Below are 43,033 nucleotides of genomic sequence, written 5' to 3'. Positions count from 1 at the left end.
CATTGGCGCGGGATAAAATCCGTCACCACCAAAACTGCGTCAGAGCCCAATTTTGACCCCCCTCAGATTTCATCTGACCATCCGGCTTTTTGCGGCGGATGGAGCGGGAGTTGAAGCGAGTGGATACGATTGCGCGTGTTCGACGGGCCTTCCATGTGCAGGGCTGGTCGGTGAAGAAGATCGTCCGGGAACTCCATGTGTCGCGCAACACGGTTCGCAAGATACTGCGCTCCGAAGAGACCGATTTTACCTATGAACGAGAACGGCAACCGCTGCCACGGATCGGAGCATGGAAGGCCGAGATCGAGCGGTTCCTGACAGCCAATGAGGGCAAGCCGTCACGTGAACGGCTGACGCTGATCCGGATTTACGAAGAGGTCCGGGCACTCGGCTACGATGGCAGTTATGACGCGATCCGGCGTTATGCCAAGACATGGGCGAAGAACCGGGGAGCGGTGACAGCGGAAGCCTACGTTCCCCTCTACTACGCGCCAGGTGAGGCATACCAGTTCGACTGGAGCCACGAGATTATTCTGATTAATGGCGTGACGACGACCGTGAAGGTGGCGCATGTCCGGCCAGCGACTTCAGATAGGAGCGAAAGGCGCGGGTTGGCCGAACTGCAAAGCGCGCTTGGCAGCAGCACGACTGTTCCTGCGGGCATTGGCCCTGGTCGTGGAGATGACGGCAAGCGCAATGAAGAAGAACATGCCCGGGTCGGCACTCGCACCGATTAAAGAACTGGAGACGACGGAGGCCAGCGCGCAAGCCCGTACGCTCGATACCACCGCATTCGTTTCGCGATCGACGTGGTGCTTGAGGCTTCCCATACCTCTGAACACGACGAACAATAGCGTTAGCATCATAACACTCCCGACGAGGCCTAGCTGAGAAGCTATCGCGATAGGCCAGCTCGATGCACGGGAACTGCCTAAGCCGACGCCGAGACCGCTTGTGTTAATGAAAGCCTGGAGACTTTTGATGTTCCAGTAGAGCCGTTCTTGGCCTGATGCGGACGAGCTTTTGCTGAGCACCATGGAATCAATCAAATGGACGAACGGTGCGAAGAATTCTTCCTTGTAAAGGACGATTGAAAGGGCAGTGGCGGCAGCGAGTGCAATGAGCGCGATGATCAGTATTTCATCCTTGTCGATGCGGCCACCCAGAAACGAACGGAAGATGGAAAGCCCAATTGGAATGCTCAATATGGCCAAGCCGACATACGCGGTGGAGGACGTGGAAAGAACCAGAAGGACCAGTAACAGGGAGGCGAGCCCCTGAGCCAGCCGCGACTTGGTCTTACGCCAGTAAGTATAACAGAACGCAAGGCAGGTGAGTGCTCCACCGCCGAAAGCCGATGCCTCCGAGTTAGCGCCGGCAATGCGCCAATAACCACCTTCTGTGACCTCTGTGAGCATGGCGTAGCTGGCTGTACGGACAGGTGAAAGGATGTCTCCGGCTCCGGCCAGTTTGCCGAGCAAATCGAGCAATCCCATGCCGGCGTGAAGACCACACCAAAGAAGAAAGCCGCGCCGAATACTCTCTATCCTGTCTTCCTGTAGAAGCAACACGCACAGGGCAATGGCTGTGAGGCCGCCAAGGACGAAATATCCGGTCTGCGTGATATTGCCCGATACTGGCACGAGAGCGGCCTCCACGATCCCACGCCGCGTCGGGGACTGAACGAAGACGCTTATTTGGCCCGCAAACAGGCGGGGAAACAACCAAGCGCCGACTATGGCATAAAGCATCAGGCTGCAGAGAACCCAGAGGGGTCGAATCTTGCCGAAAACGTCGCCAAGGTCCCGCCAAATCCTCCGCCTGGTAGCGACCGCCGTCACCAGAAGAACGGCGAAGAATGTATAGATTAGCGGTGATGACCCGCCAAGCGAGCTAAGCGTCATGAATGCTGTTGCGCCGAAAGCCAGGGAAGCAATGAGACCAATGATCAATGGGCCGCGGCAAAAGTATCCGACCAGCAGAATTCCCGCACAGACTAAGAGGCCAACGAACGAAATCTGCATGGGCTGTCGGTTCCAATACTGCGGCGCGTACCTGCCAGGTTGCCGTACGTTTGCCGAGAGGCGGGCTTGAGCCGATGCCGAAATCCGGAGGCCAACCGTTGTAAAGGAGGATCCGTCAATGGGACGACCGCCGGGGCAGGGGCGTCAAACATCAAGCTCGCTTGGTAGCATCCTCTCAAATAGGCGGCGATAGGCAAGCACGCCAAACGGAGTAGCAAGCAGCAATAGACTGCAGCAATGTACCCATCCGGTGAGGACCACGGTGTATGCCGCGGAACGATCACACTTCGGAAACTTCTGATTGGCAAACTGCCCGCTCCTTCAGCGAGATGTGCGGATGCGGTGCAAGTTGAAAACAGTGTTCCTTCTGCTGGTGGGAATATTGATCTAGGAGAGAATCTTTGCCGGAGCAGTTGAAGCAATGCGCCCTCGGGAGAAGGCTGCAATCTCTGCTGAGGAAATGAAAATACTCGCAGAGTGCTTTGCCTCTATCCAGCCCGGTGACGGCACTGCCTTGCTTCCACACGCACCGGCCGAGGTGGTGCAATTTTGCATTTCCTGGAATGGCTATTCGCAGCGGGCCGCTTCAAACCCTGATCTCGATACCTCATCACCGGACGGGTACGCAGCAATAGACTATGGTCCCACCCCAACTGGGCTGGAACAAGGTCCGAGCGCCCCGCGGGCCCGTGAGGCCTTCTGCCATGACGTTATCTGCCGAGATCAAGGTCGGCCGTCGAACGGTGATCTCCTATTTTCTCTATCCACTGCTGCGTGGCTTCGATGAAGCTATCCGCGAGCCTTGACTTGAACACTCACGCTGGGAACTGGAAGTGGCGCTTGGTAGATGTAACTCTGCAGCCGGTTGTCCAGGCATTGGGACGAGTAAACCAAAACCGCTACTCCTATCGCCACTCGATGAAAATTCAGCAGTGAGTCATCGCCCAAAGGACTTAGTCACATACAGCGAAATAGGACAATCAAAGCATGTCGCTAGCTAGCTAGGTCACCCCGAAGGCCATAGTGACTCGACCGCTTTGGTCCTCGAATATACAAACTTTCGCTGACGCGTCCAGATAGTTCTTCAGCGCAGGATACCCTGACATCCCTCAGCGGGCCAACCAATCGTCATGCTAACAAACAGAAGGCGAACGGGTCACCAATAAGGGTAGCGGACGCGGTCGGTTCCTTATTTCGGCGAATTGCCGCGGCTGCAGAGGGACGGCATGTTCCAACGAGCGTAGTAGAAGGAATTCGATTATGTTCACTCGGCTGATATTCGGAGTGGTAAGCCTCTTGACCATGGCAGCCTCGACATCCGCAGACATTCTTTGGGGCGTTAACGGCCATCCTATTACTGCCTATCCCGGCATCGGAATTGAACAACAGTTCGATTTTCTCCAGGACCTCGGCATGAGGTCCTATCGCGTGAATATTACCGACGCGGCCAGCGCATCGGATCTGGCCGTGCTTGTGAAAGAAGGAAAGGCACGCGGCATCGACATTCTTCCCGTGATCACCCCTGGCAATATCGACCTCGATGAAGACAGCGCCGAGAAGCTTTACGACAAGGCCTACGAACTCGCCGTCGCGCTTGGTTCCCGATTCAAGGACGACATCCGCGTCTGGGAATTGGGGAATGAGATGGAAAACTATGCGATCATCAAACCATGCGAAAAGCGGGATGACGGCAGCCAATATCCCTGCGAGTGGGGACCCGCCGGTGGAGACGGCCCCTCGCAATACTATGGTCCGCGCTGGGCGAAGGTAAGCGCCGTTTTGAAGGGTCTGTCGGATGGGATGATCGAGGTCGACCCAGACATCCGCAAGGCGATCGGCACGGCCGGCTGGGGGCATGTCGGTGCCTTTGAACGGATGCGGCAGGATGGGATCAAGTGGGACATCTCCGTCTGGCATATGTATGGCCAAGACCCAGAATGGGCGTTCAAGAAGCTGGCAGAATTTGGCCACCCGATATGGGTCACCGAATTCAACAACCCCCTTGGAAGCCAACACAGCGACGAGCAGCAGGCCGGCGGACTGAAGCAGGCGATGACGCGTTTGCGTGAGCTTCAAGCGAAGTACAGTGTGGAAGCCGCCCATATCTATGAGCTGCTGGACGAAACGTATTGGGCACCCAGCTTCGAGGCGGACATGGGCTTGGTGAGGCTGAACGCAAAGAGCGACGGCGGCTGGACTATTGGCGAACCCAAGCCGGCCTATGCTGCAGTCAGGGATTTGATCCTCGGGACGCGTCCCGAGCCCCGCCCCAGGAGAGACTGTGACATAGCGGAGAACAGACCTTCCGATCCCCTCCCGATCAAACAGACGCGTTTTGCCTTTTGCCTCATGCTGGGACACCGGGATGACGCGGAAGCCTTGGAGCAGTGGGCGAAAGCCTTGGAGAATGGCGAGACAAACGTAACGGAGTTGATGCTCACCTTGATGGGATCCGACGAGTTCAAGGACCGATATGCAACTTTCGGCCTGACCGATCGCTCCTACGTCGATTTTCTCTATCTCCTGCTTGTGGACCGTTCAGCCGACCCCCACGGGCTCGACAGCTACGCGAGGGATCTGGCTGGCGGCACGGTGACGCGGAAGCATGTGGCCTTGGCCATGATGCTATCGAGCGAGTTTCAGTCGAAATACGCCGCCTATCTTGGCGTCAATCAGTGATATCTAAGCCACGCGGCCACAGAGGCCGCGATGTCGCTATCGTGGAAGCGCGACACTTGCGCTCGGCTCCCACGAGGCAAGCGGTATCGTTCTTCGCTGGACTAACTGTTTCGATCTCATCGGTTGGCTTGCAAGGCCCGCCCGAACACCCGCGACAGTCGCTCGGCAAAGGCGCGGGGATCCTCGGGCTTGTCGCCGTCGAGAACGCGCGCCTGGTCGAGCAGCAGCTTCACCGCATCCTCGCGAAAGGCGTGGTCTTCCGCCGGGGAGCCGGCAAGGGCAGCAATCAGGGCGTGGCCGGGATTGATTTCGAGGACAGGCTTTGCCGCGCCTTCGATACGCCCGGCGCCCTGCAGCATCTTCTGAAGCTGGCGGTCCGGGCCGTGTTCCGGCGCGACCAGGCAGACGGCGCTTTCGGTCAGGCGGTCGGAGGCCCGGACGTCGGAGACAGCCTCGCCGAGCGTCGCCTTGGCGAAGGTCACGAACTCAGCCACCGCCGGGCTTGTCTCGGAAGAGGCGGCGTCGGAGTCCCGTTTTGCGATGCCGGCGAGATCGGCGGCGCCCTGGGTGATCGACTTGAAGGGCTTGCCCTCGAAATCCGGCGCCGTTGTCACCCAGAAACTGTCGACCGGGTCCGTCAGGAGCAGCACCTCGATGCCCCGTGCGCGGAAGCCTTCGAGTTGTGGTGAGCCCTGCAACTGGGCCAGATTGTCGCCGGTCAAGTAGTAGATTGCCGACTGACCGTCCTTCATATCCTTCACGTAATCGCTAAGCCCGCGCGGCGTGTCGTCGGACGCGGTGCGGAAACGGGAAAGAGCAAGGAGCTGCGTGTGCCGCTCGAAGTCCTCGTAGATGCCCTCCTTGATGACGCTGCCGAAGTTTTCCCAAAGCTTGGCGAAGTTCTCCGGCTCGCTTTCCGCGAGCTTTTCTATGCTCGTCAGCACGCGGTTCGTCAGGCCCTTGCGGATGCTCGCGAGAAGCGGGCTTTCCTGGATCATCTCGCGCGAGACGTTTAGCGGCAGATCGGCGGTGTCGACGAGACCGCGGACGAAACGCAGATAGCGAGGCAGCAATTCCGCCTCATCGGTGATGAAGACGCGCTTCACATAGAGCTTCATCCGGCCCTTGCGGTCGGGGTCGAACAGGTCGAAGGGCTTGGAACCGGGTACGAAGGCGAGCGCCGTATATTCGTGGCGCCCCTCGGCGCGGAAGTGGACGGTCAGCACCGGCTCGTCATACTGGCCGGCAACGCCGCGGTAGAAGTCCGTGTAGTCTTCCTTGGAAATCTCGCTCTTCTGCTTGGTCCAGAGCGCCGTACCGTCGGCGACCTGGGCGGGCTCGGCGCCGGGCTTCTCGATGATCGAGATCGGCACAGGGACGTGGCCGGACTGATCCTTGACGATGCGCTCGACCGTCCAGCGCGACGTGTAGGTTTTCGCGTCGTCCATCAGATGCAGGGTGATGCGCGTACCGCGCGCCGGCGCATCGGCGGGCTCGGCGGCGGATACGGTGTAGCTGCCCTTGCCGTCCGAGGCCCAGTGCCAGGCCGTGTCGGAGCCGGCGCGGCGAGAGACGACGTCGACATTGTCGGCGACCATGAAGGCCGAATAGAAGCCGACGCCGAACTGGCCGATCAGCTGCGCGCCGTCCTTGCTCTGAGCGGCCTCGATCCGCTCCATGAAGGCGCGGGTGCCGGACCGCGCGATGGTGCCGAGCGATTCGACCAGCTCGTCGCGGCTCATGCCGATGCCGTTGTCCTCGACGATGAGGCGGGCATTTTCCTCGTCCAGGGTCAGCATGATGCGCGGTGCGGGATCGCTGCCGAGCAGTTGCGGCGCGACGATCGCTTCATAGCGCAGCTTCTCGCAGGCGTCCGCCGCGTTCGAGATCAGTTCGCGGAGAAAGACGTTCTTGTCGGAATAGACCGAGTGCACCATCAGATGCAGCAATTTCGCCACATCGGCTTCGAAGACATGTTTCTCGACGGACATTTCGACTTCACTCATCGTGTTGCGGACCTCCTTGGACTTTTGCCCCAATTGGCAAGACCTGCGATGAATTTCAAGGGTTGCCTTGCGGGGCCACCGTTTCGGTGCAATGCTAATCGCCCGGAACCGTCGCCAACAGTGCTCGACGCCGTCCGTCGAAGCACGCCAAAATGCATGCGGCTTCGAGAGGAGAGGGGTACACGACGGTTCGTGAGCCTGCGAATGACAAATCGCCGTAACACGCCACGGTTACGCTCTTCGAACCCGTGAGGCGAGAAGGCTTCACGGCAAATATGCCGGATAATGTTGCGGCCCATGCCGCCCACCTTCTTTGACGTGGATCAGCGCTCGACAAGGAGCGCTAGCCTATGCAGACCAGAATGGGACCGACCTTCGGTCAAGGCGAGGAGTGGACATTATGCCCAAGCATTCCACCATCCCGACAGTGCCGACATTTCCAGACGCATTCGCCTACTCGCTCGATGCCTGGCAGCGCTCCATTCTGTTTCTCGATGTCATGCGCCAGCGAGGCGAGCAGTACGAGAAGCACACGGCGCAGACTGCTCCGCACGTGCTGAATTACGAAGCGGAGCTCGTTGTTGACGGCCGCAAGCTCGAAAAGCCGGTCAATTACGCACTCGTGCGGATCATCCCGCCCGAGGGAATCGTGGTCGACCCGCTGAAACGACCCTTCGTTGTCGTCGATTCGCGCGCCGGCCACGGACCTGGAATTGGCGGCTTCAAGGCCGACAGCGAGATCGGAGTGGCGATGAAGGCGGGCCATCCCTGCTATTTCATAGGCTTCCTTCCGGAGCCCGTTCCCGGCCAGACGATCGAGGACATCGCCCGCGCCGAAGCGGTCTTCCTCGAGACGGTCATTGCCCGCCATGCCGATGCCGACGGCAAGCCCTGCGTGATCGGCAACTGCCAGGCCGGCTGGGCCGTCATGATCCTCGCATCGCTGCGTCCGGAACTGTTCGGTCCCATCATCATTGCCGGCACGCCGCTTTCTTATTGGGCGGGGGTCAGAGGGCAGTACCCGATGCGCTATTCGGGGGGACTGCTCGGCGGCAGCTGGCTGACCGCGCTCACCGGCGATCTCGGCGCCGGCATATTCGATGGCGCCTGGCTGGTGCAGAACTTCGAGAACCAGAACCCGGCCAATACGCTTTGGACCAAGCAGTACAATCTCTACTCGAACGTAGACACGGAGGCGGAGCGCTATCTCGGCTTCGAGCGCTGGTGGGGCGGACATGTGACGCTGAACGCCGAGGAGATGCAGTTCATCGTCGACGAACTTTTCGTCGGTAACAAGCTCGCCGCGGCCGAAATCCGCACCTCCGACGGCACCGCCATCGACCTGCGCAACATTCACTCGCCGATCGTCGTCTTCTGCTCGAAGGGCGACAACATCACGCCGCCGCCGCAGGCGCTCGACTGGATTCTCGACCTCTACGACAGCGTCGACGAAATCCGCGCGCACGGCCAGACCATCGTCTACGCCGTGCATGAGAAGGTAGGGCATCTCGGCATATTCGTCTCCGCCGGCGTCGCGCGGAAGGAGCACGACGAGTTCGCGTCCAACATCGATCTCATCGATGTGCTGCCACCGGGTCTCTATGAAGCGGTGCTGGAGCCCGTAAGCGAAATTGTCGAGGGCAGGGACTTGATCGCCGGTGAATGGGTGATGCGCTGCGAGGCCCGAACGCTGGACGATATCCGCGCGCTCGGGGGCAACGATCTCGAGGACGAGCGTCTCTTCGCCGCAGCCGCGAAGATCTCCGATATCAATCTGGCACTTTACCGAACCTACCTGCAACCGACGGTCAGGGCCATGGTGACACCGCCCATGGCGGAGGCGATGCGCCGCATGCATCCGCTGCGCCTGCAGTACGAGGTCGTCGGCCCGAGCAATCCCTTCATGGCCTGGATTCAGGCGGCCGCCGAGCATGCCCGCGAAAACCGCAAACCCGCATCCGCAGAGAACCCATTCCTGGCGCTGCAGGAAAACGTGTCGCGGCAGATCGTTGACGGGCTGGAGGCCTGGCGTCAGACGGTCGAACGCCTTTCGGAGGACACGTTCCGCGCCGTCTATGGTTCCCCTGTGCTGCAGACCGCGCTCGGTATCGACAGCAATTCCGACCGCCGGCCGCGAAAACCGGCGAAAAGCCGCCTGCACGAGGCGCTGGTGGAAGCAAGGATAGCTTCGCTCAGAGCCGAGATTCCCGAGGGTGGGCTTCGAGAGGCCCTTGCCAGGGCCCTGCTGTTCGTCGGAAAGGCGCGCGGTGGTGCCGACGAGCGGGGCTTCGAGGCAATCCGCCGGCTGCGCCGCGCCCATACGACGGCAAGTCAATTGACCCTTCCGGAGTTCAAGGCGCTGCTGCGCAAGCAGTATTTCATACTGCTGATCGACGAGGAGGCGGCTCTTTCAGCAATCCCGAACCTGCTGCCGGAAGATCTCGAGGAACGCAGCTCCGCATTCAATTCTCTGCGGGAGGTCCTGCAGGCGTCCGGAGCCGTAACCGGCGCCGCAGCCGAGCGACTGGAGCGCATCGAGACGCTCTTTGGTCTCGGCGGTGAGACGGTGCCGTTCGTGTCGCGCAAGACCGCGCGCGAGCGCAAGACATCCTGATTGAGCTGTTAGGAGGGTCCGCTGTGTCCGAGGTGACTGCACTGACGGCCGAGCCGTCCAAGTACGACCGCCTGATCGCCGCCGCGCAGGCCGAAACGCCCGCGGTCACGATCGTTGCCCATCCCTGCGACGAGACCTCGTTGCGCGGCGCGCTCGAAGCGTCGGAAATGGGGCTCATCAAACCCGTGCTCGTGGGGCCGGAAGCGAAGATCCGCTATGTGGCGGCGGAGCATCGGCTCGAAATCGGCGGCATCGAGATCGTCGATGTACCGCACAGTCACGCCGCCGCGGCCAAGGCGGTTGCGCTCATTCGTGAAGGCAAGGGCGAGCTTCTGATGAAAGGGAGCCTGCATACCGACGAACTGATGCATGCGGTCGCCGCCTCCGCCACAGGTCTCAGGACCGATCGGCGGATCAGCCACGTCTTCGTCATGGATGTCCCCGGGCATGCAGAGACGCTGTTCATCACCGACGCAGCCATCAACATCTTCCCGGATCTCGAAGCCAAGCGCGACATCGTGCAGAACGCGATCGATCTCTGGGTGACGATCGGGCTGGGAGAGCCGCGGGTTGCGATCGTTTCAGCGGTGGAGACGGTCACGGCGAAGATCCCATCGACAATCGAAGCGGCGGCGCTCTGCAAAATGGCCGAGCGCGGCCAGATCACCGGCGGCCTCATCGACGGACCGCTCGCCTTCGACAATGCGATCGATCCGGAGGCGGCCCGCATCAAGGGGATCACGTCACCGGTGGCCGGCCATGCCCAGATCATCGTTGTGCCGGATCTGGAGGCCGGCAACATGCTCGCCAAGAACCTGACCTTCCTTTCCCACGCCGACGCGGCCGGCATCGTTCTCGGCGCGCGCGTGCCGATCGTGATGACATCGCGGGCCGATTCGGTGCGAACGCGTCTCGCTTCCTGCGCCGTCGCGGCGCTCTACGCGGCCCGGCGCGGGCTGCGCAAGTGGCGGCGGTCTGACGTGATGAACGCGCTCCTCGTCGTCAATGCCGGCTCGTCCAGCCTGAAGTTCCAGGTCTTCGGCATAGCCGAGGCGGGCCTGACGCGCCAAGTACGCGGCCAGATCGGCGGCATCGGTACGCGACCGCGCCTGCAGGCAAAGGGTGCAGGCGGAAGCGTGCTTGTCGATCAGAGCTACGCCGCGGAAGCCGTTCGCGACCTTCCGGCCGCCATCGCGGCAGCGCGCGAATGGCTGCTGACGCTCGAGGGGCTTGAACTGCGCGCGATCGGCCATCGCGTCGTGCATGGCGGGCCGGACTTTGCGCAGCCTGTGCTGATCGACGCGACGGTGCTCGACCGCCTCGCCAGCTACCAGGATCTGGCACCGCTGCACCAGCCGAACAATCTGGCGCCGATCCGGCTCGCCATGGAAATCAATCCCGACGTACCGCAGGTCGCCTGCTTCGATACGGCCTTCCACCGCGGGCACCCGGAGCACGCCGATTGCTACGCGCTGCCGCGGGCGCTCTATGATCAGGGCGTGCGGCGCTACGGCTTCCACGGGCTTTCCTACGAATACATCGCCGAGCGGCTGCGCGAGATCGCCCCGGAAGCCGCCGGCGGCAAGGTTATCGTCGCGCATCTCGGCAGCGGCGCGTCGATGTGCGCGCTGCGCGACGGCCGCAGCGTCGAGAGCACAATGGGCTTCACGGCGCTCGATGGCCTGCCGATGGGAACACGTCCGGGCCAGCTCGACCCGGGCGTCGTGCTCTATCTCATCTCGGAGAAGGGCATGAGTGCCGACGCCGTCTCGGACCTCCTCTACCATGAGGCCGGTCTCAAGGGTCTTTCCGGAATCTCGAACGACATGCGCGAACTTTTGGCAAGCGACGATCCGCGCGCCGCGTTCGCCATCGCGCATTTCGTCCATCGCTGTGGGCTCAATGCAGGGATGCTGGCGGCGGCGCTTGGTGGGGTTGACGCATTCGTTTTCACGGCGGGCGTCGGCGAAAATTCCGCGCCGATCCGCGCCCGGATCGCCGAAGGCCTCGCATGGCTTGGCGCCGAACTCGACCCGGCGGCGAACGATGCCGGCAGCGCGCTGATTTCGACCGCCACCAGCCGCGTTGCATTTCATGTCATCCCGACCGACGAGGAACTGATGATCGCGCGCCATACGCTGGCGCTGATCAACACCCATCAAGCCTGATCCGCCGGAGGCGCACCTTATGTCCATTCCTACCGTCAAGGCCAAGTTGCTTGAAGGCCGCAAGGGTCTCATCGTCGGCATCGCCAACAACCGCTCGATAGCCTGGGGTTGCGCCCGCGCTTTCCGCGCCTTCGGGGCCGAAGTGGCGATCACTTATCTGAACGACAAGGCGAAGCCCTATGTGGAGCCGCTGGCGCGCGAGCTCGAGGCGCCGATCTTCCTGCCATTGGACGTTGCCGTGCCCGGCCAGATGGAGGCGGTCTTCGAGCGCATCGCGGAGACCTGGGGAGAGCTCGACTTCGTCGTCCACTCGATCGCCTTTTCGCCGAAGGAAGCGCTCGGCGGGCGGGTGACCGACGTTCCGCGCGATGGGTTCCTGACGACGATGGACATCTCTTGCTGGTCTTTCATCCGCATGGCGCAGCTCGCCGAACCGCTTATGAAGCGCGGCGGGACGCTCTTTACGATGACCTATCACGGGTCACAGGTCGTGGTGGAAAACTACAACATTATGGGCGTCGCCAAGGCGGCGCTCGAGAGCGCCGTGCGCTACATCGCAGCCGAGCTCGGACCGAAAGGCATTCGGGTGCACGCGATCTCTCCCGGCGCGCTTGCGACCCGCGCCGCGTCCGGCATCCCCGAGTTCGATGCGCTCCTCGAAAAGACGAAAGTGAAATCGCCGACGCGCGAACTTGTCGACATCGATGACGTCGGTGTCGCCACGGCCTTTCTCGCGCACGACGCTGCGCGGCTAATCACCGGCCAGGTGCTCTACGTCGACGGCGGCTACCACATCATCGACTAATCGCGTCGGCAGTGGCGACTAGTCTCAGATATTGCCCATGCAGAGATATTTCATTTCGAGATAATCCTCGAGACCGTGGCGCGAGCCCTCGCGGCCGATGCCGGACTGCTTGATGCCGCCGAAGGGGGCTGCCTCGGAGGACATGCGGCCGGTGTTGATGCCGACCATGCCGTATTCCAGCGCCTCGGCGACATGCCAGACCCGCTTCAGATTCTCGGCGTAGAAATAGGCGGCAAGGCCATAGATCGTGTCGTTCGCCTCGGCCACCACCTGCTCGGCGGTCTCGAAGCGGATGATCGGGGCGATCGGCCCGAAGGTCTCCTCCTGGGCGGCGCGCATGTCGTGTGAAATGCTCGTGAGCACGGTCGGCTCGAAAAAGGTGCCTTGCCTTCCGATCCGCTTGCCGCCGCAGCGCAGTTCAGCCCCCTTCGCCAGCGCGTCGGCAACATGCGCCTCGATCTTCTCGATCGCGTGGCTATCGATCATCGGCCCGATGGTGGCGCCGGCGGAAAAGCCATCGCCGACGCGAAGCTCGCGCACCCGCGCGACGAATTTATCCGCGAAGGTGTTGTGCACCGCCGATTGCACATAGATGCGGTTGGCCGAGACGCAGGTCTGGCCGGCGTTGCGGAATTTCGCCTGGATCGCCCCATCCACCGCCTCGTTGATATCCGCATCGTCAAAGACGATGAAGGGGGCATTGCCGCCGAGTTCGAGGCTCACCTTCTTGATCTGGTCGGAACATTGCCGCATCAGGAGCCGTCCGACCTCGGTCGAACCAGTGAAGCTGATCTTGCGGACCTTGGGGTTGCTGCAGAGCTCGCGCCCGATCGGGGCGCCTTCGGAAGCATAGAGCAAATTGAGGACGCCCGCGGGGAAGCCTGCCTTCTCGGCAAGCACGAACATCGCCCCGGCGACTAGCGGCGTTTGCTCGGCGGGCTTCAGCACAATCGTGCAACCGGCGGCAAGCGCTGGCGAGATCTTACGGGCAACCATCGAAGCTGGGAAATTCCACGGCGTGATGGTGCCAACGACACCGACCGGCTGCTTGATGACGAGCATGCGGCGGTCATTGGCAGGCGCCGGAAAAGTCTCACCGTAGACGCGTTTCGCCTCCTCTGCGTACCACTCGATATAGGAGGCGGCATGCAGAACCTCGCCCTTGGCCTCGCCTAGCGGCTTGCCCATCTCGGCGGTCAGGATGGCGGCGAGATCGTCGACATGCCCCACGATCAGGTCGTGCCAGCGGCGCAGGATCGCGCTTCGATCCTTGGCCGGCTTGCCCGCCCAGATCGCCTGAGCCCGCGCCGCGGCCTCGATGGCGGCTTGCGCGTCTTCGACCCCCATGTCGGGAAGCGTCGCCAGCAATTCACCGGTCGAAGGGTTGAAGACCTCGAAGGTCGTGCCGTCCAAGGCGCCAGAGGGCCGGCTGACAGTACCGAGCGTGGCGAATTGGCCCGCGGCGCGAATATGCTTGGTGAGTGCCGTTGTCAGGGCCATGGCGCGTCCTCCGGCGAGGCACACCGCGGCTCAGTAGGCCTCGCTCTTATTGTTGTGGGCCGGGACGCAAAATAGTGCGCCCCCGAGCCGTGTTCGAACAGGCGCGATAGCCGTCGCCCGATCCGTCGTCAACCGCGCGCTTCGAGGATCGATGCTTCGAGGATATCGAGCGCCTCCGCGAAAACCTCATCCTGGATGGTGATCGGCGCCAGGAAGCGGATGACGTTGCCATGGACGCCGCAGGTCAGCAGGATTAGCCCTTTTTCAAGGGCGATCAGGCGGACCTTGTTGGCGAATTCGGCGCTCGGCAGGTTTGTCTTCAAGTCGTTGAATTCGACTGCGTTCATGAAGCCCGGACCTCGAATGTCGACAATCTCGGGCGCCTTTTCGCGGATCTGCGCAAGACGCTGCTTCAGACGGTTGCCGAGCTGGTTGGCCCGTTCGCAAAGTTGTTCTTCCTCGATCACGTCGAGAACGGCGTGCGCCGCGGCGATGCCGATCGGGTTGCCGCCATAGGTGCCGCCAAGGCCACCCGGTCCCGGTGCGTCCATGATCTCGGCACGGCCGGTCACCGCGGCGAGCGGGAAGCCGCCGGCAAGGCTCTTCGCCATCGTCATCAGGTCCGGAGCGACATCGTGATGCTCCATCGCGAAGAGCTTGCCGGTGCGGGCAAAGCCAGTTTGGACTTCGTCGGCGATCAGTAGGATGCCATGCTGGTCGCAGATCTCGCGCAGCGCCTTCATGAAGGCGGTCGGCGCCGGATAGAAGCCGCCTTCGCCCTGGACCGGCTCGAGGATGATCGCCGCGACGCGGCCGGGATCGACGTCGGCGGCAAACAGCTTCTTCAGCGCTGCGAGCGACTGCTCGACGCTGACGCCGTGGAGTTCGATCGGGAAGGGGGCATGGAAGACGTCGGCCGGCATCGCGCCGAAGCCGACCTTGTAGGGCACGACCTTGCCGGTCAGCGCCATGCCCATGAAGGTGCGGCCGTGGAAGCCGCCGCCGAAGGCGATGATGGCCTGGCGTCCGGTCGCGGCGCGCGCGATCTTCACGGCATTTTCGACTGCCTCGGCGCCGGTGGTGACGAAGATCGTCTTCTTCGCAAACTTGCCGGGGACCAATGCGTTCAGCCGTTCGGCCAGATGCACGTAGTTCTCATAGGGAACCACCTGATGGCAGGTGTGCGTGAAGCGATCGAGCTGTGCCTTGACGGCAGCGATCACCTTCGGATGGCGGTGACCGGTGTTGACGACGGCGATACCGGCGGCGAAATCGATATAGCGATTGCCTTCCTTGTCCCAGATCTCGGCATTTTCGGCGCGGTCAGCATAGATCTGCGTGGTCATTCCCACACCGCGGGAAATGGCGGCGTTCTTGCGGTCGGTCAGGCTGGTCATCATCGCTGTCCTGTGTAAGGGTTGGCAGATATATTGCATTTTTTCTGCAAGATTTTATTGAAAGAGGTACATCTTTTGACATGGAAAGCAAATCAAATTTGGTGATCGAGGCAACACTACGACTGATGACCACGCCTTGTGAAACGGCAAGGCTCGCAGATAGATTGCCGCAAGCTGCCGAAGGCTGGGAATCGCGTCCTATTCGGCGCCGGAAGGATAGGGACTGATGAGCGGGGCGGGCAACATACGCTACAAGGTGGCCGAGGCCGCGAGGCTCGCCGGCGTCTCGGCTTCGACCCTACGCCTATGGGAAACCCAGGGTCTCGTCGTGCCCGAACGTTCGGCGACTGGGCACCGGCAATATACCGAGGCGGACCTGGCGCGGCTGAAGCGCATTTCCTGGTTTCGCGCCGAGCGCGGCCTCAACCCGGCTGCGATACGCGAGGCCCTGGAAGCCGAAGGCGCGGCAAACGACGAGTCCGGGCCTGCAGCGCCACCGGAAGGCAATGCCGATCTGCAGGTCGGGCGGAAGCTGCGGAGCCTCAGACATGCGGGGGGCAAGACGCTGGAGCAAGTAGCCGGCGACGTCGGTATCGCACCGTCGGTACTCTCAACGCTGGAGCGAACGTCCCAAGGCGTCTCAATTGCCGTGCTGCACAATCTTGCCGAATATTTCGGAACGACTGTCTCGAGCCTGGCGGGCGAGGAGGAGCCGCAGGCGCGCGTGCTCGTTCGCGCGGGCGAGTGGCGCAATTGGCCGCGCACGACGCCGGGCGTGACCGTGCAGATGCTGGCGGACGGCAAGAACCAGATGGACTGCCACCGCTTCGTCTTGGCGCCCGGCGCATCAAGCGAGGGGGCTTACCGTCACGAGGGCGAGGAGTTCGTCTATGTGCTTGCCGGCCGCGTCGAGTTTGTGCTCGACGGAGATCAGTTCTATGACCTCTACCCGGGCGACTCCCTCTATTTCGAGAGCCGCCGCCGCCATGCCTGGTCGAACCGCCATGATGGCGAGACCGTGCTTCTGTGGATCAATACGCCGCCGACATTTTAGGTGAACGGGCAAAGCTTTACGCCGAAGATTTGATGTAATGTCGCGTGCCTTCTCTGCAGCTTGTTAGACGTATTGCCAAAATCTTTGCAACTAGGGTCGTTTACCCGCCGAGCCATGCTCCGTTGCAGACACGACACACTCCACAGGGCCTTTGTCAATCTGCGGGAATCCTTGCAGATGGCGTGCCAAAGTTTGGCCCTATTCGGACATACATTCGCACACGCTCGCCTAAACTATCTTCAACTTTCCGAATCTCGGCTTTTCGAGAGCATCGGGCGATAACAATCATGCCGGCCCAGGGAACGATGCCACCAGGGGAGAATCCCGCAAAGGTTTAACTCGGGGGGATGCTCATGCAAATTGCGCGCGACCGTCAGTTAGATGGCCTACGAGCCGTTGCCGTCTCCTTGGTCCTGTACGCCCATTTCTTCGCGGCTGACGGATCGCACTGGGGCCATATCGGCGTAAGACTATTCTTCGTGCTCAGCGGCTTTCTGATCACCCGGTTGCTGCTGGACGCACGCGCCGACACGCGCTTCGAAGCCGGAACAGCCCTCGGATCCTTCTACGCGCGCCGGGCGCTACGCATCTTTCCGCCCTATTTTGCCGTGCTTGGATTCGTTTGGCTGATCGGCCTGGAGCATTCCAAGGAAGTGCTGGCCTGGCACGCGCTTTATCTTTCCAATTTCTGGTACGCGCTCCAGAACGAGTGGACGCCTTGGGTTCTCTGTCACACCTGGAGCCTGAGCATCGAAGAGCAATTCTACATCGTCTGGCCGCTGGTCGTCCTGGTCGCGCCGCGACGTTCGATTGCCGGTATTTGCGTCGGGGTCATCGCATTTTCGCTCGCCTTCCGCTTCTATTGGCCCCTGACCGGAACGCCGTCTCTGGCGCGGGATCTGCTGCCTCCGGCTTCGATGGACGCATTGGCCGCGGGCGGGCTGTTGGCCGTTCATCGGTCGAGGAACGAAGCCTGGCCGCAATGGGTCCGGAAAAGCTGGATCCCGCTGATGGCTATCTCTTTGATCATCTTGTGGCTACGCCCCGTGCCGAAGACGCCACTCCTCGAATGGTTGGCATGGGTTGGGCTTGAGATCTTTCCGTTGGTGCCGCTGGCTTTGCTCGTCGGCAGTTGCGCGCGCGGCATCGCAGGTCCCTTGGGCCGCCTCTTCGAATGCGCGCTGATGACTGCCCTCGGCCGCATCAGCTACGGTGTCTATCTTTACCACGCGATCGTCCTCGCTGCTGTCGTCCAGGCGCAATCCTTCATTCCCGTCCATGTCTCGGAGCAGGGGATGGGGCGCTTTCTGGTCGCGGGCGCCGGGACGTTGGTCCTCGCCTCGATCTCGTGGTTCGCCTTCGAACAGCCGCTGAACGCGCTCAAGCGCCACTTTCCCTACGTTCGCCGACGAAGCGGCGGGGCCGCCACGGTCCGCATCGGCCCTGGAAGAGGAAACGACGATACCCCCGCGTACCTGCGGGCGTCGGGCGATCGCGCCAAAGCCTTCGAGACCTCCGATGTTCACTAAACACGCGAGCCGAACCATGCCCACCCCCTTGGTGTCCGTCCTATTGCCCGTCTACAACGGAGAACCCTATCTCGCCGCCGCGCTCGAGAGCATTCTGCGTCAGGACTACAAGCACCTGGAGGTCGTCGCGATCGACGACGGATCGACGGATCGCTCACTTGAAATCCTCGAGCGCTATCGCAAGGCCGATGGCCGTGTTTCCATTCTTTCACGGGAGAACCGCGGCCTGATTGCGACCTTGAATGAGGGGCTTGGGCTCGCCAAAGGGGACCTTGTGGCGCGGATGGATGCCGACGACGTCGCCTATCCGTCCCGCTTCTCCCGCCAGGTCGCGTTGTTTGCCGAAGAGCCACAGCTCGCCCTGTGCGGCACAGGCATCGACACCCTGATCGGCGATCGCATTGTCCGCGGCAGACCGAGCCCGATCTATCGGCGGGACAGCATGCGCATCCTGTCGATGTTCTTCACCATCTTTCTCCACTCGACCGTGATCTACAACCGCAAAGCCATTCCTGACGACACGCTCGTCTATGACCCGGGCTACCCGCATGCGGAAGATTTCGATCTGTTCAGGCGGATCGCCGATCGTTTCCCGGCGGCGATGATCGACGAGCCGCTGGTTGCCTATCGGATCCATGACGCCAGCGTGACGAGCAAGCATCAGCGGCAGATGCGCCAGACGCATCTGAAGATCGTTGCGGAAAACCTTGAACGAAATGACTTTTTTGGCGATGCAAGCCCGCTTCGCGAGGTCGGCGCGGCGGTGACACGAGACACGGTCGGAACTGCTGCCGAATTCATCCTCTCTCTTGAGACCAAGATTTCCACCTGTCCCGCCGAGACGCGCAAAGCCTACGAAGACGGCATCCTGTGCTTCTTCTACTTCCTCTACCAAATGATCGTCGATGAAGAGCGGCCGGAGCTGACGCACGAGTTTCTGACGCGAGCCGGCAAATGGCAGCTTATTCGACGCCGCGAGCGCTACGGCCTGCTCGCCGGTGCGCGCCTACCTTGGTGCAGCCGCCTTTCAATCGCGGCGACCAGAAGAGTGGATTGGCTGGCGCGCTACATGCAGTCCGTGCCGGCAGCTAGCGTCCTTCCTCAGCATGGTGTGGTCTGCGATGGCCTTTGAAGAGACCGTTGGAGCGGACAAGCACGTCGGCGCCGTTGCCACGCCGAAGGGCACGCGGCCTTTTGCGAGCTTCATCGTCTGTACCCGCGACCGGGTCGGGGCGCTTGTCGCATGCATCCGGTCGATCGAGGCGGCCTGCGCCGCATTCCCCGCCATCACCTGTGAGCTTGTAGTGGTCGATAACGGCTCTACCGACGACACGCCGGACGAACTGCGCCGTGTCGCCGCCTCCTCGAATATGGTGATGACGCTCGTCATCGAGCCGCGACCAGGTCTTGCGGCTGCGCGCAACGCAGGAATGGAACGGGCTCGCGGTCGGATTCTCGTATTCATCGACGATGACTGCGAAATCGGCCGAACCTATCTGTCCGACCTGGAACGACACTATGTGAACGGTGACCAGCGCGTTGTCCGCGGGGGACGCGTGGAACTCGGCAATCCCCTTGACCTCCCCTTCACGATCAAACGATCGAAGGTGCGCGAGCGACTGACCAGGGACGTTCATCCCGGCGGCTTCGTGCTCGGTTGCAACATGACCATGCATCGTGAGGTCGCGGCTCTTGTCGGCCCGTTCGACGAACGGTTCGGAGCTGGTGCGCCCCTGCAATCCGCGGAGGACACGGACTATCTCGTGCGTGCCTACCGCCTGGGCATTCCGGTCGAATATGTGCCTGACATGACGGTCTTCCACCATCATGGGCGAAAAGCCCGCGCAGCCATCGAGAAGCTTCATCGCAGCTATAGTCTGGGGAACGGCGGGCTCTGCCTGAAGCACCTCTTCAGGGCGCCTTGGCTCCTCCGGCACTTCTGCTGGACCCTTCGGTCGGCGTGGTGTCAATCCTTTGGGGGGGACAGGTTCGACCCCGAACTGCGACTCTCCCACTGGCCCATCGTATCGATGAACCTGATGGGCGCGGCGAAGTTCGCATGCCTCGTCATGGCAAGCCGGGCAGAGCCGACGGAATTGCGTCGTATCGGCGAGACGACACCGGGACTGGAGCGAGGTCGATGATGTTGCGTTTCCTGATGCCGGGCTTCGAGCTGTTGCACCATGCGCTCGGGCGGCAAGTGCGCCTGTTGCCCCTGGTCGTCATCCTCGGGCTCGCGAGTGCGGCGCTCGAAGGTGCTGGTATCGGCCTGATCATTCCGATGCTCGGCATCATTGCCGGCAGCGAGGATGCCGCCGGGCTCAGCGGCATCTCCGCGGCCTTCCAGCAAGTAGGGGCCGGACTGGACGAGAGCGACAGGCTGCTGCTGATCGCGGCCGCGGTCCTCGCTCTGATCATCCTGAAAAACGTGTTTGCCTTTGCAAACACCGTGCTCACCACCTTCATCTACGGGAAGGCCAGCCATTCCATTCGAAGCGCGCTCTCGGACCAGCTCTTGAGGATAGGCTACCCCTTCTTCCTGCAGCAAAACCCGGGCCGCTTGCTCAACATCATCTCAAACGAATCCTGGCGCGCCTCCGACGCGATCCAGACTGTGCTCGCGGCGATCGTGAATGGCTCGGCCACGATCATTCTGCTCGCCTGCCTCCTGCTCCTGTCGTGGCAGATGACGCTGTTCGTCGCGCTTGGTCTCGTCCTCGTCCAGATCACACATGCGGTGCTCTCGGCGACGCTCAAGGGCCCCAGCCGCAACGTCACCTCTTTCAACAGCGAACTTGCGGCCCGAATGCTGCATCTCGTCCATGCCGGCAGGCTGATCCGCGTCTTCGGGCAGGAAAGCCGCGAAAAGACAACCTTCGACGCGGCGTCGGATTCCGTTCGCCACGCCGGCTTCGTGCTGCAGACCCGACAGGGAGTCCTGCCGCCACTTACTGAAGTTCTGCATTCCGCCCTGTTCCTGGCGGCGGTCGTGAGCGCCTGGTTCGCCGGCGTGAGCTTTCCGGTGATCGTCGCCTTCGTGGTGCTGCTCTATCGGCTGCAGCCGCATGTCCGCGCCCTGCAAATGTCCTGGAGCCAGATCCAGGGCTGGAGCGGATCGCTCGAAGAGGTGAGGTGGCTGCTGGATTCATCGGACAAGCCGAAGCCACCGTCCGGCAGCAAGCCGGTTGACGGATTGCATAGAGGCATCGAATTCGATCGGGTGACCTTCAGATATCCCGGCTCGGACGCTCGCCCCGTGGTGCTGCGCTCCACTACCTTCGAAATCTTCACCGGCCGCTCGACGGCGCTCATCGGCCGATCCGGCGCCGGTAAGACGACGATCGTCAACCTGCTATGCCGGTTCGTCGAGCCGGACGAAGGTCGCATCCTCATCGACGGCGTCGCGCTCGACCAGATCGACCCTGCCCAATGGCGGCGCCAAATCGCCGTCGCCAGCCAGGATCTGGAACTCGTGGACGGGAGCATTTACGAAAACATCACCTACGGTCAGGAGGCGACGGTAGCGGAAGTCGTTCGTGCGGCAAAGTTGGCCGAGGCGCATGGCTTCATCGAAAACCTGCCGCAGGGCTACGAGACAGTGGTGGGTTACCGGGGCGCGAGCCTTTCCGCCGGGCAACGCCAACGCATCGCGCTCGCCAGGGCGCTAGTGCGCGACCCGGCGATCCTCATCCTCGACGAAGCAACCAACGCCGTCGACGGACTTTCGGAAGCGGCAATCGTCGAAACGCTCAAACTGCGCGCGGGCCGGCGGACGACCATCGTCATCAGCCATCATCGAAGCACGATTTCGTTCTGTGACGACGTCGTGGTTCTCGGCAGCGGGCGCGTCAAAAGCCAGGCGCGTCTTGCCGAGGTGGCGTCGCTCAGCATGGACCAACTCTACGAGCACGAGGCACCGCTGGAGAGCCAAAGCTGAAACAAAAAAGCGATGCCGTGCGCCCCTGCGGGTGCACGGCATAGCAGCGTTCCAACCTGATGAGCGTCAGGCCGCCTTGGCGTAGCGCTTGGCCATATCGGGCAGCCTCAGCACCCGGATCTTCGACGCCTGGCCGGCCGCACGGAAAGCCTCGAAGCGCTCCTTGCAGACCTCGGTCATATGGGCGATGGCCGGCTTCAGGTAGTTGCGCGGATCGAAATTGTCCGGATGTTCGATATGGTGCTTGCGGATCTCGCCGGTAAAGGCGAGCCGGAGATCGGTATCGATATTGACCTTGCGGACGCCGAGCGGGATGGCCTTCTGGATCTCCGAGACCGGCACGCCCCAGGTCTTCTTCATCTTGCCGCCATAGGCATTGAAGAGTTCCTGAAGGTCGGCCGGCACGGAGGACGAGCCGTGCATGACGAGGTGGGTGTTGGGCAGCCGCTTGTTGATCTTGGCGATGGTTTCGATCGACAGGATTTCGCCGTCCGGCGCACGGGTGAACTTGTAGGCGCCGTGGCTGGTGCCGATCGCTACCGCAAGCGCATCGACGCCGGTCTTGGAGACGAAATCGAACGCCTGGTCGGGGTCGGTCAGCAATTCCTCGCGCGACAGCTTGCCTTCGAAGCCGTGGCCGTCTTCCTTGTCGCCGGCGCCGGTCTCGAGGTTGCCGAGGCAGCCCAATTCGCCTTCGACCGAAACGCCGGCTGCATGGGCGATCTTCACGACCTCGGCCGTAACCGCGACGTTATATTCGTAGCTCGCGACGGTCTTGCCGTCCTTTTCCAACGAGCCGTCCATCATCACCGAGGTGAAGCCGTTGGTGATCGCCGAAATGCAGGTCGACGGCTGGTCGCCGTGGTCGAGATGCAGACAGACGGGGATATGCGGATACTCTTCCGCCGCGCCGAGGATCAGGTGGCGCAGGAAGGCGTCACCCGCATAGGCGCGCGCGCCGCGGCTTGCCTGCAGGATCACCGGGGCGTCGGTCGCGTCGGCGGCGCGCATGACCGCCTGGATGTATTCGAGATTGTTCACATTGAAGGCCGGCAGCGCATAGTCGTTCTCCGCCGCATGGTCGAGCAATTGCCGCAACGTGATCAATGCCATTCGAAATCTCCCTGATGGTGGTGCGCCTCACTCCCGGCGCCACGAATTGATGCGGGGTTCAGCCGCCGAAGCACGCCGTTCACCCGGCGATGCGGAGCACGTGCGAGCGCGCTTCGATACGTCCGGAACCGGCGTGCCGGACCCAACTCAAACGCACAATAATTGATGCTGACCTTTTGGCAACCGGGCCAAAGGCCGCTTGGGACACTTGATTGACGTGCGTCAGGGGAATTTGCTGTGGATGAAAACCCGCCCCGTCAGAAATCACCACATTCGCTTTCTGGTTGGTGGTGGCGGTTGCGGGAAATGGTTGGAGGAGCGACGCGTTCCGGATTGCTCCATCGTCTCGCGGCGGCCCACCGTTTGGTTGCGCGCGAAGTCTGCTGACGACACGCAATGCGCGCGCCTCGCAAAAAGATTGCGAAAGGCGTTCAAAATTTTTCTGCATATTACGTAAAGTGCCAAATCTATTCATGAAGTTTGCACAGAGCCGACAGTTTGGCGCCACAGACCGGGGCGGGGTTCGATTTGCCTTCTGATCTAAATCGTTGCAGTTGCGGGTTTCCGGCGCATAATCCGAAAGCTGAACATGTCGCAGAGGCGACGGAATCCATCGTAAAGATGCAATGCAACCATCGCGATTATCAGAATTTCGTTTTATAAAGGAGGGTGCAAAATCGCCTTGCCTTTGGTGAGAATTTGCACTTCTCTCCTGCGATCAACCACACTCAAAACGAGGGGAAGGAGAAGAAAAATGGCTTCACTGAAATTCAACCTCAGCACGGCCGCACTGATCGGCTCGCTGCTTATCGGCGCGAGCCCGGCGCTCGCTGAAGCTGTGTTGCACCGCGGCAACGCTGGCGAGCCCCAGACGCTCGACCAGGCCCACACCTCCATCAACATCGAGGAATTCATCCTCAAGGACCTTTATGAAGGTCTGACCATCTACGATGCCGCCGGCAAGATCGTTCCGGGTGCCGCCGAAAGCTGGGAGCTTTCGGATGACGGCGTCGTCTATACGTTCAAGCTGCGTGCCGATGCCAAGTGGTCGGACGGCTCGCCGGTCACCGCCGAGGACTTCGCCTTCTCGTTCCGCCGTGTCGAGGATCCGAAGACGGCGGCCGAATACGCCAACATTCTCTTCCCGATCAAGAACGCCGAAAAGGTCAACAAGGGCGAGCTGCCGGTCGACCAGCTCGGCGTGAAGGCCGTCGATGAAAAAACGTTCGAGGTTACCCTCGAGCGGCCGACACCCTTCTTCCTGGAACTGCTTGCACACCAGACGGCGCTGCCGGTCAGCAAAGCGAGCGTCGAGAAAAACGCCGCCGACTTCGTCAAGCCGGGCGTCATGGTTTCGAACGGCGCCTTCAAGCTGACGGCGCATGTGCCGAACGACAGCCTGACCGTCGAGAAGAACGCCAGCTATTGGGATGCCGCCAACGTCAAGCTCGACAAGGTGATCTTCTACCCGATCGACGACCAGGCTGCCTCGGTGCGCCGCTTCGAAGCCAAGGAAATGGACCTCGCCTACAACTTCTCCGCCGACCAAATCGAGCGGCTGCGCACGTCCTATGGCGACCAGGTCCACGTCTCGCCGACGCTGGCGACCTATTACTACGCCTTCGACACGCGGCAGGAGCCCTACAGCGATGTCCGCGTCCGCCGGGCGCTATCGATGGCGGTCGATCGTGACTTCCTCGCCAAGGAGATCTACAGCGGTTCGCAGCTCCCGTCCTATTCGATGGTGCCGCCGGGCATCGAGGGCTACGGCGATCCTGCCAAGGCGGACTTCGCGGACAAGTCGCAGCTTGATCGTGAAGACGAAGCGGTCAAGCTGATGAAGGAGGCCGGCTACGGCGAGGGCGGCAAGCCGCTGAACATCGAGATCCGCTACAACACCAACCCGAACCATGAGCGCGTCGCAACGGCCGTCGCTGACATGTGGAAGAACACCTTCGGCGCCAAGGTTTCGCTCGTGAACCTCGACGTGTCTTCACACTACGCCTACCTGCAGGAAGGCGGCAAGTTCAACGTCGCCCGCGCCGGCTGGGTTGCCGACTATGCGGACGCGGAAAACTTCCTGGCGCTGAGCGTCAGCACCAACAAGACCTTCAACTACGGTCACTTCGAAAACGCCGATTACGACGCGTTGATGAAGAAGTCCTATGAAGAACAGGATCCGGCAGCGCGCTCGAAGGTCCTGCACGAGGCCGAGACCCTGCTGATGAAGGAACAGCCGATCGCGCCGTTCCTCACCCAGGCGGACCTGTGGCTCGTCTCGGGCCGCGTCAAAGGCTGGCAGGACAATGCGCCGAACGCGCATCTCAGCAAGTTCCTGAGCATCGCCGAATAACGAACAGAGGCGACGCGCGGGCTCCCCCGTGCGTCGCCTCCGGAGCCAAGTCCATGATCTCCTTCGTCCTTCGCCGGCTGGCGAGTGCGGTGCCGACGCTGTTCATCGTCGTCACCATATCCTTCTTCTTGATGCGGTTTGCCCCCGGCGGCCCCTTCAACCTCGAGCGTCCTCTCCCGCCCTCCACGATGGAGAACCTGATGAGGACCTATCATCTCGATCAGCCGCTCTGGCGCCAATACGGCATCTATCTCAGCAATGCGGTGACCGGCGACTTCGGTCCGAGCTACATATACCACGACAACAATGTCGCGCAGTTGATCGGCAAAGGCTTGCCCTATTCGATGGAGCTCGGCTTCTATGCGCTGATACTGGCCGTCGTCGGCGGCGTCATCGCCGGCACAATCGCCGCACTTCGGCAAAACAGCTTCCTCGATTTCGCGATAATGTCGGTGTCGACGATCGGCGTCACCGTTCCGAATTTCGTCGTGGGCCCCGTGCTGACGCTGATCTTCGCGATCATGCTGTCGTGGCTTCCCGCCGGCGGCTGGGGAGACGGTTCGTTCCGCTTCCTGATCCTGCCAATGATCGCCCTTGCGCTGCCGCAGCTTGCCGTCTTTGCCCGGTTGACGCGCGGCTCGATGATCGAGGCGCTCAACACAGACCATATTCGCACTGCAAAGGCCTACGGCCTGCCATCGCGCACGGTCGTGGTGACGCACGCGATGCGCGGCGCCCTGCTGCCGGTCGTTTCCTACCTGGCGCCCTGTGCGGCCGCCCTTCTCACCGGTTCGGCCGTGGTCGAGACGATCTTCACCATTCCTGGCGTCGGCCGCTATTTCGTTCTTGGCGCGATCAATCGTGACTACACCCTGGTGATGGGTACGGTGGTCCTCATTGCCATCTTCGTGATCGTCTTCAATCTCCTGGTCGATATTCTCTACGGCCTGCTCGACCCGAGGGTTCGCCATGACTGATATCGTCCAGGCACCGGCGGGCTTGCCGGAAACCAAGGGGCGCAGCCTCTTCCAGCTCGCGGCGCTGCGCTTCCGCCGCAATCGTGCCGCCATGACCGGCTGCATCATGCTGGTGCTGATCGCGCTCTTTTCCTTTGTCGGGCCGCTGTTCTCGCCGCATAGCTACGACCAGGTCTTTCCATCCTATGTGTCGATCGGCCCGAGCCTCGAGCCCCGGCCTGACACCTCGACGCTTCAGGAGGTCATGGAAAGTGTCGCGGCGCGGGCTCGCGTGACGCTCAGGGAATTCAACGTCGAAGGCGAAGCCTTCACCGCCACGGTCACCTCTGAGCAGCCGATCGATCCGCGTGCCACGCGCTACTTCGACAGGGCCAACGAATTCGAGAACACCAAGGTGGTGGCGACCGAAGACGACGGCCGGACGCTGAAGGTCGAAGGTCAGGTCGACCGCGAATACTTCCCGTTTGGCACCGATTCCAACGGGCGCGACCTGCTCGTGCGCGTCATGCTCGGCGGTCAGATTTCAATCGCCGTCGGCCTGCTGGCAAGCCTCGTCTCGCTCGGCATTGGCGTCGTCTACGGCGCCACTTCGGGCTATATCGGCGGGCGTGTCGACAACGTGATGATGCGCTTCGTCGAAATCCTCTATTCGCTGCCCTTCGTCTTCCTCGTCGTGGTGCTCGTCGTCTTCTTCGGCCGCAGCTTCGTCCTGATCTTCCTGGTGATCGGCGCGGTCGAGTGGCTGGACATGGCCCGCATCGTGCGGGGCCAGACGCTGGCTCTAAAACGGCGCGAATTCGTCGGGGCGGCGCAGGCCCTTGGGCTCACCGACTGGCAAATCATCCGGCGGCACATCATTCCGAACACCATCGGCCCGGTTATCATCTTCGTTACCGTCGTCGTGCCGAAGGTGATCCTGCTCGAGAGCTTCCTGTCGTTCCTCGGCCTCGGCGTGCAGGCGCCACTGACGAGCTGGGGCGCGCTGATCTCCGAAGGGGCAAACAACATCCAGTCGGCGCCGTGGCTGCTCATCTTCCCGGCCACCTTCTTCGTCGTCACGCTGTTCTCGCTGAATTTCGTCGGCGACGGCCTGCGCGATGCGCTCGACCCGAAGGACCGTTGACATGACAGAGATGAAGGACTCCATTCTTGCCGTGCGCGGCCTCACAGTGGATTTTTCGACGCCGGACGGCAGGGTCGAGGCCGTCAAGGGCATCGGACTCGATGTTCGCACGGGCGAGACGCTGGCGGTCGTCGGGGAATCCGGCTCGGGCAAGAGCCAGACGATGATGGGCATCATGGGCCTGCTCGCCAAAAACGGCACGGTCACCGGCTCGGCGCGCTATCGCGGCCAGGAACTCGTCGGCCTCCCGCCGAAGGCGCTGAACGGCGTGCGCGGCTCGAAGATCACCATGATCTTCCAGGAGCCGATGACCTCGCTCGATCCGCTCTACCCGATCGGCCGGCAGATCTCCGAACCGATCGTCCATCACCGCGGCGGCACATTCAAGCAGGCGAAGAAGCGCGTCCTCGAACTCCTGGAGTTGGTCGGCATTCCGGAACCCGCTCGCCGCATCGACAGCTACCCGCACGAACTCTCGGGCGGCCAGCGTCAGCGTGTGATGATCGCCATGGCCCTTGCCAACGAGCCGGACATCCTGATCGCCGACGAACCGACGACGGCGCTCGACGTGACCATTCAGGCGCAAATCCTCGATCTGCTCAAGTCGCTGCAGCGGCGCTTCGGCATGGCGATCGTGTTGATCACCCACGATCTCGGCATCGTCAAGCACTTCGCTGACCGCGTGGCCGTGATGCGCCGCGGCGAGGTGGTGGAAGAGGGGAGGACGACGGAGATTTTCGAGCGGCCCAAGGCGGATTACACGAAGATGCTGCTCGCCGCTGAACCGAGCGGCCGCAAGGCCCCGCCGGCGCGGGGAGCGCCGATCATTCTCGAGGGTCGAGACGTGGCCGTCGAGTACGCTATCGGCAAGGGTCTGTTCGGCGGTTCGTCCTCCGCCTTCCGGGCAGTTGACGGCGTCAACCTGCGCCTGCGACAGGGCCAGACGATCGGCATCGTCGGGGAGTCCGGTTCGGGCAAATCGACGCTCGGGCGGGCGCTGTTGAGACTATTGCCGAGCAGCGGCTACTACCGCTTCGGCACGACCGACATCTCCGGCTTCGACCGGGGCGCCATGCGGCCGCTGCGCCGCGAACTGCAACTCGTCTTTCAGGATCCCTACGGCTCGCTATCGCCACGCCTGACGGTGGGCGAGATCATTACCGAGGGCCTCTATGTGCATGAACCGGAGCTCAGCCGCGCAGAACGCGACCGCCGCGCCATTGCGGCCCTGAAGGAAGTCGGCCTCGATCCGGCTTCGCGCAACCGCTATCCGCACGAGTTCTCAGGCGGCCAGCGCCAGCGCATCGCCATTGCCCGGGCGGTGATCCTGAAGCCGAAGGTGGTGATCCTCGACGAACCCACCTCGGCTCTCGACCGTTCGGTACAGGGCCAGGTGATCGAACTGCTGCGCGACCTGCAGGAAAAGCACGGTCTTTCCTACATCTTCATCAGCCACGATCTTTCCGTCGTGAAGGCGATGTCGGACTATGTGATCGTCATGAAGAACGGCCGCATCGTCGAAGAAGGGGAGACGGACGCGATCTTCGAAGCGCCGAGGGAGTCTTACACCAAGACGCTGATGGGAGCGGCGTTCAACGTGTGACATCGCAGGCGAGCGGCGACGGTTATCGGCGTCTGCGCTCGACTTTTCCGCTGAATCAATTGGCCGCGGCGCCACGACCGAAAAGCTGCCGCCCTCAGATCGCCGAAAATCGGCCCCCTGTGACAATCTCGTGACAGAATTGTCACAGGGGGATCGTCGTGGCTCAATTCGCGGATGAGGGACGCCCTGCAAATATCAGCAGTCCAGCCGGAGGATCTGTGGAGCTGGATGGCGGGTTTCTGAGCTCCGCCGATCAAGGGCGCTTTCTTGTTTATACTTTGGTCGTAACGGCCACCTGCACGATCGCTGCGGCCGCAAGTGCCGTCCTTTTGCCGGATATACGGCCCGTGCTCCTGCGGGAAGACGGAATCATCGAAACTGGCAGCGTAGCCTTGCTGGGCGCTGCTGTCTTCGAAGCGTTGCTGGCACGATTCTGCTGGGCTCGCGTGCGTCGCTTTTGATTGCCGGAGGGCCGGGGCTTGCCGAGCGGATAGACGAAACAAGCTTGGGCGCCAGGCTCTTCGATTTCCAGCCGCCGCGTCTCTATGGCGGCGGCGAGTCGGATGGGTTCCACGATCTGCTCATCCTGGCCTATCGCGTGCTGCGCGGCGTCAGCGAAAGCTGGGCCGTCGCCTGGGTCGGACTGATACTCGTCGCTTCCGTCGGGATCACTGGTTCACGGATCAGGTCCTGCTTTCTATCCACATAGGATTTATAGGGCTCGCACAGGTTATCGATGTGGCCACCAGTTCCAGGATCATGGCGGCTGCGGAAGAAATGCTCGAGATCAATGCAGCACTTGTGCTCTTGTTCTACTTTGGCCAGCAGAGCCATCGCCACTACGGCCGTCCTTGTCCGGCAGGCTGAACTGCTTCAGTTTGGCGGGCCGCCGTCAACGGCGGCTGGACTGCAGGTAGACACCGTTCGATTACGCGCTCGTCGAGATCGGCCAACTTCAAGCGGCCGCCGAGCAAGGACATCGCCAGCTCCCCATGGCCCGGAAACACGCGCCGCTGTTTCTGCAACGGATGGGCTTACGCCATTTGGCGGAGTTTTCGGACCCGCCCCCTGAAGCTAATCTGAATTAGGAGGACAACGCTTATAGTAGCAGGTTGGAAAGTCGATATGCACGGATACTCCCAAGCGCAATCGGAGCTGCGCGACTGGTCGAGAAGTCTACTGCGGTATTCTGCCTATGGCGGGAATATGGCTCCGGTTTGCGCAGGAAAGTTCTGTGTTTATGGATAAGTGTGGGCGGGCGCGATGCTAGAGAGTCAGTGGTCAGCAGCGGCGAAACAGAATAGGTTGTATAAACCGGATCGTGATTCCGAATTCATCCGCTTTGCCGATATCACGTCGTTTATCCGCCAACGTATTCTCCTAATCATGTCGTGTCCGTTCATTGGAGTCCTAGGTGCCGGCTTTTACGTCGCCACGACAGATTCGATATTCACGGCTCGAACCCAGATTCTCATCGAGCCCAAAATCCCCCACTTGCTACAGAAGCAATCCAGCGAGATAAATCTGTCGCTGGACACATCCCAGGTCGAAACCCAACTCGCGGTCCTCAGGTCCGAGAAGATCGCTGGAATGGTGATCGAAGAGCTGGGTCTCATCGATGATCCAAATTTCCAGCCCATGAATACCCTGAGCATAACGGAACGCTTTGAGCGGCTTGCCGGAATGGCGCCCAAACCGCCCGATCAAAACGAGGGTTCGCAAAATCATATAGTGCCGCCCCCTTCGACAGCCGCAGACGTTACGGAAACAGCGGACCCAACGGCAGAAGCATTAGAATTTCAACGTAGGCGCCGGGTGATTGAAACCTTCAGCCAAGGCTTGGGCGTCCAGCGCGTTGGGGTCTCCTATGCGATCGACATCACCTTCAACTCCTTAGATCCGGAATTAGCGGCAAAGGTCGCCAATGCTACGGCGGGAGCGTTCGTTCGCGAACAACTGGAGACACGAGCTGCAGCCGCACAAGAAGGCGTGGCATGGCTTGAGAAGCGCATCGAGGAAGTGCGTCTCCAAATGAACCTGGCCACACAGATGACGCAAGAGTTTCGCGCTAAGCATGACTACCGCGTCGGCCGTCAACTTGAGGCCGCGATCGTCGATGGACAGGTCGTGCCGTCTGGAGAAGGGGAGGGTGTGACGCCCAGTGGCCCGACTCTCGAGGAACTTGAGGTCACCGCGGAGACATACCGCAAGATGTATGAAAGCCTTTTGGCTGGCTTCACGAATTCCGTGAATCAACAACCGTTTTTGATAGCGGACGCACGCGTCATCACGCCGGCTACGCGACCACTCGCTCCAAGTCATCCGCGGAATAAGCTGGTGCTGGCTTTGGGGGTGCTGGCGGGGCTGATGGTTGGTATTGGGCTTGCTTTTGCGCGCCACACGCTGGACCGGACGATACGGACGCCACGGCAGATCAGGGATGAGTTGGGCCTCGACTGCGTCGGGGAACTACCAGCGGCGCGCTTCCTGCGAGGCTTTGGTCAGCTGGATGACGTGCTCAGACGTCCAGAATCCCCGTTCAGCCGAAGTCTCAGAAATACAAAAGCCGCCATTAGCCTGGCCGATGTCGCGCACCCATTGCGTTGTATCGGGATCACGTCGGTCGCTCCGGGTGACGGAAAGAGCACCGTAGCTAGCAATCTCGCGGCGCTGTATGCCTCCTCCGGAGTGCGAACTCTCGTCATCGATGCCGACGTCTTTCACTCTGCGCTGACCAAACGCCTTCTCTATGCGCCGGCATTGGCCGACGAGAAGTCAGACAGCATAAAAGAGCAGATCAGATTCGTTCCAGGACTGCAATTCGATCTGTTGCCAAGTCAGGCGTCCGCCGAACATCGCCTGATCACGCCCAGGAACATGGAAGTATTGATTGATGAACTCGAGAACTATGAGGTCATCATTGTCGACCTTCCGCCGTTCACGTCTGGAGTACACGGCTTGGCAGCTGCTTCCGTGCTCGATGGGGTGCTCATCGTTACTGAATGGGGAAAGACTCCCGTGGAGCTCGTGGTCGAGCTCTCGCGAATTCTACAGGTCGCAAAGACCTCTGTGATCGGGGTGATCATGACCAAGGTCCGCGGTTTGTCGACACGACAATATCGCAAGCGCGCCACCCAATCGGCGCATTGATCCGAAACGCCGTCGCTGGCGCGCGGCACGGCGCTTATCATGCGCCGTGCCGCGCATCCTGTCGTCAACGCAATGGAAGCTCGACGTGTGATCTCTCCCAGTGGCCGCCAGCTTGTAACGGTAGCCGCCAGGGAGAGAACATCTTTGCTTCAACTAACCGCGGCCTCAGCCGGGGTTCGCCGGTATGCGCGCCGGTTCCTCTACATGTTCCCGTCTAGGCCCTCAATTAGGGCCGAGTATTGCACCGTGGTCAGCGGAATTCGCCCTCCTCGAGCCGCTTGGCGAGGAGGGACATGCCCGTGCCATGCCATCCCAGAAGACAGCTTGATCCGAGTCCTATGTCGGAGCCTTCTTGGGGCGGAGGATTTAACGATCAGGCGATGACCCGGGAAGGTAGGGTCAAACAGCGCTTACTCAGGGGCGGCGCGGCACCACAGACTGGTGTGAAGCGGCCGCCTATCCCCATTCGAAGGCGTATGCGGATAGGGACTTAGGAGTAAGCAGCCGCGGCGATTGCAGCAAGCAATACGCCCTTTGCCGTTCTTGCCGCGTAGGGGCGGCGGCTGAAAAATAGTCGCTAAGATTCCGTGGACATTGCTGAAAATCATGACAGCCAATACACCGGATATTCACCCGCTCAGTCGCCGAACCATCGCCAGGTTCTCAGGTGGAAGTACCTCATTGATGGAGGTACGCCATTCCTTATATGCCCGCGTGGCCCCCCAGGACTGGTCGAGTTCCAAATCGAGGTCCTATCGGATCGGGGTCGGCCTAAGTAGGGAGGCTGACGCGGATTCTGAAAGACAACCCGCGTCAGCGCACGGATCATATCTCAGCCCCCTTGGCAGTTGGCGCAAGAGAGCTTTGGATCTCACAGTCGCGTCGGTCGCTATCGTTCTCGCGATGCCTTTGATGCTCGTCGTGGCGCTCCTCATAGCGGTCATCATCGGCCGTCCGATCCTGTTCGTCCATCGGCGTATCGGCTTCAATGGCAGGTCGTTCGATTGCTACAAATTCCGAACCATGGTGGAGAATGCGGATCAAGTCCTCGAGGCGTATCTTGCGCGCGACCCAGAAGCAGCCGAGGAGTGGCGGGAGACTCAGAAACTTAAACACGATCCGCGCGTTACGTTTCTGGGTCAAATTCTGAGGAAGTCTAGCCTCGATGAACTTCCGCAACTGTTCAACGTCCTGCGAGGCGAGATGAGTTGTGTCGGGCCACGGCCCATCGTTGCCGACGAGCTTTTGCGGTATGGTTCCACTGCGGAAGAATACTTGAAGACCCGCCCCGGCCTGACTGGCCTCTGGCAGATAAGCGGCAGGAATGATGTCGATTATGCAGGCCGAGTTGTCCTCGACGCGCAGTATGTAAGGAGCTGGTCCATTCTTGCAGATCTTGCCATCTTGGTCCGGACAGTTCTAGCAGTCATGAGATTCTATCAGGCATCATAGGATGCATCGACCGTTGCGGCCTGTTCCTTATATCGCAGCCGATTTAAGGATAAAAACATGCAGCAATTCAAAGGGCTACAGCGACCTTAGCGCGTCCGATCACACTACACGTTCTTTTGCTTTTGAGAGCATTTCGGATGATGTGGCCGAGGTGGTTGAGTTCGTGTGACGGCGCTTGGATCCAGGCCCGCAGCGCGTCGAGACCGACGCGGAAGGTGGATTTTCGCCGATAGCGATGCGTGGCACCGTTGATGCCGATGCGGCCTTGCACTTGGCGAGCGGCGCGTTGGGCGCAGGTGATGGCGAGCGCGACGACGGCGCGGAGCACGCAGAGCTTGTTCGGCTGCCTGAGCGAGTGTCTTCGACATTGAGGCCACGCGTTTTGGTTTCCACCGAAGCGGCACCCGCCCCCGCTGCGACGATCGTGCGCGCCAGGGCACCATCGCCGAGCCGCGCATACTGGAAGAAGCGCTGCAGGCGGCGCTTGCGCGAGGCAATCTGCGCCGGGCCGGCCACCTGTCTGGCAATATGTGACAGGTTGACCGTGCAGCTGGCGATACAGCCAGAAATCAACGAACCCAGCGTCTCCAGACGGCGCTTGCTAAATTGCTCCGATAGCCTCCCGGCGAGAACGATTGCGAATGTCCTGACATCGATAATCCCACAAAGGTAGAATCATCCATCATGCCATCTCAAACCGTTCTCAACCTGACTGTCGTGTAGTGTGGCTTCTGATAAGAGATGATGAACCCGACTTCGGCGTCGTTTCGCCGCCCGTCCACATGGTGGCGGCATATGGTCTGGAGGTATGTGGCGCGACGCGAGTATCCTGCAGTAGCACTTGGAGGCCTTGCGGGTGGACATTCGCCGCGCCCTGCATCGCCAGTTTCGATCGAAGCGCTCACTGAACGTTCGCCTCTCCAAATGTTACTTGATCGCTTGAGAGGTTGTGATGCCCGAAACGACGGGGCCAGGGCCTATATCCACGAAATCCTCCAGGTCAGGCATCGGGATTTCCACCTTGAGCGTGTCACCTGGTTTGACAGTGGTCGATTCAGTCGCCGGCAGCTCCTCGCTCTGGTCATTAGCGACGCGAACAATGGTATAGACCGGCTTTGCCTTTGCAGCCTTCGCCCGGAGGGCCAAGAGCCGCGGCGCGGAGACTTCTGACTCGTGGAGCAGTTGGATCGCGGTTTCTGCCTTGCGATTAAGCGCATCGAGCTCTGCTTGGGTCTGGCGCAATGTCACGGTAACTTCGTTCGTGTAGCGGTTTCGCAATTCCAGAATTGCGATCTCCGTCCTGCTAATTTCCTGGCGCGCGCGAAGCAGGCTCGTTTCAGCTGTCAGCCGTTCACTTTGGTATTGCGTAAGCGCGCGTTCAAGCGACATCTCACGTGGAGCGACCGCCAGGCCCTTGGATACCAGCGACGATACATCCGTTAGCTCTTTCTGAATCGAGCCAATCTGCCGGTCGTGAAAGAGAAGCTGTGCATCCAGCGATGTAAGCTCCTTTTCCAAGAACTCACGAAGGTTTTCAAGGGCCCGAACCTGCGTATGCAGACCTTCGCGACGAACCCGAAATATCGACCGTTCCTGTTCCATGAGAAGCGCGACTGCTCGATCTTGCTGACGCGAAATCAAAGAGGTTGGAAACTGAATATTTTCTGCATCCTTAAGCTCGGCCTCCAGTCGGGCCTTGCGTGCCAGCAGACTGGTATTTTCCAGCGCGAGGAGGTTGACTTCTCCTCGTCCCTGGATCACCTCCCGCTCGAATCTGGCAATGCTCTCTTCCCTCATTCGCAGGCCGCCGGCGATGCTGAGCGCCTGGAGAACTGTTAGGTCCGGCCTGTAAGGAAATTCTCCCGGCTGCATCACGTGCCCGACGATATAGAAGGGTCGATGTTGAACGACTTCAACGGCTGCGTCGGGGCGCATTCCCAGACCCATATTGCGCATCAATTCATCGCCGATCGTATTTGCGAGACCGGTCGGAGTAAGACCGGCAGCACGGATTTCACCGGCAAAGGGAAGTGACAACGACCCTCCCGCGCTAATCGTGAATTCGTCATTCAATCCCGTCCATTGGAAAATTTGATCGCGCGAGGCGCGCCATTCATAGATTTTGATGCGTATCTTATCCTGCGGCCCGAGGAGATATTCATCGTTGGCCGTGGCGGCGGTAGGTGCACCTATTGCGAGCACTGAAAGGGCAGCTGACAGACTGAGGCAGGTAAGAACGCGCCTGATGAGCGAAACGCGAGCCATCCCAAGAAACTGCATTTCGGGAGACCAGGGTTGCGTCGTTCTCGTTTCCTTGTGTCGGCCGAGTGCGCGCGGCAGATTGTGCATCATCTGGCCTCCGATACGGACATATGCTGAATGTATTCGGGCTCGACGCGGCCCTTCAATACGTGCCCGAGAGCTATAAGATTGCCGCGCAGACGCCCTCGCCGGTCGACATATGGCTCCGGCCAGATACTGCGCACGAGATTGGCGGCGATATTGCGCCCCATCAACGGCAGTGCGAAACTTGCTGGCACGGTTCCTTTCCTTATCAGATAGATAGGGTTGGCGACCTGGGAGTAGCCAAAGCGCTCACCGCTGACGCGACCAATCTTGAGCCCGAGATGGATGCCGCGGAGCGTGTTCAATCCAACAACTCGGCCAACCCGTCTCAACTGACTTGTAAAATCGATATCTTCCTGCCAACCGTAAAGGGCGAGCCGCTCATCGAAACGCAGGTCGCCGACGAGTCTCGCTCGTATCGACATGTTGCAGCCATAGGCGCCGACATGATCAACGACCTTCGGTTCGAGGCGGGCCTGGGTTCGTTCGGTCGCCAGGACCTGAAGTGCCTCCGCCCAGCTGAGACCTGCGGATTGGGCGCCGTCTTTGACGACGTGTCCCATCACCACCGCCCAATTCTGATGCTCTTGAAACGCCTCTTCGAGTAGTTGCAGATAGTTGTCCTGCGGAATAAAGTCGTCATCGAAGAAGGTGACCACATCGAAGCGCTCCAACGCACAATTCAGCGCATGGTTACGTTGCGCGCACAGTCCACGCCTTCCGAAGACCATAGAGATCGGAAACCTGTGGCTCGCAGAAACCTCTACGTGCTCCTCGTCGGGAGCCGACACGATAACCTCGTCCGGTAGCCTTTCCTGCCGTTCGAGATGTTCCAACAGGCGGGCAAGCTGCTCCTTCCGACCAAGGGTCGCAATTATCACGACCAGTCTCATCGATAGCTCTTTCTCCTACGCCTGACACAAGCCGCGCGCCTTCTCGCGGCCCACGGACTAGGTATCCTAGGCTGGCGGGGGCGATCACGCAGCCTGCGAATAAGGCTATAGAGGCGCAGGGAACTGCCCCGTCAGACGTAGCCAACATAGGCAATTGGACTATCCCTACTGTGCAGCACAAAAGAGTATACCCCCCATTGTCAGCTTGCCGGGGTCAGCCGCCGAACCCAAGCTGTTGGACGCTTGCTCCAGAACAGCATTCACGTGGAGATACTGGAGCCTAGGTTGCAGAGCGGGGTTCCCACATGCATCATATGCGCCGGGCAGAACTGGAAACGATAGCTCGCCCGAAGGGCCTGCAGAGGCGAGTCGGCAGCAAATTGCCGCTCGCTTTGGCCGATCGCAACGCCAGGATCGCCATCGTACACGATTGGTGCCCAAATTTTCGTGGCGGTGAGCGTGTCCTCTCACGCATATGCAAGATATTCTCGAATGCAGAGGTCTTCACCCTGTTCGACTTCTTGCCGAAGGACATAAAGGACCGATATTTTCAGGATGTTGCATTTCATTGTTCGGTAGCAAATCGGTTGCCGATGGTGCAGAGCTACTACCGCTCCCTCTTTTTCCTCTGCCCTTTTCTTATCGAGCAATTCGATGTTACTGGCTACGATGCTGTCATCTCATCCTCTGCAGCTTTCGCGCGCGGAGTCATTACGCGGCCTGATCAGCCACATTTGTGCTACGTGCACAGCCCCATTCGCTATGCATGGGACGAGCAGTTTTCCTATCTGGAGCAGGGACGGCTCGGATTCGGTCCAAAGGGTCTTCTCTACCGCTATATGTTGCATCACCTGAGGACCTGGGATACGCGCACCGCCCACGGCCCCGATCTCATGCTGGCGAATTCGAGCTATGTACGGTCCCGGATCCAACGCATATACGGCCGGGAATCCCAAGTCGTGTATCCGCCGGTCGCCATCGACGAACTCGAATTTATGGCCGCCAAAGACGACTACTACGTGACGGCGTCCTTCCTCGCGCCCTACAAGCGCACGGACCTCGTCATCAAGGCGTTCAACGACATGCCCTCCCGCCGGCTGGTTGTGGTGGGAGAGGGGCAACAGTCGCAGGGTCTCCGTTCCATGGCCCGCTCCAACATCGTCTTCACAGGCTACCTGCCAAGACAGGAATTCGTGAGGACCGTCGCCAAGGCCAAGGCGATGGTATTTGCTGGATGCGAGGATTTCGGGATTGCCCTGGCGGAAGCACAGGCATGCGGCACGCCGTTGATCGCTTTCGGCCGCGGCGGCGCGTGCGATATCGTACGGCCGTTCGGCGAGATCGAGGATCCGACTGGTATTCTCTTCGGCAGCCAGTCGGTGGAGTCTCTTAAGGAGGCAGTGGAAGTCTTCGAGCAGAACGAGTCATCGATCACACCGCAGGCGTGCCGATCCAATTCAGAGAGGTTCTCGGAAGAGCGCTTCGACTTGGCGATTCTCAAGGCCGTTGCGATCGCTCACACATTTCACCTCAGGCGTTAGACAAGGCAACAGCTTCACGGGAGGGCAGGGGCAGTCCATCCAAGCGGGCCATTGCTTCGAGATATCGGGCAGCCGATGTCTTCCACTGGAAGTTAGATGCTCTCGCCCTGCCAAGGCCTATCATCGTTTCGCGCACGTCAGGCATGTTGCGCACCTGCATGAAGCGGTCGAACCAAGCTTCGGGGTCCTCAGGAGAAGCATAGAGGGCCGCCCTGGCGCAGATTTCCGGCAAGCTGGCGCGGTCCGACGAGACCACTGGGCATCCAATCGCCATGGCCTCGAGCGGAGGCAGGCCGAAGCCCTCGACGAAAGAGGGAAACGCGAGGCAGAGGCAGTCCTGCAGCAGCGCCGCCAGTTCCTCGTCCGAAAGCCTTCCCAGCCAAGTGACATTGCTGCTCGAAACCTGCCGACCTTCGGTCTTGAAAACGCGGTCGTCGGACATGCCTACCACCGCTACACGCAAACCCACGGAGGCAAGCCTTTCGGCCATGCCAATGACCAGACCGGTGTTTTTGTGAGGAATTGCGCTTCCAATCACTACGATAGTGTCCCGCCCTGCGACGGCCCGCGTCGCCTCGCAATGCCTCGGCCTCCAGCGGGCCGCGTGCTCGTGCCCATTTGGGATTACGGTGATCTTAGCTGATTTGCATATTCGATAGCGCACCAGTTCGCCGGCAGAGTAGTCGGAGACGGTAGCGATTACGGCGACGCTCCGGCCGAGAACAGGGATCAGGGAACCGTAGAGCAGCCGGAACGGGAGCGAATAGCTCTGCGGACAGGTTCGCGTGTTTACATCGTGTATGCACAGGATTTGCTTGCGAACATTCAACGGGCCGGTATTGCAGAAGCTGAGAAGCCCGCCTCGAACGTGACTCGCGAGCGCAGTCTGCTCCCAGAGATGACCGTATGTTGGCGCGACGATGCGAGTTGAAATCGCTTTCAAGGAAGGGACTCTCGCTTCGCCGGGCACAAGCAGCTCGATCCCGAGCCCCCTGGCGAGCGCTGACTGCTCGACGAGCAGTTCGTCCAAGGCATGCAGGATCTCATAAGCGTATCGCTGGACACCCGTGACTGGTTGCGCCAGAAAGCGTCCGTTAATCGTCCACGAGCGTTCCATAGTTCGCCATCACTCACGTCACAGAGGCGGTAAAGCTTAGCGCAAACCACCACCCGCCGCTCCTAGTGCGCCCTCAGCCCTTGGGTGAGGCGCAAATGCCCGCTTGGTTCGTTTCCGGCAGGGCGGTACGAGCGGCTTCAGTCGAAAGGCTTTCCTCGCCACCATCGTTTGGCTAAGGCTCTTGCTCGTCGACGTTGGGGGGCGTACCGCGCTACGCCGAATGGCTTTGTTTCGAGAACGCACGTGTCGAGATAATTTCTCACTGCACGAAAACCGACACATGAAAGACGTCTGCGTGACGACGAAACGGCCGAGCGATGGACGCCTATTCGGCGACAGCTAATGCCTGATCATCGAAGGCTCCTCTCGCGCGGGACCAACTGCCGTTATCGCCGGGTGGAGTAGTTAGTATGGCCGATTTCAGTGGCGTTGACCCTCTAGAGCAGCACAGCAATCCCGCGATGGCTACACCATCATACGAGGTGCGGCGGGGACGCCACAAGGAAGGCTCAGCTCTCGAGGCTCCTCTCGCGAATGGGTATCGAACCTGGACCATCAACGGAGATTTTCTCGGTTTGTCGCCAAATGGCGTTGCCCGTTATGCACGAGAAGTGACCTTGGCGCTCGACACGCTGATGACGGAACATAATCCGCTGACGCAAGGACTCCAACTTGTGATTGTCGCACCCCGCGAACCGCCTGGAGATTTCCGCTTGAACTCGATCCCGGTGCGGGTGGTGCGGGAATACAGTCGACCCAGGCTGCCGCAGCTCTGGGTGCAGGCGCAATTGCCATTATACGTGAGAGGCGGATTGCTGAGCTTCTGCAACCTCGCTCCGGTGACTCTGCGACGACAGATCGTATGCATTCACGACCTACATACACGCTTGATGCCGCAAAGCTACGGGCGACTATTTCGTTGGACGCACAGGTTGGCGCTTCCTGTCCTGGGCCGCAGAGCGGCGGCGATCACGACCGTATCGGCCTTCTCGCGCGATCACATTGTCGGCTTTCGCGTGGCGCCTTCCGAAAAAATTTCTATCACCTACAATGGAAGCGATCATGTCGCTCGATGGGATTCGGCTCGATCTTCCATCGACATGGGGCCGCGGCCTTTCGTTTTTTGCCTTGGCCAGCGCCAGAAATACAAAAATACAGAACTTCTTTTGAAACTTGCTCCAGCATTGGATCTGATGGGGCTCGATCTTTATATGGCCGGAGATGTCGACGCTGCTTTGCTGGAGCAACTTGCACCGCAGAGACCCACGAACCTCCGACTGCTGGGGCGCGTCAGTGATGACGACCTGGCCAAAGCGCTTTCGCAGGCACTATGTTTCCTTTTTCCCTCCCGCATCGAGGGATTTGGTCTGCCTGCCATCGAAGCCATCGCGTTTGGTTGTCCCCTTATCGCCTCGACTGCCCCCTGTCTGCCGGAGATTTGTGCTGACGCCGTCCTCTACGCCGACCCGGAAGATGCTGAATCATGGGTCAGCGCTGTCCGCGAACTTTGCAATGATGACGGGCTACGTCGCCGCTTGATCGATAAAGGCAGAGCGCGGGCAAAGACCTTCTCGTGGCGTGCGATCGCCGAGACGTATCTGCACCTCATGGCATATATCGACTCCGATCGGGGTCCAAGACGGGCGAAGCGGTTTCAGGCTTCAGGGTGACGATTTTGTTCTTTCACTGGGGCCGATTGATAGCCAGTGTTGCGACCGTCGTACCCCTCGAGGTCTACAGGCGAACAGGGCGTTCCGGTCTCGTCCGGTCTATGCTGGCGGAGAGCTCGGCGACCATGCGGCAGCCACGACCAGTCCGAGGACGAGATTATTGCGACGTCGTAGGACGTTCTGTTCAACGCGCCTCAGCGCCCTGCCATCCATCACGAGTCGTGCCGAGGCCCAAGGGGAGCACCGATACTGAATTCGCATTAGCCCCATTTAGCAATCTTACGTCGAGTTCCACTCGATGTATTATGCAAGCGCAGAGAAAAGAGGTGCCCGGCAATGACGTTTGCGTCTCACGTGTTTCCACGGGCACGCATGCTGTGATCGCCCGACAGGGAGACGAGTTTTGGCTAGTCCAATGAAGGTTTTGTTGTCTAAGTCCAACGAACGTATTTTTTGAAGATCAAATATGGTGTAAATTGGTTTCTCCTGCGCTAGAATAGTACTAATATAATTTTTCGATTGTTACTGTTATTACTAAATAATGGCTGTTTATTTGGCCCAGTATTTTATTGATAGGTTACGGCAGATTGCTATCACCATGAGAATATCTCGAAAAATTGCCTAAGGATGGTGATGCGAGCCGCTGTTCATCTGCCTCTTGTTTAAACAAATTTGCGGGGATTTTGTACTATGCCTTCCGTGGCTCGACCCGACGCAAATACCGCGCTCGACTTTGACTCCCTGCACGGTTCCGTCCCTGAGGAAATTGGAGGAACGCGTGATAAATTGGAGACGGACTCGGCCCTGCTCGTTCTCGACAGTCGCGCGCTCGATAGGGAATGTCTGGCTCAATGCCTTGTGCTGCACGGGGTGGGCCTGGATGTCTTGGCCTTCGGATCAGTGGATGAATGGCGGAAGGCCAAAGATCTGCATCCACGCGTGGCGGCAATCCTCTTGAACATAGGCGGCCGAAAAGTCACTGATCCTAACATTGCGGCCGACTTAGCACACCTGGTGGGGGAATTTAGCCCGAATCCGGTCGTCCTCCTGTCCGATATAGATGAACTGGCCCAAATCCTAAAGGCGCTGGAATGCGGAGCTAGGGGCTATATTCCCTCCGCGACCGCCTTCGATGTCTGCGTGAAGGCCATCAACCTGGCACGGGCAGGGGGTATATTCGTTCCCGCGAGCAGTGTCCTCGGACGCACCGCGACAGACGCTCGCGAGGAAGCGGCACGGCCAGCCGCGGGGATGTTCACACAGCGGCAAGAAGAGGTCATCCAGGCGCTCAGGCGCGGCAAGGCGAACAAGATTATTGCCTATGAGCTCAACCTGCATGAGAGCACCGTGAAGGTGCACGTCCGGAACATCATGAAAAAGCTGGGGGCCACGAACAGAACTGAGGTGGCTTACAAAGCCAGCCGGATGTTTCCAGCCGAGGTCGGAGCACTGGGTTAGCCATGGCTGCCGCAGCGACGCTCTTGTTAATGGTTTCAATAGCCGACGGTGCGCGAGATGGTGCAGGTGGATTTTGCTCGATTTAAGCCAGGCTCGGCCTATGAGCCGGTCCACGAATCCGGACCCGACCGGTTTACCCTTGAAACGACCGCGCTGATAAGGCCGACAGGGTTTCGGGAGTATGACGCGCGATGGTGGTTCGGCCGGCCGGATGGTGGGAAGGCACCGGAACTGAACCTCATGGGGGTGCAGGCTCTGGGCATGGGTCTCGGCACCTTCATGCGGCGCTCGGGTGCCGGTCCGGAGATTGTCACCGGACATGACTTCCGTTCCTATTCGCTAGCCATCAAGCTCGCCTTGGTCAGTGGACTGTTGGCCGCGGGCGCGCGGGTCCGGGACATCGGCCTGGCGCTGTCGCCGATGGCCTATTTCGCGCAGTTCGCGCTCGACGTGCCGTCAGTGGCGATGGTGACCGCCTCGCACAACGAGAACGGCTGGACCGGCGTCAAGATGGGCACGGCCCG

At 60.6% G+C, this 43,033-nt stretch carries 28 protein-coding genes and 3 pseudogenes; 21 read left to right on the top strand and 10 right to left on the bottom strand.

Annotated elements, in window-relative coordinates:
• Positions 1 to 110 precede the first annotated feature (110 nt).
• Positions 111 to 578 (top strand): annotated as a pseudogene (locus N181_RS35005) (helix-turn-helix domain-containing protein); the annotation flags it as partial.
• Between the two features lie 9 nt (positions 579 to 587).
• Here the strand turns inward: N181_RS35005 and N181_RS23960 are convergent.
• Positions 588 to 2,024, bottom strand: coding sequence for an O-antigen ligase family protein (locus N181_RS23960; protein ID WP_037437054.1), 1,437 nt, complete (start codon positions 2,022 to 2,024; stop codon positions 588 to 590).
• Positions 2,025 to 3,284: 1,260 nt separating this feature from the next.
• On the opposite strand from N181_RS23960, the gene N181_RS23955 reads away from it, so the two are divergent.
• Entirely contained in the window at positions 3,285 to 4,703 is a 1,419-nt protein-coding gene (locus N181_RS23955; protein WP_037435144.1) for a DUF4214 domain-containing protein, read from the top strand.
• A gap of 116 nt (positions 4,704 to 4,819) precedes the next feature.
• Here the strand turns inward: N181_RS23955 and htpG are convergent, their stop codons facing one another.
• On the bottom strand, positions 4,820 to 6,709 hold the full coding sequence (htpG, locus tag N181_RS23950) for a molecular chaperone HtpG (RefSeq protein WP_037435154.1): 1,890 nt from the start codon (positions 6,707 to 6,709) through the stop codon (positions 4,820 to 4,822).
• A gap of 400 nt (positions 6,710 to 7,109) precedes the next feature.
• Between htpG and N181_RS23945 the strand changes: the two genes are divergently transcribed.
• From N181_RS23945 to fabI, 4 genes and pseudogenes are all read left to right on the top strand, one after another.
• Positions 7,110 to 9,323, top strand: coding sequence for a DUF3141 domain-containing protein (locus N181_RS23945; protein WP_060563943.1), 2,214 nt, complete (start codon positions 7,110 to 7,112; stop codon positions 9,321 to 9,323).
• Between the two features lie 23 nt (positions 9,324 to 9,346).
• Positions 9,347 to 10,276: pseudogene (locus N181_RS32300) on the top strand (phosphate acetyltransferase); the annotation flags it as partial.
• A gap of 30 nt (positions 10,277 to 10,306) precedes the next feature.
• Positions 10,307 to 11,491 (top strand): acetate/propionate family kinase, encoded by a 1,185-nt coding sequence (locus N181_RS23940; protein WP_037435152.1) that lies wholly within the window; start codon positions 10,307 to 10,309, stop codon positions 11,489 to 11,491.
• Between the two features lie 19 nt (positions 11,492 to 11,510).
• Positions 11,511 to 12,296, top strand: a complete 786-nt coding sequence (gene fabI / locus N181_RS23935; RefSeq protein ID WP_037435139.1) for an enoyl-ACP reductase FabI — start codon at positions 11,511 to 11,513, stop codon at positions 12,294 to 12,296.
• A 24-nt stretch (positions 12,297 to 12,320) separates the two neighbouring features.
• Here fabI and N181_RS23930 read toward each other — a convergent pair whose 3' ends face one another.
• Together N181_RS23930 and N181_RS23925 are read right to left on the bottom strand one after the other, a co-directional pair.
• Positions 12,321 to 13,796 carry an NAD-dependent succinate-semialdehyde dehydrogenase gene (locus tag N181_RS23930; protein ID WP_037435138.1) on the bottom strand — a complete coding sequence of 492 codons (1,476 nt, stop codon included), beginning with the start codon at positions 13,794 to 13,796 and terminating at the stop codon, positions 12,321 to 12,323.
• A gap of 128 nt (positions 13,797 to 13,924) precedes the next feature.
• On the bottom strand, positions 13,925 to 15,193 hold the full coding sequence (locus tag N181_RS23925) for a 4-aminobutyrate--2-oxoglutarate transaminase (protein ID WP_037435150.1): 1,269 nt from the start codon (positions 15,191 to 15,193) through the stop codon (positions 13,925 to 13,927).
• Between the two features lie 226 nt (positions 15,194 to 15,419).
• Here N181_RS23925 and N181_RS23920 point away from each other — a divergent pair, with 226 nt between their 5' ends.
• The 5 genes from N181_RS23920 to N181_RS23900 all read left to right on the top strand — a co-directional run bounded on the left by N181_RS23920 (position 15,420) and on the right by N181_RS23900 (position 21,713).
• Positions 15,420 to 16,247: a MerR family transcriptional regulator gene (locus tag N181_RS23920; RefSeq protein ID WP_037435136.1), complete on the top strand. Its 828-nt coding sequence runs from the start codon at positions 15,420 to 15,422 to the stop codon at positions 16,245 to 16,247.
• A 353-nt stretch (positions 16,248 to 16,600) separates the two neighbouring features.
• On the top strand, positions 16,601 to 17,776 hold the full coding sequence (locus N181_RS23915) for an acyltransferase family protein (RefSeq protein WP_037435149.1): 1,176 nt from the start codon (positions 16,601 to 16,603) through the stop codon (positions 17,774 to 17,776).
• A gap of 16 nt (positions 17,777 to 17,792) precedes the next feature.
• Positions 17,793 to 18,908 carry a glycosyltransferase family 2 protein gene (locus N181_RS23910; protein WP_037435134.1) on the top strand — a complete coding sequence of 372 codons (1,116 nt, stop codon included), beginning with the start codon at positions 17,793 to 17,795 and terminating at the stop codon, positions 18,906 to 18,908.
• Positions 18,898 to 19,920, top strand: a complete 1,023-nt coding sequence (locus tag N181_RS23905) for a glycosyltransferase family 2 protein (RefSeq protein WP_037435132.1) — start codon at positions 18,898 to 18,900, stop codon at positions 19,918 to 19,920. Before N181_RS23910 ends, N181_RS23905 begins: the two co-directional genes overlap by 11 nt.
• Positions 19,920 to 21,713: an ABC transporter ATP-binding protein gene (locus tag N181_RS23900; RefSeq protein ID WP_037435147.1), complete on the top strand. Its 1,794-nt coding sequence runs from the start codon at positions 19,920 to 19,922 to the stop codon at positions 21,711 to 21,713. Before N181_RS23905 ends, N181_RS23900 begins: the two co-directional genes overlap by 1 nt.
• 66 nt (positions 21,714 to 21,779) lie before the next feature.
• Here the strand turns inward: N181_RS23900 and fba are convergent, their stop codons facing one another.
• A complete protein-coding gene (fba, locus tag N181_RS23895; RefSeq protein ID WP_037435130.1) occupies positions 21,780 to 22,826 on the bottom strand; it encodes a class II fructose-bisphosphate aldolase in 1,047 nt (348 codons plus the stop codon).
• Between the two features lie 754 nt (positions 22,827 to 23,580).
• Here fba and N181_RS23890 point away from each other — a divergent pair.
• The 4 genes from N181_RS23890 to N181_RS23875 are packed head-to-tail and all read left to right on the top strand — an operon-like array spanning position 23,581 to position 28,882.
• The gene (locus N181_RS23890) at positions 23,581 to 25,179 is read left to right on the top strand and encodes a peptide ABC transporter substrate-binding protein (protein WP_050994739.1); all 1,599 of its coding nucleotides are present in this window, start codon (positions 23,581 to 23,583) and stop codon (positions 25,177 to 25,179) included.
• A gap of 53 nt (positions 25,180 to 25,232) precedes the next feature.
• A complete protein-coding gene (gene oppB / locus N181_RS23885) occupies positions 25,233 to 26,156 on the top strand; it encodes an oligopeptide ABC transporter permease OppB (protein WP_037391734.1) in 924 nt (307 codons plus the stop codon).
• The gene (locus tag N181_RS23880; protein ID WP_037435128.1) at positions 26,149 to 27,279 is read left to right on the top strand and encodes an ABC transporter permease; all 1,131 of its coding nucleotides are present in this window, start codon (positions 26,149 to 26,151) and stop codon (positions 27,277 to 27,279) included. Before oppB ends, N181_RS23880 begins: the two co-directional genes overlap by 8 nt.
• Before the next feature lies 1 nt (position 27,280).
• Positions 27,281 to 28,882 carry an ABC transporter ATP-binding protein gene (locus N181_RS23875; protein WP_037435127.1) on the top strand — a complete coding sequence of 534 codons (1,602 nt, stop codon included), beginning with the start codon at positions 27,281 to 27,283 and terminating at the stop codon, positions 28,880 to 28,882.
• 591 nt (positions 28,883 to 29,473) lie between these two features.
• Here the strand turns inward: N181_RS23875 and N181_RS33415 are convergent.
• Positions 29,474 to 29,722, bottom strand: a complete 249-nt coding sequence (locus tag N181_RS33415) for a hypothetical protein (RefSeq protein WP_141322192.1) — start codon at positions 29,720 to 29,722, stop codon at positions 29,474 to 29,476.
• A 423-nt stretch (positions 29,723 to 30,145) separates the two neighbouring features.
• Between N181_RS33415 and N181_RS23860 the strand changes: the two genes are divergently transcribed.
• Both N181_RS23860 and N181_RS23855 read left to right on the top strand, forming a co-directional pair.
• Positions 30,146 to 32,032: a GNVR domain-containing protein gene (locus tag N181_RS23860; RefSeq protein ID WP_037435119.1), complete on the top strand. Its 1,887-nt coding sequence runs from the start codon at positions 30,146 to 30,148 to the stop codon at positions 32,030 to 32,032.
• A 606-nt stretch (positions 32,033 to 32,638) separates the two neighbouring features.
• The gene (locus tag N181_RS23855) at positions 32,639 to 33,484 is read left to right on the top strand and encodes a sugar transferase (protein ID WP_037435117.1); all 846 of its coding nucleotides are present in this window, start codon (positions 32,639 to 32,641) and stop codon (positions 33,482 to 33,484) included.
• Positions 33,485 to 33,583: 99 nt separating this feature from the next.
• Here the strand turns inward: N181_RS23855 and N181_RS33410 are convergent, their stop codons facing one another.
• The 3 genes from N181_RS33410 to N181_RS23840 form a co-directional block, all read right to left on the bottom strand.
• Positions 33,584 to 34,057 (bottom strand): hypothetical protein, encoded by a 474-nt coding sequence (locus tag N181_RS33410; RefSeq protein WP_141322188.1) that lies wholly within the window; start codon positions 34,055 to 34,057, stop codon positions 33,584 to 33,586.
• 354 nt (positions 34,058 to 34,411) lie between these two features.
• Positions 34,412 to 35,836, bottom strand: a complete 1,425-nt coding sequence (locus tag N181_RS23845; protein WP_050994738.1) for a polysaccharide biosynthesis/export family protein — start codon at positions 35,834 to 35,836, stop codon at positions 34,412 to 34,414.
• On the bottom strand, positions 35,833 to 36,723 hold the full coding sequence (locus tag N181_RS23840) for a glycosyltransferase family 2 protein (RefSeq protein WP_037435110.1): 891 nt from the start codon (positions 36,721 to 36,723) through the stop codon (positions 35,833 to 35,835). The genes N181_RS23845 and N181_RS23840 overlap by 4 nt, the downstream gene beginning before the upstream one ends.
• Before the next feature lie 305 nt (positions 36,724 to 37,028).
• Between N181_RS23840 and N181_RS23835 the strand changes: the two genes are divergently transcribed.
• A complete protein-coding gene (locus N181_RS23835) occupies positions 37,029 to 38,264 on the top strand; it encodes a glycosyltransferase family 4 protein (RefSeq protein ID WP_037435109.1) in 1,236 nt (411 codons plus the stop codon).
• Here the strand turns inward: N181_RS23835 and N181_RS23830 are convergent.
• A complete protein-coding gene (locus N181_RS23830) occupies positions 38,254 to 39,381 on the bottom strand; it encodes a glycosyltransferase family 4 protein (RefSeq protein ID WP_037435108.1) in 1,128 nt (375 codons plus the stop codon). The genes N181_RS23835 and N181_RS23830 overlap by 11 nt on opposite strands.
• Before the next feature lie 410 nt (positions 39,382 to 39,791).
• Between N181_RS23830 and N181_RS23825 the strand changes: the two genes are divergently transcribed.
• The 3 genes and pseudogenes from N181_RS23825 to N181_RS32290 all read left to right on the top strand — a co-directional run.
• The gene (locus N181_RS23825; RefSeq protein ID WP_037435106.1) at positions 39,792 to 41,051 is read left to right on the top strand and encodes a glycosyltransferase family 4 protein; all 1,260 of its coding nucleotides are present in this window, start codon (positions 39,792 to 39,794) and stop codon (positions 41,049 to 41,051) included.
• A gap of 690 nt (positions 41,052 to 41,741) precedes the next feature.
• Positions 41,742 to 42,509, top strand: a complete 768-nt coding sequence (locus tag N181_RS23820; protein WP_037435103.1) for a response regulator transcription factor — start codon at positions 41,742 to 41,744, stop codon at positions 42,507 to 42,509.
• A 57-nt stretch (positions 42,510 to 42,566) separates the two neighbouring features.
• A pseudogene (locus N181_RS32290) lies at positions 42,567 to 43,033 on the top strand (phosphomannomutase/phosphoglucomutase); the annotation flags it as partial.

Source organism: Sinorhizobium fredii USDA 205 (assembly GCF_001461695.1).
Taxonomy (GTDB): Bacteria; Pseudomonadota; Alphaproteobacteria; order Rhizobiales; family Rhizobiaceae; genus Sinorhizobium; species Sinorhizobium fredii.
Note: the sequence above shows the minus strand (reverse complement) of the source record. Positions and strands in the feature narration are given on the sequence as shown.

What these genes read in the sequence shown, in the direction of transcription:
- N181_RS23960 (WP_037437054.1), bottom strand. Translation starts at nt 2,024, where the DNA reads ATGCAGATTTCGTTCGTTGGCCTCTTAGTCTGTGCGGGAATTCTGCTG.
- N181_RS23955 (WP_037435144.1), top strand. Translation starts at nt 3,285, where the DNA reads ATGTTCACTCGGCTGATATTCGGAGTGGTAAGCCTCTTGACCATGGCA.
- htpG (WP_037435154.1), bottom strand. Translation starts at nt 6,709, where the DNA reads ATGAGTGAAGTCGAAATGTCCGTCGAGAAACATGTCTTCGAAGCCGAT.
- N181_RS23945 (WP_060563943.1), top strand. Translation starts at nt 7,110, where the DNA reads ATGCCCAAGCATTCCACCATCCCGACAGTGCCGACATTTCCAGACGCA.
- N181_RS23940 (WP_037435152.1), top strand. Translation starts at nt 10,307, where the DNA reads ATGAACGCGCTCCTCGTCGTCAATGCCGGCTCGTCCAGCCTGAAGTTC.
- fabI (WP_037435139.1), top strand. Translation starts at nt 11,511, where the DNA reads ATGTCCATTCCTACCGTCAAGGCCAAGTTGCTTGAAGGCCGCAAGGGT.
- N181_RS23930 (WP_037435138.1), bottom strand. Translation starts at nt 13,796, where the DNA reads ATGGCCCTGACAACGGCACTCACCAAGCATATTCGCGCCGCGGGCCAA.
- N181_RS23925 (WP_037435150.1), bottom strand. Translation starts at nt 15,193, where the DNA reads ATGACCAGCCTGACCGACCGCAAGAACGCCGCCATTTCCCGCGGTGTG.
- N181_RS23920 (WP_037435136.1), top strand. Translation starts at nt 15,420, where the DNA reads ATGAGCGGGGCGGGCAACATACGCTACAAGGTGGCCGAGGCCGCGAGG.
- N181_RS23915 (WP_037435149.1), top strand. Translation starts at nt 16,601, where the DNA reads ATGCAAATTGCGCGCGACCGTCAGTTAGATGGCCTACGAGCCGTTGCC.
- N181_RS23910 (WP_037435134.1), top strand. Translation starts at nt 17,793, where the DNA reads ATGCCCACCCCCTTGGTGTCCGTCCTATTGCCCGTCTACAACGGAGAA.
- N181_RS23905 (WP_037435132.1), top strand. Translation starts at nt 18,898, where the DNA reads ATGGCCTTTGAAGAGACCGTTGGAGCGGACAAGCACGTCGGCGCCGTT.
- N181_RS23900 (WP_037435147.1), top strand. Translation starts at nt 19,920, where the DNA reads ATGTTGCGTTTCCTGATGCCGGGCTTCGAGCTGTTGCACCATGCGCTC.
- fba (WP_037435130.1), bottom strand. Translation starts at nt 22,826, where the DNA reads ATGGCATTGATCACGTTGCGGCAATTGCTCGACCATGCGGCGGAGAAC.
- N181_RS23890 (WP_050994739.1), top strand. Translation starts at nt 23,581, where the DNA reads ATGGCTTCACTGAAATTCAACCTCAGCACGGCCGCACTGATCGGCTCG.
- oppB (WP_037391734.1), top strand. Translation starts at nt 25,233, where the DNA reads ATGATCTCCTTCGTCCTTCGCCGGCTGGCGAGTGCGGTGCCGACGCTG.
- N181_RS23880 (WP_037435128.1), top strand. Translation starts at nt 26,149, where the DNA reads ATGACTGATATCGTCCAGGCACCGGCGGGCTTGCCGGAAACCAAGGGG.
- N181_RS23875 (WP_037435127.1), top strand. Translation starts at nt 27,281, where the DNA reads ATGACAGAGATGAAGGACTCCATTCTTGCCGTGCGCGGCCTCACAGTG.
- N181_RS23860 (WP_037435119.1), top strand. Translation starts at nt 30,146, where the DNA reads ATGCTAGAGAGTCAGTGGTCAGCAGCGGCGAAACAGAATAGGTTGTAT.
- N181_RS23855 (WP_037435117.1), top strand. Translation starts at nt 32,639, where the DNA reads ATGACAGCCAATACACCGGATATTCACCCGCTCAGTCGCCGAACCATC.
- N181_RS23845 (WP_050994738.1), bottom strand. Translation starts at nt 35,836, where the DNA reads ATGATGCACAATCTGCCGCGCGCACTCGGCCGACACAAGGAAACGAGA.
- N181_RS23840 (WP_037435110.1), bottom strand. Translation starts at nt 36,723, where the DNA reads ATGAGACTGGTCGTGATAATTGCGACCCTTGGTCGGAAGGAGCAGCTT.
- N181_RS23835 (WP_037435109.1), top strand. Translation starts at nt 37,029, where the DNA reads ATGCATCATATGCGCCGGGCAGAACTGGAAACGATAGCTCGCCCGAAG.
- N181_RS23830 (WP_037435108.1), bottom strand. Translation starts at nt 39,381, where the DNA reads ATGGAACGCTCGTGGACGATTAACGGACGCTTTCTGGCGCAACCAGTC.
- N181_RS23825 (WP_037435106.1), top strand. Translation starts at nt 39,792, where the DNA reads ATGGCCGATTTCAGTGGCGTTGACCCTCTAGAGCAGCACAGCAATCCC.
- N181_RS23820 (WP_037435103.1), top strand. Translation starts at nt 41,742, where the DNA reads ATGCCTTCCGTGGCTCGACCCGACGCAAATACCGCGCTCGACTTTGAC.